At 50.3% G+C, this 57,671-nt stretch carries 44 protein-coding genes, 1 tRNA gene, 2 pseudogenes and 2 riboswitches (2 of these 49 running past the window's edge); of the genes and pseudogenes, 26 read left to right on the top strand and 21 right to left on the bottom strand.

Annotated elements, in window-relative coordinates; translation table 11 throughout:
* The 5 genes and pseudogenes from DWY57_RS13505 to DWY57_RS13485 form a co-directional block, all read right to left on the bottom strand.
* A protein-coding gene (locus DWY57_RS13505; protein ID WP_165853608.1) for a polysaccharide pyruvyl transferase family protein crosses the window boundary here: on the bottom strand, window positions 1-835 show its 5' portion. The gene continues 89 nt to the left of window position 1, outside the view; only the first 835 of its 924 coding nucleotides appear in the window; its start codon is at window positions 833-835; the stop codon falls past the left edge of the window.
* Between the two features lie 213 nt (window positions 836-1,048).
* Window positions 1,049-2,807: pseudogene (locus DWY57_RS13500) on the bottom strand (thiamine pyrophosphate-binding protein).
* 311 nt (window positions 2,808-3,118) lie between these two features.
* On the bottom strand, window positions 3,119-4,237 hold the full coding sequence (locus tag DWY57_RS13495; protein ID WP_243634687.1) for a hypothetical protein: 1,119 nt from the start codon (window positions 4,235-4,237) through the stop codon (window positions 3,119-3,121).
* Between the two features lie 45 nt (window positions 4,238-4,282).
* Window positions 4,283-5,809 carry a lipopolysaccharide biosynthesis protein gene (locus DWY57_RS13490; RefSeq protein ID WP_119961927.1) on the bottom strand — a complete coding sequence of 509 codons (1,527 nt, stop codon included), beginning with the start codon at window positions 5,807-5,809 and terminating at the stop codon, window positions 4,283-4,285.
* Between the two features lie 509 nt (window positions 5,810-6,318).
* Entirely contained in the window at window positions 6,319-6,870 is a 552-nt protein-coding gene (locus DWY57_RS13485) for a UpxY family transcription antiterminator (protein WP_279387035.1), read from the bottom strand.
* A 743-nt stretch (window positions 6,871-7,613) separates the two neighbouring features.
* On the opposite strand from DWY57_RS13485, the gene DWY57_RS13475 reads away from it, so the two are divergent.
* Window positions 7,614-7,937, top strand: a complete 324-nt coding sequence (locus DWY57_RS13475) for a hypothetical protein (RefSeq protein WP_005829213.1) — start codon at window positions 7,614-7,616, stop codon at window positions 7,935-7,937.
* A 122-nt stretch (window positions 7,938-8,059) separates the two neighbouring features.
* Window positions 8,060-10,189, top strand: coding sequence for a VapE domain-containing protein (locus DWY57_RS13470; protein WP_119961925.1), 2,130 nt, complete (start codon window positions 8,060-8,062; stop codon window positions 10,187-10,189).
* A 129-nt stretch (window positions 10,190-10,318) separates the two neighbouring features.
* Here DWY57_RS13470 and DWY57_RS13465 read toward each other — a convergent pair whose 3' ends face one another.
* On the bottom strand, window positions 10,319-10,579 hold the full coding sequence (locus DWY57_RS13465) for a DUF4248 domain-containing protein (RefSeq protein ID WP_005829216.1): 261 nt from the start codon (window positions 10,577-10,579) through the stop codon (window positions 10,319-10,321).
* A gap of 278 nt (window positions 10,580-10,857) precedes the next feature.
* Here DWY57_RS13465 and DWY57_RS13460 point away from each other — a divergent pair, with 278 nt between their 5' ends.
* Together DWY57_RS13460 and DWY57_RS20930 are read left to right on the top strand one after the other, a co-directional pair.
* Entirely contained in the window at window positions 10,858-11,367 is a 510-nt protein-coding gene (locus DWY57_RS13460; RefSeq protein ID WP_005829218.1) for an HU family DNA-binding protein, read from the top strand.
* 54 nt (window positions 11,368-11,421) lie between these two features.
* Window positions 11,422-11,523, top strand: a complete 102-nt coding sequence (locus DWY57_RS20930; RefSeq protein WP_005836960.1) for a smalltalk protein — start codon at window positions 11,422-11,424, stop codon at window positions 11,521-11,523.
* Here the strand turns inward: DWY57_RS20930 and DWY57_RS13455 are convergent.
* Window positions 11,520-12,650: a glycosyltransferase family protein gene (locus DWY57_RS13455; protein WP_005836959.1), complete on the bottom strand. Its 1,131-nt coding sequence runs from the start codon at window positions 12,648-12,650 to the stop codon at window positions 11,520-11,522. The genes DWY57_RS20930 and DWY57_RS13455 overlap by 4 nt on opposite strands.
* Before the next feature lie 229 nt (window positions 12,651-12,879).
* The gene (locus tag DWY57_RS13450; RefSeq protein WP_005829223.1) at window positions 12,880-13,062 is read right to left on the bottom strand and encodes a hypothetical protein; all 183 of its coding nucleotides are present in this window, start codon (window positions 13,060-13,062) and stop codon (window positions 12,880-12,882) included.
* Between the two features lie 176 nt (window positions 13,063-13,238).
* On the opposite strand from DWY57_RS13450, the gene DWY57_RS13445 reads away from it, so the two are divergent.
* On the top strand, window positions 13,239-13,472 hold the full coding sequence (locus DWY57_RS13445) for a hypothetical protein (protein ID WP_008663499.1): 234 nt from the start codon (window positions 13,239-13,241) through the stop codon (window positions 13,470-13,472).
* Complete coding sequence (locus DWY57_RS13440; RefSeq protein ID WP_005836958.1) at window positions 13,463-13,798, top strand: type II toxin-antitoxin system RelE/ParE family toxin; 336 nt, start codon at window positions 13,463-13,465, stop codon at window positions 13,796-13,798. Before DWY57_RS13445 ends, DWY57_RS13440 begins: the two co-directional genes overlap by 10 nt.
* 168 nt (window positions 13,799-13,966) lie before the next feature.
* On the opposite strand, the gene proS is transcribed toward DWY57_RS13440, so the two are convergent.
* Both proS and DWY57_RS13430 read right to left on the bottom strand, forming a co-directional pair.
* The gene (proS, locus tag DWY57_RS13435; protein WP_005829226.1) at window positions 13,967-15,460 is read right to left on the bottom strand and encodes a proline--tRNA ligase; all 1,494 of its coding nucleotides are present in this window, start codon (window positions 15,458-15,460) and stop codon (window positions 13,967-13,969) included.
* 115 nt (window positions 15,461-15,575) lie between these two features.
* Window positions 15,576-15,648: transfer RNA gene (locus DWY57_RS13430), tRNA-Gly, on the bottom strand.
* A 141-nt stretch (window positions 15,649-15,789) separates the two neighbouring features.
* Here DWY57_RS13430 and cobU point away from each other — a divergent pair.
* Genes cobU through cobC form a run of 4 tightly spaced genes read left to right on the top strand, consistent with a single transcriptional unit; the run spans window position 15,790 to window position 18,680 of the window.
* Complete coding sequence (cobU, locus tag DWY57_RS13425) at window positions 15,790-16,311, top strand: bifunctional adenosylcobinamide kinase/adenosylcobinamide-phosphate guanylyltransferase (RefSeq protein WP_119961924.1); 522 nt, start codon at window positions 15,790-15,792, stop codon at window positions 16,309-16,311.
* 30 nt (window positions 16,312-16,341) lie between these two features.
* Entirely contained in the window at window positions 16,342-17,379 is a 1,038-nt protein-coding gene (gene cobT, locus DWY57_RS13420; protein ID WP_119961923.1) for a nicotinate-nucleotide--dimethylbenzimidazole phosphoribosyltransferase, read from the top strand.
* A gap of 1 nt (window position 17,380) precedes the next feature.
* The gene (cobS, locus tag DWY57_RS13415; protein WP_119961922.1) at window positions 17,381-18,124 is read left to right on the top strand and encodes an adenosylcobinamide-GDP ribazoletransferase; all 744 of its coding nucleotides are present in this window, start codon (window positions 17,381-17,383) and stop codon (window positions 18,122-18,124) included.
* 16 nt (window positions 18,125-18,140) lie between these two features.
* Window positions 18,141-18,680: an alpha-ribazole phosphatase gene (cobC, locus tag DWY57_RS13410; protein ID WP_117878124.1), complete on the top strand. Its 540-nt coding sequence runs from the start codon at window positions 18,141-18,143 to the stop codon at window positions 18,678-18,680.
* Here the strand turns inward: cobC and DWY57_RS13405 are convergent.
* From DWY57_RS13405 to DWY57_RS13385, 5 genes are all read right to left on the bottom strand, one after another.
* Complete coding sequence (locus DWY57_RS13405; protein WP_119961921.1) at window positions 18,661-20,622, bottom strand: HAMP domain-containing sensor histidine kinase; 1,962 nt, start codon at window positions 20,620-20,622, stop codon at window positions 18,661-18,663. The genes cobC and DWY57_RS13405 overlap by 20 nt on opposite strands.
* The gene (locus tag DWY57_RS13400; protein ID WP_119961920.1) at window positions 20,619-22,499 is read right to left on the bottom strand and encodes an ATP-binding protein; all 1,881 of its coding nucleotides are present in this window, start codon (window positions 22,497-22,499) and stop codon (window positions 20,619-20,621) included. Before DWY57_RS13400 ends, DWY57_RS13405 begins: the two co-directional genes overlap by 4 nt.
* A 108-nt stretch (window positions 22,500-22,607) precedes the next feature.
* Complete coding sequence (gene cbiB / locus DWY57_RS13395; protein ID WP_119961919.1) at window positions 22,608-23,576, bottom strand: adenosylcobinamide-phosphate synthase CbiB; 969 nt, start codon at window positions 23,574-23,576, stop codon at window positions 22,608-22,610.
* 3 nt (window positions 23,577-23,579) lie between these two features.
* Window positions 23,580-24,614: a threonine-phosphate decarboxylase gene (locus DWY57_RS13390; protein WP_119961918.1), complete on the bottom strand. Its 1,035-nt coding sequence runs from the start codon at window positions 24,612-24,614 to the stop codon at window positions 23,580-23,582.
* Entirely contained in the window at window positions 24,607-26,124 is a 1,518-nt protein-coding gene (locus DWY57_RS13385) for a cobyric acid synthase (protein WP_207805165.1), read from the bottom strand. Before DWY57_RS13385 ends, DWY57_RS13390 begins: the two co-directional genes overlap by 8 nt.
* Before the next feature lie 176 nt (window positions 26,125-26,300).
* On the opposite strand from DWY57_RS13385, the gene DWY57_RS13380 reads away from it, so the two are divergent.
* From DWY57_RS13380 to pncB, 4 genes are all read left to right on the top strand, one after another.
* Window positions 26,301-27,728, top strand: coding sequence for a TolC family protein (locus DWY57_RS13380; protein WP_098032423.1), 1,428 nt, complete (start codon window positions 26,301-26,303; stop codon window positions 27,726-27,728).
* A gap of 12 nt (window positions 27,729-27,740) precedes the next feature.
* Complete coding sequence (locus DWY57_RS13375; RefSeq protein WP_005829289.1) at window positions 27,741-28,736, top strand: efflux RND transporter periplasmic adaptor subunit; 996 nt, start codon at window positions 27,741-27,743, stop codon at window positions 28,734-28,736.
* Entirely contained in the window at window positions 28,733-31,123 is a 2,391-nt protein-coding gene (locus DWY57_RS13370; RefSeq protein WP_119961916.1) for an ABC transporter permease, read from the top strand. The genes DWY57_RS13375 and DWY57_RS13370 overlap by 4 nt, the downstream gene beginning before the upstream one ends.
* A gap of 240 nt (window positions 31,124-31,363) precedes the next feature.
* Complete coding sequence (gene pncB, locus DWY57_RS13365) at window positions 31,364-32,548, top strand: nicotinate phosphoribosyltransferase (RefSeq protein WP_119961915.1); 1,185 nt, start codon at window positions 31,364-31,366, stop codon at window positions 32,546-32,548.
* 31 nt (window positions 32,549-32,579) lie between these two features.
* On the opposite strand, the gene DWY57_RS13360 is transcribed toward pncB, so the two are convergent.
* Both DWY57_RS13360 and DWY57_RS13355 read right to left on the bottom strand, forming a co-directional pair.
* Window positions 32,580-33,149, bottom strand: a complete 570-nt coding sequence (locus DWY57_RS13360) for a cob(I)yrinic acid a,c-diamide adenosyltransferase (RefSeq protein ID WP_022401002.1) — start codon at window positions 33,147-33,149, stop codon at window positions 32,580-32,582.
* A gap of 141 nt (window positions 33,150-33,290) precedes the next feature.
* Window positions 33,291-34,679 carry a cobyrinate a,c-diamide synthase gene (locus tag DWY57_RS13355; RefSeq protein WP_117599545.1) on the bottom strand — a complete coding sequence of 463 codons (1,389 nt, stop codon included), beginning with the start codon at window positions 34,677-34,679 and terminating at the stop codon, window positions 33,291-33,293.
* A gap of 186 nt (window positions 34,680-34,865) precedes the next feature.
* Here DWY57_RS13355 and DWY57_RS13350 point away from each other — a divergent pair, with 186 nt between their 5' ends.
* Both DWY57_RS13350 and DWY57_RS13345 read left to right on the top strand, forming a co-directional pair.
* Window positions 34,866-36,296 (top strand): RNase adapter RapZ, encoded by a 1,431-nt coding sequence (locus DWY57_RS13350; protein ID WP_117964379.1) that lies wholly within the window; start codon window positions 34,866-34,868, stop codon window positions 36,294-36,296.
* A gap of 25 nt (window positions 36,297-36,321) precedes the next feature.
* Entirely contained in the window at window positions 36,322-37,062 is a 741-nt protein-coding gene (locus DWY57_RS13345; protein ID WP_009038540.1) for a nucleotidyltransferase family protein, read from the top strand.
* Between the two features lie 95 nt (window positions 37,063-37,157).
* Here DWY57_RS13345 and DWY57_RS13340 read toward each other — a convergent pair whose 3' ends face one another.
* The 4 genes from DWY57_RS13340 to accC all read right to left on the bottom strand — a co-directional run bounded on the left by DWY57_RS13340 (window position 37,158) and on the right by accC (window position 42,623).
* A complete protein-coding gene (locus DWY57_RS13340; protein WP_009038541.1) occupies window positions 37,158-38,843 on the bottom strand; it encodes a putative transporter in 1,686 nt (561 codons plus the stop codon).
* Between the two features lie 134 nt (window positions 38,844-38,977).
* A complete protein-coding gene (locus DWY57_RS13335) occupies window positions 38,978-40,510 on the bottom strand; it encodes an acyl-CoA carboxylase subunit beta (RefSeq protein ID WP_022401007.1) in 1,533 nt (510 codons plus the stop codon).
* Between the two features lie 54 nt (window positions 40,511-40,564).
* On the bottom strand, window positions 40,565-41,080 hold the full coding sequence (locus DWY57_RS13330; protein WP_005836686.1) for an acetyl-CoA carboxylase biotin carboxyl carrier protein subunit: 516 nt from the start codon (window positions 41,078-41,080) through the stop codon (window positions 40,565-40,567).
* A gap of 31 nt (window positions 41,081-41,111) precedes the next feature.
* Window positions 41,112-42,623, bottom strand: a complete 1,512-nt coding sequence (gene accC, locus DWY57_RS13325; RefSeq protein WP_119961914.1) for an acetyl-CoA carboxylase biotin carboxylase subunit — start codon at window positions 42,621-42,623, stop codon at window positions 41,112-41,114.
* Window positions 42,624-42,757: 134 nt separating this feature from the next.
* A riboswitch (cobalamin riboswitch) is annotated at window positions 42,758-42,963 on the bottom strand.
* A 42-nt stretch (window positions 42,964-43,005) separates the two neighbouring features.
* Window positions 43,006-43,214, top strand: a riboswitch (cobalamin riboswitch).
* Between the two features lie 121 nt (window positions 43,215-43,335).
* Between accC and DWY57_RS13320 the strand changes: the two genes are divergently transcribed.
* From DWY57_RS13320 to DWY57_RS13275, 10 genes and pseudogenes are all read left to right on the top strand, one after another.
* Window positions 43,336-45,696, top strand: a complete 2,361-nt coding sequence (locus DWY57_RS13320) for a TonB-dependent receptor (protein ID WP_119961913.1) — start codon at window positions 43,336-43,338, stop codon at window positions 45,694-45,696.
* 14 nt (window positions 45,697-45,710) lie between these two features.
* Window positions 45,711-46,986: pseudogene (locus tag DWY57_RS13315) on the top strand (hypothetical protein).
* Between the two features lie 3 nt (window positions 46,987-46,989).
* A complete protein-coding gene (locus DWY57_RS13310) occupies window positions 46,990-47,937 on the top strand; it encodes a sirohydrochlorin cobaltochelatase (protein ID WP_119961912.1) in 948 nt (315 codons plus the stop codon).
* Between the two features lie 69 nt (window positions 47,938-48,006).
* Window positions 48,007-49,521, top strand: coding sequence for a PepSY domain-containing protein (locus DWY57_RS13305; RefSeq protein WP_119961911.1), 1,515 nt, complete (start codon window positions 48,007-48,009; stop codon window positions 49,519-49,521).
* Between the two features lie 15 nt (window positions 49,522-49,536).
* Window positions 49,537-53,451 (top strand): cobaltochelatase subunit CobN, encoded by a 3,915-nt coding sequence (locus DWY57_RS13300; protein ID WP_119961910.1) that lies wholly within the window; start codon window positions 49,537-49,539, stop codon window positions 53,449-53,451.
* 12 nt (window positions 53,452-53,463) lie between these two features.
* Window positions 53,464-54,021, top strand: a complete 558-nt coding sequence (locus DWY57_RS13295) for a hypothetical protein (protein WP_117599535.1) — start codon at window positions 53,464-53,466, stop codon at window positions 54,019-54,021.
* A 33-nt stretch (window positions 54,022-54,054) separates the two neighbouring features.
* Window positions 54,055-54,660 carry a MotA/TolQ/ExbB proton channel family protein gene (locus tag DWY57_RS13290; RefSeq protein ID WP_117599534.1) on the top strand — a complete coding sequence of 202 codons (606 nt, stop codon included), beginning with the start codon at window positions 54,055-54,057 and terminating at the stop codon, window positions 54,658-54,660.
* Window positions 54,661-54,681: 21 nt separating this feature from the next.
* Entirely contained in the window at window positions 54,682-55,014 is a 333-nt protein-coding gene (locus DWY57_RS13285) for a DUF2149 domain-containing protein (RefSeq protein WP_005836672.1), read from the top strand.
* A gap of 115 nt (window positions 55,015-55,129) precedes the next feature.
* Entirely contained in the window at window positions 55,130-57,199 is a 2,070-nt protein-coding gene (locus DWY57_RS13280; protein ID WP_207805167.1) for a TonB-dependent receptor, read from the top strand.
* Window positions 57,200-57,233: 34 nt separating this feature from the next.
* Window positions 57,234-57,671: the 5' portion of a sirohydrochlorin cobaltochelatase gene (locus DWY57_RS13275; protein WP_117866382.1), read on the top strand. Its footprint extends 387 nt past the window's final position; 438 of the gene's 825 nt are visible here — the first part of the coding sequence; its start codon is at window positions 57,234-57,236; the stop codon falls past the right edge of the window.

Genomic DNA, 57,671 nt, shown 5'->3' with positions numbered 1-57,671 from the left:
GCCACTTCTCTACCGGAATCTGTATACGTTCACTGAGTGGCAGACTTGTGTCATTGACCTTTGAGAATACATAGAAAGGTTTATGATGAAGCACTGCAGACACCTCCTTTACCGTAACAAGGTTTGATTCCATCGGATCGAGCAAGTAGACCAACATATCACCATCTGACTTTTCTTTAACTTCTGATGTCAGTGCTTCATAATCCTTTCGATCGAGAAGCATCGTTGGATCCAAGACATGCATAGGCTTTACGCCTAAATGCTTCTCGCAAAGCCACACTGCAGACTCCTCACGTACTGTAACAAGATTGAACTTCTTCACCAACCCTGCACAATTTTTCGTTTCAACATCTGAATATCCCCAAGTATCCAGTCCGAAAGAAGGAGCATAGGCAATCCGTCTCACATTTTCCCAGTCCCAAGCAAAATCGAAAAATACATTCTCAATCTTTTGATTGAAGTTGCGCCGCCAGATTTGGTCACTACCCACCACGAGAGCATCCCAATCCGCTTCCTGTATATCTGTATAGCGTTTGTAATAACGACAATGGATATTCTTCTCTATGAATGCCTCAGTATGCTGACTGATGACAGTATATTCTTTATAATGCTTGAAGTCATAAAACAATGGTACAGTCTCACGACCAAGCATTTTCTTAAGCAATCTACAACAAGCCTTGACTAGAACTTTCGCAACACTGGGCTTACTGCAAAATGGTCTGTTCAGAACTATTGCATCATGACCATTGCGAGATAAAACAGTCTGTAAGGCATAGGATTGTAATATTCCTCCTATATTGGTATGAAGAGGAAGAGAAATTATTAAGATATGCACTATTTCTTAAATAATGCGAATCAGTAGTTGAATATTTTCTACCTTTTCGCTTGTTAAACAGTTATTATTCATATAGATATATTCAAATTTCACAAGTTACAAAAAAGAAACGTGAAATCTACCTGCTCCAAGATATTCACCGTCCCACACCCGATGGCTTTGCAGCCGTAGTTGTAGCCTCACCTATTCCTACCAACAATACGTTTCCATCTTTTATTTTTTCAAAATTTTTTTTATAGCATTAATGCCTTTTTCTCCTGCCACATTCCTTACCGCATCTTTCAGTTTACTACGTACCATGCCTTTGGCATCGCTTTGAATATGGCTCATCAGATACAAAGCCTCGCTTTCATCTTTCGAGTCAGTAAAGACTTCCAATATCATAGAATGATCACTTAACTGTGGATTGGTGAAATTAGACAATGCAGTCATAAATTCTTCTTTGGTAGTAGCAGACAAATAGTGGAAACCTAAATCCTCAGCATAATGCTTAACCAGCAGAGGAGATTTATTACCAAAATGCCCAGCTGCAGCCATATACTTGTCGGCATCATCGCCAAAAACATTGCAATGATGAATGCCCAAGCGAAATTCCGTACCCCTCCCGTTATTGACAAGCATAACACGTAAATTCGTCCCTATATGATGGTTGCCCAAGGAATTCAGGTCATAAAAGAAAGTCAAATCACCCACTACGACATAGCAAAGCCTATCGGGATTGACCAATGAAGCCCCGACCAATGTACTGACACAACCGTCAATACCACAACAACCTACATTACAAGCAGACTCAACACTTTCCGGCAACTGGAACATATTCCAACAACGCCGGGTATTGGAAACGCCCATGTGGAACAACGCTCCTTTGGGAAGTCTCGAAGATAGCTGCATGGCAGTCCAAATATTGCAGAAAGGCAATTCAGGAATTTGCTCATAGATTTCACCAAACAGTTCTCGGCATTCATCTATCAAAACGTGCCGATTGCAACCATCTTTCCCATAATGCAGAAAAAACATTTCTTCGGACATTTGAAATACCGTTGTCAGTTTTTTAAACGGATCACGCAATTCCCCCATCTTCGCTTACTCGCCAAACCTCCTTTGCTGGGATTGTATCGTTGAAAGAAGCTGCTGATATTTCCCCGATGTGAACCATCAAATCCAATGGAGGGAATGGTGAAGTGATATCGGATTGCAACTGGACCAGCGTCGGAAGTAACTTGTATTTACCGTAATAGCCGCTCGTATGGTCACAAATCACTATAGCGTCATAAGTGGCACAAAAGCGATCAATAGCCCTATTTTGTTTTTCAGAAAAATGTGTATGAGAACCCACATAAATACCTATTCTTCCCTCAGGCAGCACAGGCAGTTCATCCCAGGCCTGGAAGCGGCGTATGACTTTCACATGAGGCAATTCTTTCACCGAAAAATCACGACTGTAGGTTGTTATCAAATTTATATGAACCGGTCCTCCTCCATTCCTGCGCAACTCAAGCATGGCTTTGTTAACTTCCATCACGACATAGTCTTCGTCCCTGCAATCTTTGACCGCTGGCAGTTCTACCGAAAGCCGTGCTATGTCATTCGGAAGAATACGCCTGTCTATGTTCTGAGGAATAAGTTGTCCTATCCTATCTGTCCCTTGGTGCGAAGTGATGGCAAGCACCGGCAATTTGCGGTAAAAAGCCTCTGTTAATCCCGGATAGTAATTACGCGAGGCGGTCGCACCCGTACAACTCAAAGCTACAGCTTCTCCACTTTCAGCCGCCATGCCACAAGCCATATATGCTGCCGAACGTTCGTCCACAGCAGAATAGACCTCAAAGAATGGATCATTTTGCACACTACCTACAAATGTGAAGTTAGTAGCACCCGGTGAAGCTATAATCTTTCTAATACCATTGGCTTTCAACAACGACAACACGATTTGTACATTCCTCTCTGATGTATAAAATTTTTCCTTAGCCATATTTTTTATTTTATATTTTTCTTAACCTGCTTTCATATCTTGATTGTAATTTGGATGTATAAGAATCAGCTCTACGAGTTTATTGCCGTTTTCATCTTCCTATCATTTTGTGCCAAGCAACACAAATATAATGCGGATATTTACTGAACTTAAAAATTATGTTCAACATCAGTTTGCGCATCCATCGGGAACGGTTGAAATACCGTTTATAACCTACTCGCTTAAGCCAATGCAGCAGTTCGTTACTATAAGGATAAGTACGGGAGTCGTCTATGGAGTCAATAATACCCCATACATCATCAATACTATTTTCAAACCAACAGTAAGAACGCACCAGTTGCGAGAACTTTTTTTTCATCAAAGCGAGCAAATCCCCAATCCTTCGGGTTTTCTCCGGTACAAAGGATATTGAGTTGCGTCCTAACGCACTTGGCACATTCACCGCACTGTTCGCTGTTGTCTACAAAACATGCCCAAATCCTGACATGTTTGCCTTGGTTCTTAAAAGTAGAAACTATATTTTTCACTTTTTGGGAACGCCGGGTATAAAGCCCGTCTTGTTCCGCAAAAGAAATGCCTACGAACTTGAACCCATTGGTTAACAATGGGTTGGTTCCATCCAAAGCTGGTTCAAGTTTATCTTCTATCAAAGAAGACCCCATGATGAGTTCTTTTATTCCCATAGCGTATGCAAAAGGAGCCACTGAGCACAAATTGGGAATATACCTCATTCCCCAAAAGCCTGAATGATTAAATGCTACCGTATTCAGCTGGAGAGTGTTCCTAAGGTACCTCGTAATTTTACCATTTCTTCCTATTTCATCATCGAAAACAACTTGGTTGAAATCATTGGCAACCAAAAGCCAATCGCTTCCTATAACACGAGAGAACTCTTTTATCATAACAAACTTTTCATTCCGTAAGGCACCTTCGTTTCTGGAATGTACCTCTATGCTTGGCACACTGACTAAAACATTCCGTTTACCAGGGTTGTTTATTCCTGCATGGATGGCATCAACACCACCGGAGAAGAATACAATATGGTCATATCTTGCATCGGGCATCTGGTTTGCAACAATCTCTTTTGCAACGATTTTTCCACGCCATTCCTCCTTAAAAGGACCATACATCTGAGAATAAGCTGCATATAGTGTCGGTATATTATGATAAAGAGTATTGTCTATGGATGACAATATGAGTTCTATATGGTAGAAAAATGTTACTGGAAGCAGATAAAGCGTAATGGGTAAAGCTAGTACAGACTCCGGCAATTTATCCGGCTCAAAACCGAAAGCATCAGCATTATGGAACTGTATCTGAGCCTCCACTTTTTCTTTCCGAAGCAGACCAAGTCCTGTGTTATCGTGAATCTCATACTTGACAGTGTCTCCATCGACCGCGATACGGGTCAACTCAATGGTTCTTTTCATACTAATTGTGTGTTTAGATGAGAATTTATATTTTACGATATAATTTCACTGTAATCTTATCCCGCAAGTTTTTTTTAGGAAGAGCCGCTCTCCTTTCGTCATGCCTATAGCAAATGCCATCAACGAGGTACAGATTATTATCGCCAGTGTGTGCAGAAGAAATTCCCAAAAGCTATTTGGTGTTTCCCACGGCATGAAATAAGTAAAAGCTCCTGATAAGACGAAAACCACCGCTGAAGGTAGCAGACATTGCTTCAAGAAAGCATGAACAGGAAAAGCATACTTCGCCTTGGAATGCACCAGCAAATCTGCCAACACGCATGCTTTAAAAGCAATATTGAGCACAAAGACCGTCTCTGGAGCCATACCCAGTTTAAGACACACGTATGAAGCAATGAAATTAACTGCATAAATGATACATAAAGCTATCTCGTATGCCTTGATTTCACCCTGAGCGAAAACTCCTATTGCAATCGGAGTTAAAATACCGTCCAACAAGGAATACAACAACACCAGCACGACAAAGTTTGCCGTATGTGCTGGCACATCTACCAGCCATAGTCCAAGCACATAATCAATATTACCGCAAAGCGGCAGCAGGATGAGCAGCATTATGAAAAAACCGAATTTCCCGCTTTTTATAATCTGGATATGCATGGCCTGAAAGTTTCCGGAAGCATGGTTCTTGATGATTTGCGGCCTTATCGCTATCATAAAATTAGATACAAAACTGTACACTGCAGCATTGATTTGCATTGCGATGCCCTGCGCCGCATTCACTACCGGACCACAAAACAAGTTGAGCAGCACGTTCACTCCCTGGTCTTTGAGTAAGATAACCGAATTTCCCCAAAAAGCCCAGCCAGTGAATCCCAGCATATCGCACAATAATCCCTTGTCGAAAGTGAACTTAAAACGGGACTCCTCAAAATGGCGCTTACAATAAACGGCATACACCGTACGAATGATAAGTGCCACCAACGTGGTGAGGCATGCATAAGTAATCAGCTTGTCAAAGAGTAGTATCCACTTAAGTACGAAAACCACAGCAAGTTTAAGAGTAACTTCCAAAATGGAAATCAAAGCAAAAACCGACATCCGCTCGTGGGCGATAATTACAGCGTTGTAGGGCACACTCATCAAGTTGATAACAAAGGCTAAAAGCGAAAGCTGCAAAGCCCAATTGGCTGCTATAGTACGCCCGTCTGGTATGTCCATTTGAGCATTTAGGAACCATACGCCAAAAGTTTCTAAGCCGATACAAACCAGAATTGAGAAAAGCAAAAGGATAATCACGGAGGTTGAGAATATCCGGGTTGCCTGCAAGACATTATCCTTTCCGATTTCAATCGTAATAAAACGGTTGACCGCCAAAGTCATACTTCCAGATATAATGGAAAACATAGCTACGAAACCACCTACCACATTGTATATACCATAATCCTCGGCGCCCAGTTCTGCCAATACTACCCTTACAGTATAAAGGCTAACCGCCATCACTAGTAATTGCCGGAAATAAAGGAAGAGAGTATTCTTAGCTATACGCTTGTTATTTTCAGAAACAGTAGGCATCGGTAGTTAGCATCAAATTTTGACTATCGCATAGAGAATACCACCCAGAGGCGGTTTTCTTTTAAACAAATTATGCAAGTACAGTTAATACCCAATTTAGAGCATTTCCTTTTTATAAGGCACCAAAATGAGTACCCCACAAAAAATGTTATCAAATTTGATTGATTTTTAACTATTGGCATACAACCGAGTCTATATTTGGCGATGTCAGACTCAAAAAATCTCTGCAACCGTTAAAAATTCCGGTAAAAAATTCGCCAAGATAATCCCATGCGGACCTACCTTGCAGCTTCACCATGCTGATTATATATGATATACGGCAGCAATCTCCACTCCCTCATCGCTTTCGAAATGCAGGGAGTTCTTTCGTTGGGTTATAAAAGGGACGGACTAGCCTCTCCGCCTGGATTGTTCGAGATTGGATAACAGCCGTCCTTTATATAAGAAGGCCTCATTCCAGAACTTGTGAGAATAATTCAGGACTTCACGCTGTCTGTCACACTTGAACCCTAATTTGAATACTTATCTCCTATCTCCTCCACCAGCGACGCATGCACAAACGTCGTCGCCACCGCCATCACCCCCTCGATGTTTACCACCACCCTCCGGTCATGGCGCACACGCACAAACACCCCTTCCACTCCTTCGAAGATGCCGCCGGTGATACGTACCCGGGTTCCTTGGGAGAGGTTCAGTTCGGTGGGTTCAAGGTAGAGCACAGCCTGGTCGTAGGTGCCAGACACGGCGATGAAGCTGCGCATCTGCGAGTCCGGGATGACGATGGGCTGGCGGGTTTCGCGGTCCATGATATAGCGGATAGGGATATTCATGCCCGGTTTGTTCTTTATTTCGTCCATACGCTCACGGGTGGAGCGGACGAAGACCAGGTTATGGACCGCAGGAACAAGCTTGCGCAGGCGGCGCTCTTTCCTCACGACATACTCATAGCGCATGGGTATATAGTTTTCAATGCCCGCTGCATCCAGGTATTCCTTGAAAAAAAGCTCTCGGCTATAGGTGACACGCACTGCATACCAGTGCATTTCTGCATTCTCGTTCACGAAAAAATATGATTGGGGGACACCGGAGTAGCGAAGTACCTCCCGGTCAAGTAATGTAATGCGGTTACTTTAAATAGGCTATATGCATTCATTTTATTTCAAAACCCTCCACCATCTCGGAAGGAAGGCGACGAAATAGTTATATTCAAGCTATCTTGCGATAAGCCGTTATCAACGAAACGTTTATGATGAAAGAAATGTTTTATAACACGTTCCGTTTAATGAACGCAAAGGTAACGTCAAGAAATGAAAGTACAAAATATTCTGATTGATAAAATGATAATCTTTTTTAATGCAGACATCATCACACTATATATCAAAGAATTACGCCTATTAGGTAAGATACACGCGCACGCGCGTCATTTCTTATCTTTTTAAAGAAAGGGTGTGTTACATATATAACCATAGGTTCCGGTACCTCACCCTATACATACAGACTACACACACGCTTCACTTGTTCACGGAGAGGGGCACCACAGATTACACAGATTGGCACAGAGGAGCACAGAGAAGAATTCTTCGCTACGTTCTGAGTGACGGATACTCACGGAAACAAAAGGATGATACGCACGGACATACACAAAAGTGATACGCACAGAAACTACAAAAATCCGTGCCAATCCGTGTAATACATAGTGCACAGACTTCTCTTTTTTATTAATTTTGCACCCGATTCGTTAACTTAATATAAAATTATATTTTCAAATTGTAGTTATGAGAACAAAAAAACGCCAATTAGCGTGATGCAAATCAAAGGGAGAGATTACCAAGTGCTGTACACCAAAGAGAGCAAAGAGGTGCAAGTGGCCATCGACCTGCTTTCTATGGTAGAACACAAGTCGTTAACCGTGGAATACAAGGAGCGGAAGGCTTTCCTGACACCCTTCATCCCACTGCTGATAAATCCCCAAAAGGAACACGGACTGAAGGGCGTAAGCCCCTTCGCCAAGCTGCTGCATCTACTTGTAAACTTTATGGACGCGGACGGAAGCGGCAATACGCTGAACCCCGATTGCATTGAGGATGAGATATATAAGCTCTTCAATGAGCTATATCCCAAGGAGTAAAACGGACCAAGGAATTCAAATTGTAAAAAAACGGCTGTCCCACTGCGGATGGCCGTTTTTGCTTCCTAAGGAAATAAGCGGCATCTTTGCGCCGCCAATAAGGCAAACTTAATACAAGTAGAATGGAAAACATTCCAGTTACCACCTACCGTGGTTTCAGCGCCGTCAGCGGGGAGACAACCTTCACGCAGGACATGGCTGACATAAGAAACGGCAAGCATGCCAAGTTAATCATCAAAATCGCCAGCCTCGTGGCGCAGGGAAAGGTGGAGGAAGCCAACCACGTCAAGAAGCAGCTTCCCTTCAGGACCCTCACGGCCAACTACCGGGAAAGAAGGCTCGCACCGAGCATCACCCGCTACAACCCCGTCATCACGCTCGACATCGACGACCTGGAAGAAGGACAGTTGGAGCAGACCCGGACCCTCATCAACGAAGACCCGCACACCCTGGGCAGTTTCCTCTCCCCCAAAAGGCACGGCTACAAGCTGTTCGTCTTCATGCAGACGGAATACACCCGGCGTCTGTATGACCGTCTCCGGCAGGGCGAGGTGACCTACGCCACGCTCGAGGAGATACACCTGAAGCTGTACAGCGCCGCCAAAGAGCACTACGAGGCCCTTCTCGGAGTAGAGGTGGACGGAAGCGGAAAGGACATCTCGCGAGGATACTTCATGTCCTTCGACCCGCATGCCTATATCAATGCCGCACTGCTGGAACAGATTTCCCCGTTGCCGGCACGCATCATCCCGCCTGCGAAGAAGGAGAACAGCCCAAAGAAGACGCCCGTCGAAACGGTACACCCCCTCCCCGCCTCCTCTGCCGCCACGCCGCAGGACGCAAAGCCTTGGGAGAAGCTGATATTCTCCCAAGCCGTGACCGCCGTGAAGCGCACCACCAGGTTCCGGGCAGGCAACCGCGACAACTTCCTCTTCGCCCTGGGCAACAAATGCTACAGCAAGGGCCTGGACGAGCAGACAGCCATCAGACTGGCGAAAAACGAGTTCGGACAAGAGTATCCCGACGTGGAATCTCCCCTGCACAATGCCTACATCTATACCGACAAGACCAGCGAAGCCGCTACAAAGAAGGAAGAGAAAAAGCCCGTCATCAACCAAGTGATGAGCTTTCTGGAAGAGCACTACGGCATCCGCAGGAACCTCATCCTGGACCGCCTCGAATTCATGCCCTATGCCCTGTCGGCAGATGCCGGAAAAGGTTACCGCCCCATGCGCGGAAAGGACTACAACACCATATTCGTAGACCTGCAGATGGCCGGCATTTCCTGCTACCAGAATTTCCTCAGAGCCGTGATAGACTCCAACTACGCCAAGGAGTTCAACCCCTACACCGACTATCTGTACGCGCTTCCCCCCTGGGACGGGACGGACTACATCGCCCGGCTGGCCGACACCCTGACGACCGAGAACCGGGAGCTATGGCAGAAGGGCTTCAAACGGTGGATAGTGGGCCTGGTGGCCTGCGCACTGAGCGACGAGGACATGAACCAGCTCGTCATCATCCTCTACAGCGAGCAGGGAAAGGGAAAGAGCAGCTGGATTCGGCGCCTGCTGCCGCCCGAGTGGAAAGAGTACTTCTACAACGGCATAATAGACCCGAGCAACAAGGACGATGCCCGCCTGCTCGCCACGCGAATCATCATCAACATGGAGGAGTTCGAAGGCGTGAAGCCCGGCGAGCTGGCAGCATTGAAGCGAATCATCGCGCAGGACAACGTGACGCAGCGCAAGGCCTACGACATCGAAGCCTTCACCCTGCCCCGCCACTGCTCCTTCATCGCGAGCACCAACAACCGGCAGTGCCTGCAGGACATCGGTGGAAACCGGCGTTTCCTCCCCATCACCGTCACCGGCATAGACTACCACACCCCGGTGAACCATCCCGGCATCTACGCCCAGGCGCTCGCCTTGCTGAAAGACGGATTCAGATACTGGTACGAGGGCGAGGAGATAGAACAGCTGAACAAGCACAACGAACGGCACCGCATGAAAGACCCCGTGGAGGAGAACCTCTTCGTCTTCTTCCGCAAACCGCTGCCCGAGGACCTGCAGATAAAATGGCTCCCTGCCAGCGTCATACTGACCAAGCTCAGCATATTCGGGAAAGTGCAGGTGAACCCGCACACCCAGCTGGTACTGGTGCAGGCACTGGAAAAATACGGATTCGGTACACGGACCAACGAGCAGGAGACGACCGAATATGAGGTAGTGGACATCCAGCTATATCAGTAACCGGCATTCGAGGAGAAGAGAGAAGCCCCGTAACATATATTGTTGTGCATGACAACATATATTGTTACGGGGCTTTACATATATTGGCGTTTTCTTTACAAGGTTTCCCTATTTCCGGCCGGCATCCTGTCAGGGCTCTCCCAGATACTTCACCAGCACTTTCACTTCCAGAGGAGTGAAGGTGCGCCGGTATTTGTTGTAGCCCACCTTCTCCAGCTCACCCTTCAGCGCCTTGTTGTGGCGTATCCATGCCGCCAGGGTATAGATGGCATTGCTGATGCAGTAAGTCGGGTTGTAGAGCATGGCAAGCTCCTCCTTCGAATAGGCGTGGATGCGGAACGGACGAAGGTCTTCCTCCTCCTCTTCCCTCTTTTCTTTTTCTGTTTTCATTCCTTATGTTATTGGTTGATTATTACACCATAAAGATACTGAATATCAGCGGTATGACCAAGCGTATACAGACATAAACGGGCATCGGACGAAGAACTTTTCCTGAACAGAAAGGAAACGGGAAAGAGACGGCGTAACCCGAAGAAAGCCATGAGCAGAAAAAGCCGGAGGAGTACTTTTGCAGCACCCCTCTTCCCCCCCCCTAAAGGAGAAAGAGAAGAGTATTGCAATACGGAACTTTAATTTCTAATTGTTAATTTTTAATTATTTAATTGTTTATGGGAGTACCATTCAAGAAGATTGCGAGGAAAGATCCTCGAAAGGCAGATGCGGTGGCAAAGTTCTACCCGCAGCTGGTGACACTGGGCGACAATGCGACGCTGGACGACATTGCGTATGTGATGAAAGAGAAGAGTTCGCTGACACTGGGAGACATCCAGAGTGTATTGACCAATTTTGTGGAGGCCATGATAACAACCCTCTACAGCGGCCAGTCGGTGAATATCAAGAACTTCGGCGTATTCAGCCTGTCGGCGCGTACGGCAGGCGTACTGGATGTAAAGGAGTGCACCGCCAAGAACATCAAAGCGGTGAAAATCAATTTCCGGCCTTCCAGCACCGTAAGACCGGACATCGCCGCCACGCGTGCCGGGCAGAAGATTGACTTCTACGACCTGGAGGCATTGGTGAACAAGGGAGACGGTGAAGGAGGAAGCTCCGGCGGCGGTTCCGGCTCGGGAGACGGAGGCGGTTCGGACGGAGACCAGGGCGAAAATCCGTTGGGATAAGTATGACTGATTTTACTACCGATTCGTATGTTCAACTTTTAAAACGTATATAGCATGAAAAAAAGTATCTGGGATAAAATTCTGAAAGTCGTAATTGCAGTAGCCTCTGCCATCTTAGGGGCATTGGGAGCCAATGCGATGAACGTGAACATTTAAGTCGCCGGAAAGAAAGGACGGCAGGAAGAGGAAACCCCGAAAAAGGTTTCCTCTTTCTCTTCCCTCTCTATACAGCGCAGGATACGCCAGTCGCAGCTACGCACCCAATAGCGGAAAGCCATGTTCGGGTGGAAATGCTCCGAGAAGTCCAGCAGACGTTCCAAATCAAACTCCTCGGAGATGACACCGGCACCGCTACGGAATGCATCGTAGGCGTTACAGTCCTGCTCGATATGCGCCGGAACCATCAGCAAAGGCTTGCCCAGATACATCGCCTCGCAGACCGACTCGAAGCCGGCAGTGGTGGCATAGGCCTTGCAGCCTGCCATGTAGCGCAGGAACTTGACGTCATCGAGCTGATGGAAACTCAAGGTGTCGTCCACACGGCACACCTCGGCTTCGTCCTGCTTGTCCCAGAAGAAGTGGAGGGGTATTTCCGGATGGGCACTGTGCCAGTGGAGGATATTCTCGCCAAAACCGGAGTTTACCATGTATCCGTGGAGATAATCCCCTTCCGTACCTTCGCACGACAGCACCTCCCTCCGCAGCAATGGCGGAACCACGCGGACATACGCTTCTTCGTCATCCTCCATCTCGCGGAAGGAAAGGGCGAGCTTTTCGCGGGCACCTATGCACGTGAGGCGGGTGAAAAGGCGGAGCAGCCACAGATGGAAGCCGTTCTTACCGGGAAACTCGAAATCGCGGTGCAGGAACAGGTACTGGTGCCCGACGCTTATTTGAGGAACGGAAGGACGGAAGAAGAGATAGGTCATCCCCGTGAGCAGTTCGTAGAAGTTGATGACCAGTTCGGCACCACTCTCCTCGATGCGGCGGTGTATATAGTGCATGCTTTTCAGATAGACGGGCAAACGGGTGAGATTATAGGCCACACTACGCGCAAGACTTGCCCGCTTGTTGGCAGGCGTAGGCAGGAAATTGGGACTGAGAAAACGTTTCACCGGAGCTTGGATGCTGCGGTTGAAGAAACCGGGCAGACAGCGCGAATTGCTTTTGCCCACCAACACTTCCACTACTTCGTGACCGTTGCGACGCAGCAGCTCTTCCATTGTAATGGCTTGGGTCAGATGCCCGCGGCCTTCTCCTTGAACGATAAAAAGGACTTTCATTGGGACGACTTGATGATTTACAAATTACTGTTGAAACACATGCAGCACATGACGTTGCATTTAGTTGATGCAAATATCGCACCTCCGTGTTACGGCAGAATGTGAAGAATGTGACAATTCGGTTATAAATGACAAAAGTCACACCGGCATCGCGCAGACATGACTTCAAGAGAATTTATGGAATAAATACGTAAAAAGGATAATTCGGTCGGCATATGATGCCGGAGCATCAGACAAATTCCTCGACCATATACATATCACTGACAAAATCGTCAACAATCTGTTCCAGGTTTTCGCAGGCTTCGTCAGGCGTTTCACCGTAGGCGCTGCACAACACATTATTCATAAAATAAGCGTAAAAACCACCGCCGGCTGCCGCCTCTACGGTATAGTCATTTCTGTTCAGTTTCATATTCGGGCCTCCTTTCTTTTTTTACGCTGCAAAAATGAGGGAAAGTTGTTACGAGAAGATGTGAAGGAGGTTACAAAAGTATGTAGATTGGTTGGCTTTGATGCAGTGGAAAATAAATGGATTGAATATTAGGAGTTTTCATTTATTCAGTTTACCTTTGATTAAAAATAAAAGCAATGGGTAAAATTAAACCATATAAAGAGCAGGACTCTCCCAAACAAACGGCACAAGAACCGATGATGGCAACTTATCATCAATCAGCCATACCGATGGACGACTTTATCAACAGTATTCCCCGAGATGCTTTGGCTGAAGCCCTTCTATTTGCCTTAGAAGAGAATAAAGCAGGACACTGTATATCAAACTCCCAAATAGAGAGTATGATAAATGAACGCATGGGATGGAAATAGTCTGGTCTAAGTTGGCTTATGAGCACTTTTTAGAGATACTTATTTATGTAGAGAATAATTTTGGCATGTTGACGGCACAGAAAACACGTCAAAAGATACAAGACAAAGTAAATCTTTTAGCAAAACATCCGTATATAGGAATTATAGACAGTGATTTTTCTACTCTATTTAACAACATTACTGTCCGTCATTTAAAACTTTCCCCTAACGTGATATATTATTTGATTGATGAGAATAGGATTGTCATTGCAGCAATGCTTCATTCAAAACAATCTCCGGAAACTGTACGCAAAACAATCTCAGAATTTCTGAAGCAATATAAATAGCTGTTCATCAATTCATGATGAGAGATAACTCTATAAATTTAAAACCGAGAGGACGTATCAAGATATACAATCACCCCAGATTACGCGGATTGACACAGATAAAAGTTTCTGATTATCAGAACTCCTAAAATCATCTGTGTTAATCCGCGTAATCCGGGGTGGGTATTATTAATAGGAACGTGCGAAAATCACGCGGCAGGCAGAAGGCTTGCCGGTAACCATACACTTGCCCGGTTCCTTGTCACCCGGAACAAATGAATCGAAAGGAATACAACGGATGGTTGCTTTGGTCTCTTCCTTGATTTTCTCTTCGGTTTCGGTAGTCCCGTCCCAATGAGCCAGAATGAAGCCGCCTTCTTCAATCTTTTCCTTGAATTCCTCGTAGCTGTCCACGCTGGTGATGCGGCTGTTACGGTAATCGAGCGCTTTCTTGTAGACATTTGCCTGAATGTCCTCGAGCAAATCCTTCACGTACTCTTCGATACCCTCGCAGGAACGCGTCTCCTTCTCCAGTGTATCGCGACGCATGATTTCCATTGTATTGTTCTCCAGGTCGCGGCCACCCATCACCAGACGAACGGGAACACCCTTCACCTCATAGTCGGCAAACTTGAAGCCCGGACGTTTGTTGTCGGCATTGTCGTACTTCACGGAAATACCCATTGACTTCAGCTTGGCAACAATGCCTGCTACTTTCTCGTCAATCTTAGCCAGCATCTCCGCATTCTTGTAGATAGGTACGATGACTACTTGTATCGGAGCCAGGTGCGGAGGAAGTACCAGACCGTTGTCATCGGAATGCGTCATGATAAGCGCTCCCATCAGACGGGTGGAAACACCCCAGGAGGTAGCCCAAACATACTCCAGCTTGTTCTCCTTATTGACGAACTGTACATCGAACGCCTTGGCGAAGTTCTGTCCCAAGAAGTGGGAAGTACCGCTCTGCAAAGCCTTTCCGTCCTGCATCATCGCTTCGATGGTGTAGGTGTTGAGGGCACCGGCAAAACGCTCGTTGGCAGACTTCACGCCCTTTACCACGGGCACCGCCATGTATTTTTCGGCAAACTCGGCATATACATTCAGCATCTTTACCGCTTCTTCTTCGGCTTCCTCGCGGGTGGCATGTGCCGTGTGTCCTTCCTGCCAGAGGAATTCGGCGGTACGGAGGAACAGACGGGTACGCATTTCCCAACGGAACACGTTTGCCCACTGGTTGCACAAGATAGGCAGGTCGCGGTATGAATTGATCCAGTTCTTGTAGGTGTTCCAGATGATGGTTTCGGAAGTGGGGCGGATAATCAGCTCTTCTTCCAGTTTTGCAGCAGGGTCCACCACCACACCGCCGCCATTCGGATCGTTCTTCAAACGATAGTGCGTCACGACGGCACACTCTTTGGCAAAGCCTTCCACATGTTCCGCTTCACGGCTGAGGAATGATTTCGGAATAAGCAAGGGAAAATAAGCGTTGACGTGTCCCGTTTCCTTGAACATATCGTCCAACTGACGTTGCATCTTCTCCCAGATAGCGTATCCGTAAGGCTTGATCACCATACAGCCGCGTACAGCCGATTGTTCTGCCAAATCGGCTTTTACCACCAACTCGTTGTACCACTGAGAATAGTTCTCACTACGTTTGGTAAGGTCTTTCAATTCTACTGCCATTCTATTTCGTTTTTTAAAGTTTTTCCTACGTTTAAAATGGCTTGACCCGAACATTTTCCTCGATATTTAAAAAAAGGCAGCCGCTGTGATGCAACTGCCTAACTCTAAATGGAGGAGCGGCAAGCGAGACTCGAACTCGTGACCCTCAGCTTGGGAAGCTGATGCTCTACCAACTGAGCTACTGCCGCATAAACATTTCCAAGGTCATGCCTTAAAAACGGTGGCAAAGTTAATAAATTCCTTCCTAAAAAAACAAACGTTTCGTCAAATATTTCCTATTTTTGCTCGGGAAAACAAAGATATTCTTTCAAAATACAGACTAAATACCAATGAAACGAATCATACTCATCACCGGAGGAGCACGTTCCGGCAAAAGCACCTATGCGGAAAAGCTGGCACTCGAGCTCTCTCCCACTCCCGTTTATCTTGCCACAGCACGCATTTGGGACGAAGAATTCCACCAGAGGGTAATCCGGCATCAGAAACGCCGGGGACCGGAATGGACAAACATCGAAGAGCAGAAAGAACTCAGCCGCCACCGGCTGGAGGGGCGGGTTGTCCTGATAGACTGCATCACCCTGTGGTGTACCAATTTCTTCTTCGCCCTCGAGTCTGATACCGACCGGGCACTTGCCGCTGCCAAGGCGGAATTCGACCGCTTCACGGCACAAGACGCAACCTTCATCTTTGTAACCAATGAAATAGGTATGGGAGGAACTTCCGAGAACGAACTGCAACGAAAGTTCACGGACATGCAAGGCTGGATGAACCAATATGTAGCCGCCCGTGCCGACGAAGTGATACTGATGGTATCCGGCATCCCACTTACCGTAAAAAACACTCATTCATAAAACAACAAACAATTAAAATTCAACAGACTGATGAAAACATTTCATATCACCCGCCCGGATGAGTCAATCCGTCCCGCATTGATTGACAAAATCAACAACCTGACCAAACCCAAAGGTTCATTGGGCATTTTAGAAGAACTGGCACTCCAAATCGGACTCATACAACAGACATTATCCCCCGCCTTGAAACATCCGCAAAACATTATCTTCGCCGCCGACCACGGCATTGTAGAAGAAGGTGTCAGTCTGTCTCCAAAGGAAATCACCTGGCAGCAAATCAGCAACTTCCTTCATGGAGGGGCAGGTGTCAATTTCCTCTGCCGGCAGCACGGCTTTACCCTGAAAATAGTAGATGCAGGAGTAGGCTACGACCTCCCCTACGAGAAAGGCATCATCAATATGAAAGTGCGCAAAAGCACCCGGAGTTATCTGCACGAGGCAGCCATGACGGAAGAGGAAATGGAGATGTGCCTGGAACGGGGTGCCGAGGTGGTGCGCCAATGCCACGAAGAAGGCAGTAATGTCCTCAGCTTCGGTGAAATGGGTATCGGAAACACCTCTTCATCCTCCCTGTGGATGACCTGCTTTACCGGCATTCCTCTGGAACAATGTGTCGGCGCAGGCAGCGGACTCGACAGCGCGGGCATCCGCCACAAATACGAAGTGCTGAAACAGTCTATGGAGAATTACAAAGGCGACGGCTCTCCCCGGGACATCATCCGCTACTTTGGTGGACTGGAAATGGTAATGGCCATAGGCGCCATGCTGCAAGCTGCCGAGCTGAGGATGATTATCCTTGTTGACGGATTCATCATGACCAACTGCCTGCTTGCCGCCGCCAGGCTCTACCCGGAAGTGACGGATTACGCCATCTTCGGACACTGCGGAGACGAGTCGGGCCACAAACTGGTGCTCGACGCCCTGCATGCCCGTCCGCTGCTGAATCTGGGGCTGCGTTTGGGAGAAGGAACAGGGGCCATCTGTGCATATCCTATTGTCGACTCGGCCGTGCGGATGCTCAATGAAATGGATAACTTTGCACATGCCTCCATCACTAAATACTTTTAACATGAACAATGTCTTGGCTGCATTCATAATGCTCACCCGACTGCCCTTCTGGAAAATCAAGGAAGTACCGGCAGAGTGTTTCAAGCATGTGGTTCCCTATTGGCCGCTTGTAGGCTGGCTGACGGGAGGCGTGATGGCGGCAGTGCTGTGGCTTGCCGGACAGATTATGCCGGTGTCATTGGCATGGATTCTTGCCCTCATCGCACGCCTGCTTGTCACCGGATGCCTGCACGAAGACGGGCTGGCGGACTTCCTCGACGGCTTTGGCGGCGGCACCACCCGCGAACGGACTCTAGCCATCATGAAGGACTCCCACATCGGAAGCTACGGTGTCATCGGATTGATATGCTATTTCCTGCTGTTGCTCCAACTTCATCACCTGCCACTGGGACTTCTCTGCATCCTTGTGCTCTGCGGTGACTGCTGGTCCAAGTTCTGTGCCTCCCAGATTGTCAACTACCTGCCCTATGCCCGGAAAGAGGAAGACAGCAAAAGCAAGACCGTCTACAACCGCATGAGCCGGCACGAGTTACTGGCCGGATTTCTTTGCGGCCTGCTTCCTTTCGTTCTGCTGCTGCCTATAAAGCTGTGGATTGCCACCCTCTTCCCACTGCTCACCTTCTTCCTGCTCTACCGATTGATGAAGCGGCGCCTACAAGGATATACGGGTGACTGCTGCGGGGCCACTTTCCTGCTATGCGAACTGTCCTTCTACTTGGGAAGCCTTATTCTAATTATAAATTAACAACTGAAAATTAAAGATGGAAGTAATACTCATTCGACACACTTCGGTAGATGTTCCTCCGGGCGTATGCTACGGACAGACCGATGTTCCCCTGAAACCCACGTTTGAAGCGGAAGCCGCCGTGACAGCAGAAAACCTGAAGGCATACCTTCCGTTCGACCACGTCTACACCAGTCCCCTGACCCGCTGCGTGCGCCTCGCCACCTATTGCGGCTATCCCGATGCAGAACGGGACAAACGGATTATGGAAATCAACTTTGGCGACTGGGAGATGAAGCCGTTCGAGCAGAATGAAGACCCACGCCTGCAGGAATGGTATGCCGACTACATGAACGTGGCAGCTACCGGTGGAGAGTCCTTTGCCATGCAATACCGACGTGTCGGCCAGTTTCTGGACGAGTTGAGGAAGAAGCCCTATACACGCGTTGCCATCTTCGCACATGGCGGCGTATTAATCTGCGCGCAACTCTATGCCGGAATCCTCAAAGCCGAAGAAGCCTTCGACGCATTGACGCCCTACGGCGGCATCGTCCGCATCAATCTCGACAAGGAATAGTGAACGAAATAGTAGGGCCTTCCTCCGCTTCGGTTTGCACCTTGTAGATACCTCCAAAATAATGAATAAAATGGGCATTGATTTCATGGCGAATCAAGCTCGTTTTATTCTCAAAATGTACCTTTGCAAACGGGGCGTTGACCACGTCGAAATAGAGGGCCGACCTAGTGCGGTCCCGTCTGATGCGGATAATCGCCTCATAACGGGCAGTGTCATTCTCTGACGGAGTCAGCATGCTGACAAGCAATGTATCGAACCACCTTCGGTCTGTCCTCGCAAGCTGTTCCTTGAGGTCGGTCTGCAGGCTGACAGACACAGTGCTCTCCTCACGGCCGTTCACTTTATCCAGCACCTCACTGCACAACTGAATAATGTCACACTCCTCGTCCTCATACTGAATCTTGCCGGACTCCAAGCGGGACAACTCCAGAATGCTGTTGACATAATTCAGCAGACTTTCCGCATTGGTCTGAATCATCTGCCCGTATTCCCTCTTAGTCTCCTTATCCAGCTCCTCCTTTCCGGTCAGCAATTCGGCAAAGCCCACCACCACATTCAGCGGAGTACGTATATCATGGCTGATTTCCGATTTCAGACGTTCCTTCGCGATGTTGTCCGTCTCTGCCTGCAAAGCGGCTTCAGCCGTCTTCTTCTCTACGACAGCAATCTTTCCGGAGACATAGCGCGTATACAAGTAGAAAAGCAGCATCAGCAGCAGGCAGACGCCCAGGAATATAAATCCTATACGGTAATTCATGTCCTGAATCTTCTGCTTCTCCAACAACAGCTCGTCAATGTGGTAAATCTCCTTCACCTGCTTCAACTGGTTGGCCGAGAAGGCATTGTTCAGCGAATCCTGCTTGCGTATGAGGTAGCGCCGGGTCTCGATGGCCCCGTCAATGTCCCCCTTGTCATATTGCGTACTCGCCTTGTAGTTTATCAAAGTGGCAAAGGTGGAAACGTAGTTGTTCAGTACCGTAGGGGTCACCTCGTCTATCAATGCGATGCTTTTGTCATACTCATCGGTCTTGGCATAGTATTGAAGCTGTATCAACTGGACATTCAGCCAGAAGACGGGATCTACATGCGGTTCAAGCAGTTTCTTTACTTTCTCGATATGCTCGTGCGCCACTGTAAAGTTCTTCCGGTTCATGTAGTGCAGGATATACTTCACTTCGCAGTCAATCTCGAAATTGCTCCAGTTTTTCCTTGTCTCGGGTTCTTTGGAAATAACCGTCTGCAACGTCATGTCCATTTCATGCAAATAGGGCAGCTTCAGGCTGTCTTTACCGCCATTGCCGTATACCTGGGCAATACGCGACAGTATATCCACTTTCAGGCTGGTCTTTGTCTGGGGAGAGAAATTCCGGTAAGCCTCCAAGAAAGCGTCCAGTGCCTCATTCGGGCGGCTGGACACTCCGTAGGCACACCCCAGACTGTTATACGCCGCTATCATCCCGTTATTGCTATGGCGGAGTTTTGATTCCTCCAACGTCTCCTTAGCCACATACACCGCTTTCTCTATCTGTCTCTTGGAAGCCAGGGCGCGGCTGATGGCAGCCTTCTGCTCCAGATAATAATCGTAAGTGCCTACCTGGGAGACAAAATCCTTCAGCACATCCACCCAATACGACAGACTGTCCGGGTCGTGTTTCTTGTCATAACATGCCGCCAGATAGTAAGCGCCCATATTCTCATAGAAAGCGTTCTTCTGCCGCCGCGCCTCCTCGTACAGACGGGTGGAAAAAGTCATGTTATAGGGAGCATACTGGTGCTTGTAGGCCATGTCACGGAGATACGTCAGCCGGACAAGGGTGGCCGGCAGGGCATCGGCAACCTTCAGGATGCTGTCCTGATACCGGACAGCCCCCGTGTCTTCTGCCAGCAGCGGACAGATATATCCGCAAAACAAAACATGGATGAGAATCAGTATTCGTTTCATTGCGCCGTTCCTCCGTGTAATGCGGGATTATACTTCAAAGGATGCGTAAAACAGAAACGCGCGCCACGGGTATACCCACTGTCCACCCACAGCTTGCCGTTCATATATTTCACAATCAGTTGGCAGATGGAAAGACCCAGTCCGCTTCCCTGCACAAAATCATTCAGCTTTTCAAAGCGTTCAAAAATCAAGTGCTGCTTCTCCGGTGGAATGCCGCATCCGGTATCCGTCACGGAGAAAAGTGCCGTACCGGCATCAGCCATCTTCAGTTCCAGCACGATGGAGCCTTGTTCCGTAAACTTGGCGGCATTCACCAGCAGGTTTATCAAGACTTGGCGGAGGCGCGCATCGTCCGTATCCAGCATCAGGACGGACAAATCCGTGTCAAAACGCATTTCAACCTCCAGCTTGCGCGAGGCCATCACGGTCTCCACGACCTCATTACACAACTTCACGGCATCATGCGTGCGGATGTTGAAGGTTATATTGTCATTCTCGAAATCCGAGAAATCCAGAATGTCATTGATAAGTTTCAGCAACTGAAAGGAATTCACCTTGATAATTTCGGAGAATTCCCGGCGCGATTCGTCATCGAATGACTCGTCCTCATCCGTCAGTACCGCCGAGAATCCGACAATGGCATTCAGCGGCGTACGTACCTCATGGCTCATGTTCGAAAGAAACATATTCTTCCGTTGTATGGCTTGCACCGCTTTCTCCTTCATCGCCTCCTGCCGCATCTGGGAACGCTTCAAACGGAATATCTTCTTCCAGCCCAACACCAGGAGGAATATCAGAAACAGTACGGACACAATGATGCCTGCCAGATAGAAACGCATGGATACAATGCGGTCGCGTTCGTTCTGGTAGGCCAGTTGGTCGGCCTGGAAACGGGTACAGAGCCGGTCTATCTCCTTGGGATAGTTCTTCTCGAACGAAGTCTTGATATACGAAAAGACCTTGCCGTACTGTCCGTAGGCTTCTTCCTTGTTCCCCATCTTCACCAGTAAATCCGCCTTTTCGAGCAGAGCTTCCTTGTAGATGTTATGGTTTATCCGGGCATATTCGGTTTGAAGGAAATCATTGTAGGCGGTCAAGGCTGCCTCATGCTCTCCGGTGGCCACCAGATAACGGGCATCTATAATCAGAAGGTATTGCCGTATCTCCGGAATCAGTTGCGCTTCAAGCTGGCCTATCTGTACCAGATGATGGCTGGCGGCCTTCAAGTCACCCTTGAATAATTGGCAGGAAGCATTGGAGATGTGACGCATGGCCAGCTCCAGCGGAGAAAGCCGGTCTTCCGGATAGAGGTTCAGACGTGCAAGATAACGCGAGGCACCGTTTACATTCCGTATGCGCAGGTTATAATCTATCAGTTCCACCAGTAGCATGCGGATATGCACATCCTCCCCGTCCATCCCATCCAGCAGTCTCAAAGACTCTTCGTAAGCGGCACCGGCTTCCCGAAGCCTGCCGGTATAGCTGTACACCTCTCCCATGGCATTCAGCGCCAGGGCATTGCCGAAGGGGTAGGCAAGCGCGCGGGCTTTGGAGTACATCTGGTCGCTCTGGGCAATGGCCATACGGATTTCTCCACGGAAAAGGGAGGATTTTATAAGTATCCTTTCCAGTTCGAAATAGGTGTAATAGCGCTGGGATTCATCCAATTGGGACAAAAGGCCGTCGGCATTCAGCGAGTCACACTCCTCCCGGGTCAGATAGTCGAAACCGAGGCTGTTGTGAAAAGTGGAGATGACCTCATGGACTATACTTTCCTTTTCTTTAGTCCAAGAATCCGCTTTATCTGTTGCCGATGCAATTATTGTGCTCCCGAACCAAATAAAGAAAAGGAATATATATAGTTGCTTTATCCTCATTTATAAGACTTTGTCTGCTTTAAAAGTTACATTTTTAATGCAACGCGGTCTTGCAAAGATATTATATCTTTTTGGAACGGACAAAGAATCAGTTAAAATAACAACATTTTAAAAACAAAAGGAAGCCAAGGTCGATGTCACTATTACGGCAACCACCATCCACCACTCCACACGCCGGTTGATGCGGACAGCCACACGCATATCTTCCGTCTTCAGAGGCCGTTCATTAGAACCGATATAAGGTTTCCATACCTCCTCGCCGAAATAGTTGTGCGGACCTCCGAAACGGCAGTCCAGAATACCGGCAAGGGCGGCTTCCGGATAACCGGAATTGGGACTGGCATGCTGGCTGCCATATCTGCCCACAAAAGCAAACAAGGAAAGGCGACCGGAAACCAGTACCATCAGAAAGGCTGTCAGACGGGCGGGAATATAATTGGCAACATCATCCAAACGGGCAGCAAAACAGCCGAACCGACGATAGCGTTCATTCTTGTAGCCGACCATGGAATCCAGCGTGTTCACCATCTTATAGGCAAGCATGCCCGGAACTCCCAACAGCAGATACCAGAACAAGGGAGCAACCACCCCATCGCTCAGATTCTCCGCCAATGTCTCCAATGCAGCGGTTCGTACTTCCTGCGCCGAGAGCGCAGACGTATCACGCCCTACGATACGTGCCACTTGCATCCTCCCTTCCTCCAAGGAACGGTCCACCGCCTTGAACACCATACGCACCTCGCGAACCAGCGTAGTGCCCGCCAAGCAATAGAATATCAGCAATATTTGCACCGTCAGAAGCATGCCCGGAGAAAAGAGTGCCGCCAAGCGGAGCAACAAAAGCGTAATGACATATACCCCCAAGACAAGAGACACCGCCACAAACGCACCTTTCAGGAAACGCGAATCGCCCCGGTTCAACCGGTACTCACAGAAAGAAATGGCTTTGCCGAAAGCCACCACCGGATGGGGTAGCCACGCCGGGTCGCCCAGCCAGTGGTCGAGCAGCCAGGCTGTGAGAAGCGGCAGGTTCAAGTTGAAGGCGACACCCAAAAGTATAAGTACATCTTCTTCCATCGGTTATTCCTCCTCAAGCCATTGTCCTATTGCTTTTACAAGCCTGTCATTCTCCTCCCGGCTCTGGGCGGCTATGCGGAAGAAGTGCTCATTCAGCCCGTCAAAGTTGGAGGCGTCCCGAATCAGGATGCCATGCTCCCCTGCCAGATAGTCTTTCAAAGCGGAAGCCTTGCCCATACGGAGGCACAACAGCATGAAATGGGTTTCGGTGGCCCATACCTCCAGTCCTCCCAATGCCTCGAGCGCACTGCGCAGGCGGGCAGCCTCTTGCAAGTAAGACGCCACATCCAGCGAATTGGGAACATCATGTTCCAACAGATGGAGTCCCGCCTCAATGGCAAGCTGATTGACCGACCAGGGCATACGGTTGGTACGCAAGCGGTGCAGCAGGTGGGGGGCGCCGGTGACATATCCCAGTCGCAGACCGGGAACGGCATAACGCTTGGTCATGGAGTGCAGCAGCAAGACGTTGGGAAACTCTGCCGCCTCGGCAGCAGAGAAAAGCGGACGCAAGGTGAAAAACTCATAGGACTGGTCGATGACGAAACATACCTGCGGATTATGACTGATAAGTGTTGCCAGATATTCCTTCTCCACGACCGTTCCGGTAGGGTTATTGGGATTGCACAGCCACAGCATGCGCACCTCTTCCGGCAAGCGATACCCCTCGCTCTCCGCAGGAAGCCGATAGAGGGAAGTGACCCGATGGCCGTGCATGCGGCAGGCATCGGCATATTCACTGAAAGTGGGCTGCACAATGGCGGTGTTTGTCCCGCGGAAAGTCTGCGCGGTGAGATAAATGGCTTCGGTAGCTCCGTTCGTCACGCACACTGCCTCGGCAGGAAGACGGTGGCGGCGGGCAAGGCAGGCCTCAAGCGTGTAAGGCTCCGGTTCGGGATAGTTGCCGATGCCGTCAATCCGGGCACACAGATGCGCCTTCAAGGCAGAGAGGTCTACCCTGCTGTAAACGTTCGAGCTGAAGTTTGCCGTAATGGGACGGCTGTATTTATAGGAATCGTCTCCGTGTCCTTCAATCATGGTTCTTTGTCAATATTTGGTAGATAAGCGGCAGGTTGACGTGGCGGCGCACGTGCTCGGCAAGCCTATCGTATTGTTCTTCTTTGAATGTATGGTAATCGAAAGCGCCGGCATTCCCGGACAGTTTGTCTGCAAAAGGCGCAAGCAGGAAATCTATGAATTCCGGATTGTCGAGAATGCCATGAATATAAGTCCCCATGCAGGTGGAGTCCACGTAGTAACCATCGGTAGAGCTGTTCTCCAGAAGATTCAAGGGAGAATCGGGAGTACCTTCCACAGGGGTGGTCACTCCCATATGGATTTCATAGCCCTGCATGAATGGAGAATGGAGAGTGGAAGATGGAGAATGGGGATTGCACAGACCGAACTTCACCTGGCGGGTCACCTTCTCTCCCGACATGCGGGTACTGATGGGCAACAGCCCCAGTCCGGGCAGGCGTTCGATGTCCCCCTCCACATGCTCAGGGTCGAGCACCTCCTGCCCCATCATCTGATAGCCGCCGCAGATACCCATCACGGTGGCACCTTCACGATGGGCACGGATGATGGCAGCCGCCACACCGTTACGGCGCAATTCGTAAAGATCATCAAGCGTGCTCTTGGAACCGGGCAGCAGGATGACGTCGGCCTTTGCCAACTCATCCACATTGTTGGTATAGAAGAGATGTACGCGCGGGTCACGTTCCAGGACATTAAAATCGGTGAAGTTACTGAGGTGGCGCAGCAGAATGACGGCGATGTTCACCTTTCCCTTCTCGGCACGGACAGACTTTGCGGCAAGCGCCACGGAGTCTTCTTCTTCAATGTAGATATCACGGTAGTAAGGTACTACCCCGACAACGGGAATGCCGCAAAGCTCCTCCAGCATCGTAATGCCCGACTCGAAGAGACGTATATCCCCCCGGAACTTGTTGATAAGAATTCCTTTAATTCGCTCCCGCTCATGGGGACGAAGCAACATCAGCGAACCGTAGACGCTGGCAAACACACCGCCACGGTCAATGTCGCCCACAAGAATTACATCGGCTCCGGCATGCAGGGCCATCGGCAGATTGACAAGGTCGGTATCCCGCAGATTGATTTCGGAGATGCTTCCCGCGCCTTCCAGCACGACGGGATTATAGCGGGCGGCAAGGCGGTCGTAGGCAGCACAAACCTCCCGGCGCAGCTCGTCGCGTCCTTCCTTGCGGAAATACTCATAAGCATTGCGGTTGCCGATAGGACGCCCGTTAAGGACAACCTGCGAGGTATGGTCCGACTGTGGTTTCAGCAGTAGCGGATTCATGTCCGTGTGGCAAGGCACTCCGGCGGCTTCTGCTTGCACAGCCTGGGCACGGCCTATCTCCAGCCCTTCGGGAGTGGCAAATGAATTGAGCGCCATATTCTGTGCCTTGAACGGTGCGGGCTGATAGCCGTCCTGCTTGAAGATGCGGCAGAAGGCGGCAGCAATGATGCTCTTTCCCACATCACTGCCCGTCCCGGCAAACATAATCGGATGAAGTTTCTCCATAAATTCCATTTTAGCGAATGCAAAGATAGTGCAAATCCGAATATCTCTCCCATTCATAAGCCATATCTTCGGAAACTATTCCTATATTTGTAACGTTCTATTCAAAAAGATGACTACTGAACAATTCCCACCTCCTCTTGTTTAGAGAAACAAGAACCCCTAAACCGAACGAACTTATGAATAATCTATCATGCCGGAGATTTTTTCCGGTTGCTGCCTGCGTGCTGCTTGCCATCGGTGAAGTGGCTGCACAAACCTCCCTTCCCCTTAGCTTCGGTGATGCCCTAAGGCAGATGCAAAACGGCAACCGCAGCCTGAAAATAGCTGACAAGGGAATTGAAGCCGCCCGTGCGGAACGTGACAAACTGAATGCCCTCTGGTACCCCTTCCTGCAAGGTGCCGGTACGTTCGTGCATCTTTCCGAAAAGATAGAGGTAAAACAGCCCCTTTCCCAGTTCACCGACCCGGCAAAGGACTTTGTGCACAACATCGTGCCGGACGACCAATTCATCAGCAGCATACTCGACCAGATAGGCTCCCATACCCTTGCCTTTCCACTGGCTCCACGCAACCTGACTTCCGTCGGCCTGACCGCTGAATGGGTCGTATTCTCCGGCGGCAAGCGCATCCGGGCCTCGAAGATAGGCAACACCATGATAGACATCGCCCGCGAAAACCGGGGACAGACCGATGCCACGCAACGCACCCTGCTGGCAGAAAGCTACTTCGGGCTGAAACTTGCGCAAGAGGTAGTACGCGTGCGGCAGGAGACTTACAACAGCCTGCAACGCCATTACCAGAATGCCCTTAAACTGGAAGCTGCCGGCATGATAGACAAGGCAGGCCGGCTCTTTGCCCAAGTGAATATGGATGAAGCTGCCCGTTCACTGGAGGCTGCCCGGAAGGAGGCCTCCGTCGTGCAAAGTGCCCTGCGCACCCTGCTCAACCTGCAAGACACATGCAGCATCCATCCTACTTCGGAGCTTTTCATCAACGACCAACTGCCCGCCAAAGAGGAGTTCCTGCAAGCCATGCGGGTGGAGAACTACACCGTGAACCAACTGCAACTGCAGTCACAGATTGCCCGCCAGCAGCTCCGCATCGACCAGAGCGGCTACCTGCCGGACATCGCCGTATTCGGCAAGCAGACCCTCTATGCCCACGGCATACAGAGCAACCTCGTCCCCCGCACCATCGTAGGCGTGGGCTTCACCTGGAACCTGTTCGACGGACTGGCGCGTGAGAAGCGCATCCGCCAGTCGAAGATAGCCCAGCAGACCCTTGCCCTGGGACAAGAAAAAGCCAAAGAAGACCTGAGCGTAGGCATCGACAAGCTCTACACCCAACTGCAAAAGGCACAAGACAACGTACGCGCCTTGAATACCACCATCGAGCTGAGCGAAGAGCTGGTGCGAATCCGCAAGAAATCCTTTGCCGAAGGCATGGCAACCAGTACCGAGGTCGTAGATGCGGAAACGATGCTGGCAACCGTCCGCGTGGCGCGTCTGGCAGCCTATTACGAATATGATGTGGCACTGATGAACCTGCTGGCTATCTGCGGAACGCCGGAACGGTTCGAGAAATATTTCGAGACAACTTATTAAAACCTACCCTTTATGAAAATCAATAATAAAAGCATCAGCATTGCATTCGTCATTATCCTGGCCGCAACGGTCATCATTTCGCTTGCCGGCATATTACTCATGAGCCGGCAGCCCCTGGTCCTGCAAGGACAAGTGGAAGCAACGGAAATACGTATCAGCGGGAAGCTGCCCGGACGTGTGGACTCCTTCCTCGTACAAGAGGGCGACTGGGTGAAGGCAGGCGATACGCTTGTCGTCATCAACAGCCCCACCATCGAAGCCAAATACCGCCAGGTGAATGCCCTGGAGCAGGTGGCCCAGGAGCAGAACAAGAAGATAGACGCCGGTACCCGCCGCCAGATTGTAGCCACCGCCCGGCAACTCTGGAACAAGACGCAGAGCGACCTTGCCCTCGCCAAGACTACTTACCAGCGCATTGTAACGCTTTATAAGGACAGTGTCGTCACCTCCCAGCGGCGTGACGAGGTGGAAGCCATGTACAAAGCCGCCCAAGCCGCCGAACGTGCCGCCTACGAGCAATATCAGATGGCCGTGGACGGAGCGCAGAGCGAGGACCGCGCCTCGGCCCGTAGCTTGGTGGAAGCGGCGCAAAGCACTGTCGATGAAGTCTCCTCCCTCCTCGTCGACTCCCGTCTCACCGCTCCCGAAGACGGCCAGATAGCCACCATCTTCCCCAAACGCGGAGAACTGGTGGCTCCCGGCACTCCCATCATGAGCCTCGTCGTGATGGACGATGCACACGTGGTACTGAATATACGCGAGGACCTGATGCCGCAGTTCAAGATGGGAGGTACTTTCCGTGCCGATGTCCCCGCCATCGACGGCAAGGACATTGAATTCCGCATCTATTACATCAGTCCGCTGGGCAGCTTCGCCACCTGGAAATCCACCAAACAGACGGGCAGCTATGACATGCAGACGTTCGAGATACACGCACGTCCCACACAGCAGGTAGAGGGATTGAGACCGGGGATGTCCGTACTCTTAAAAATGAAGAATGAAAAATGAAAGATAAAGAATTTGGCTGCGCAATGAAAGCGCTTCGCATGGTTATCCGTCGCGAATGGCACCGCATGACCTCCCGCCGTCTATACCTCGGCGTCTGCGTCGTGCTGCCTTTGTTCTGTCTGTTCTTCATGGCCACCATCTTCGGAAACGGACAGATGGAGAACATTCCCGTAGGTATCGTCGACCTGGACAACACTGCCACTTCGCGCAATATCTCCCGGCGCATCTCTGCCGCCCCCACCTTCCGTGTGACGGAGCACTTCACCGACGAAGCCGACGCCCGCCGGGCATTGCAACAGAAGGACATATACGGCTACCTCGTCATCCCGCCCCGCTTCGAACAGAAGGCGGTGACGGGAACTGGCGCAACGCTCACCTATTATTACCACTATGCCCTTCTTTCGGTAGGCAGCGAGCTGATGGCGGCGTTCGAGAATACGCTTGCCCCCGTGGCGCTCTCGCCCATCGTGATGCAGGCCGAAGCTCTGGGAGTCAGCGGAGAACAGATACAGACCTTTCTGCTCCCCGTAGAAGCCAGTACCCATCCCCTCTACAATCCGGACATGGACTACTCCATCTACCTGAGCCAGCCTTTCTTTTTCGTACTGTTCCAGATACTCATCCTGCTCACCACCGTCTACTCCATAGGCAGCGAACTGAAATTCGGCAGCGTCGGCGAATGGCTGGAGACGGCACGAGGCAATATCCTCACTGCCGTAGCAGGGAAACTGCTGCCCTATACCCTCATCTTCTCGTCCATCGGTATCCTGGCAAACTATGTACTGTTCGGCCCGCTACATATCCCCTTCGCTGGCAGTCTGTGGCTGATGAATGCAATGACCGTGCTCTTCATCATCGCTACCCAGGCATTGGCGGTCTTTATCTATTCTGTCTTTCCCAAGATTGCCTATATCATCAGTGTAGTATCCATGGTGGGGTCGTTGGGGGCTACGCTGTCCGGAGTCACGTTTCCCGTTACAGCCATGTATGCGCCCGTGCATGCGGCCTCCTACCTCTTCCCCGTGCGGCACTTCACGGAGGCGGCACAAGCCATGATTTACTTCGATGCAGGGTTTGCCTACTTCTGGCAGTCGGTAGCTACACTCTTCATCTTCTTGCTGGCAGCACTACTGATACTGCCGTTGCTGAAATGGTGGATAAAAAAGGAAACGAGGGAAGAAGCAATCCCCACCTCCCCATCACCTTGCACACCTACCGCATTGTCAACAGCTTCCGTCATCCGCCACGAATGGCATGCCATCGCCACCAATCCCGCCATCCTGCTCGTGCTGGCAGGCGGTATCTTCCTCTACGGACTGCTCTACAACTACATGTACGCCCCCAACTTGGTGCGCAAGGCTCCCGTCGCAGTGGTAGACCTCTCCCACTCCGCCCTCAGCCGCGAATACATCCGACTGCTCGACGCCACTCCCCAGACCGCCGTCTACGGCCAGACACCCAACATCCTCGAAGCCCGCCAATGGATGAAGCAGGGCGACGTGGCAGGCATCCTTTACCTGCCTGCCGACTTCGAGGCACGTGTGGCACGGGGCGAGACTTCGGTCTTCGTGCTCTATGCCGCCACGGACGCTTTCCTCAACTTCAAAGGACTGCAAGAATCCAGTGCGCGCGTCATGCTTGCCGTGAACGATGCCCACCGCATGGAGGGCACCGTATTCCTACCTCCGCAAGGACTGCTGGCAGTGGCTTCGTCCGCTCCCGTCAGCGTGTCCGGCACGGCGCTCTACAACTATACAGAGGGCTACGGTTCCTATCTGATTCCCGCCGTCCTAATTGTCATCATCTTCCAGACGATGCTGATGGTGATTGCCATGCTGACGGGCGAGGAAGCGGAAGCCCGAAGAAAAGGAATACGGCTGATGCGTGCCGACTCATTGAAGGATACATTACGGATTGTCGGAGGCAGGACCTTCGTATACTTCATGCTCTACGTGGTGTTTTCCCTATTCCTGCTGGGACTGTTGCCGCACCTGTTCAGCATCCCACACATCGGCAGCGGAGGAGACATCGTCACAATGATGATACCCTTCCTGCTGGGCACGAGTTTCCTTGCCCTGGCCGTCTCCCGCTGGTTTACAGACTCCGAAGCGCCGTTGCTGATGATAGCCTTCTTCTCTGTGGGCTATATCTTCCTTTCGGGCGTGTCCTATCCGCTGGAGCTGATGCCGTGGTATTGGCAGACAGCCCACTATCTGTTTCCGGCAGGTCCTGCCGTACTTGCTTTTGTAAAACTGAATTCAATGGGTGGAACGCTGGCCGACGTATGGCCGCAGATGCTGACGATGTGGATACAAGTATTGGTCTATGGAACTTTGGCGCTCTGCACTACACGCCACCTCTACGGAAAAGGAAAAGTGAAGGCATAAAAAAAGGCTATCTATCCCAGACAGCCAATCTTTTGTTAACCTTAAATCTAATACTATGAAAAACACATTGCAAATGTACGGACTTCCCCGAAATATCCAAAATTTCTGTCCATGACGGTCTCATTTATAACATGGTTTAATAGGAATATGCCGTTGTTAACAGATAGAGGCTGATCAAATAAGAAATTTTCACTATCTTCATCCCCAAAATCGAACATCATAACTAAAGAATATTTTGCCATGATTCATACCATACTCGATACAGACCTTTACAAATTCACCACCTCGTATGCCTACATCAAATTGTTTCCCTATGCCATGGGCACTTTCAGCTTCAAGGACAGAGACGACACCGCCTATACAGACACATTTCTGAAGGAGTTGCAAGAGGCGGTGGACAGCCTGGCACAGACCATACTGACTACCGAAGAACTGGAATACATGACCCGCCACTGCCGTTTCCTGCCGAGGGTCTATTGGGAGTGGCTCTCCTCCTTCCGCTTCCAGCCGGAGAAGGTAAGCATCCATCTGGACGAGGACCGGCACCTGAACATTGAAATCACGGACTATCTGTACAAGGCCACCCTTTACGAAGTCCCCCTGCTTTCTATCGTATCCGAAATAAAGAACCGTTCTTTGGGAAACGTGGCCGACATGGACGGCATACTCTGCAAACTGTCCGAAAAGGTGGCACTCTCCAACCGACACCAGCTGTATTTTTCAGAGTTCGGCACCCGGAGACGCTTCTCGTTCGAGGTACAGGACAAAGTCATAGACCGTCTGAAGGAAGCCGCCGAATACTGTACCGGGACTTCCAACTGCCACTTCGCCATGAAATACGGCATGAAGCCTATGGGGACGCATCCGCATGAATGGTTCATGTTCCACGGCGCACAGTTCGGCTACAAACACGCCAACTACATGGCCTTGGAAAACTGGGTGAACGTGTACGACGGTGACTTGGGCATCGCACTGTCCGATACCTATACCTCCGGCATTTTCTTAAGTAACCTGAGCCGCAAGCAGGCCAAACTATTCGACGGTGTACGCTGCGACTCCGGCGATGAATTCGATTTCACCGACAAGCTCGTTGCCCGCTACCGCGAACTGGGCATCGACCCTACCACTAAAACCATCGTCTTCAGCAATGCGCTCGATTTTGGCAAGGCACTCGACATCCAGGAGCATTGCAGGGGCAAAATCCGCTGCTCCTTCGGCATCGGCACCAATCTGACGAATGATACCGGATTCAAGCCCTCCAACATCGTAATGAAACTGACGCAATGCAAGATGAACGTCAACCAGGAATGGCGCGAATGCGTGAAACTGTCCGACGATGCAGGAAAGCATATCGGCAGCGAAGCGGAAGTACGGGCATGTCTGTATGATTTAAGGCTCGGACAGCAAATAGAACCCCTATGCTGAAAACAGCTTCCCGGCGGTTAGCGATAAGTGCTTACTGTCTTTTCCTTTTGTAGGCAAACTCTTGCCATTTCTCCTCCGGCCAGTCCTGCCGCTGCATCTCCATGCGGGCCATGACGAAGAACAAGTCCGAAAGGCGGTTGATGAAGCGCAGAATATCCTCGTTCACAGGGTCTTGGCGATGGAGTGTCCACAAACGGCGTTCGGCACGGCGGGCCACGGTACGGGCAAACTGCAGTTGGGCTGATATGGGAGTGCCACCAGGCAAAAGGAAGTAGCCGTTGTCCGTCAGCAGGACGGTCATGGCATCCATCTCCTGCTCACAGCGCAGCGTGAGCTCTGCGGCAGAAAGCGGATTAGGGTTCACCACTCCCGAGGGAGTGGCCACATGGCTCATCACCACCATCAGTTCCCGCTGGACAGCATGCAGCAACTCCTGCCATCCATCTTCTGCCGCCAGCATGGAGCGCACGATACCAATCACGGCATTCAATTCATCAAGGCATCCGTTTGCCTCGATACGGATGTCATCTTTCGGCACACGCGCGCCACCATGAATACCCGTTGTTCCTTTGTCTCCAGTTTTGGTATAGACTCTTTTCATACTCTATTTGATAAATCAGTAGGGTCTTCCAAAGAAGACAAGCGATAAGTATTCAGTTTCATAATATATTTAAATGAAAACAAAGATACTCCACTATTTCAAGAACACAAACGAAATTACATAAAATATCAATGCGCTATTTTAGAGTTCACCGAACAAAGCCATCACATCCACCTCGCCCCAATACAGATGCATATAACTGGCTATCAGGTTCTTATAGCGAAAGACGGGAGTGGTTACCTTCCCTCCTTTGGCATTGTAGACCTGCGCTATCGAGGGAGGAAGACTGCACGCACCACCTTCTTTTCCATCAGTTTCGGGCACAGCAAACTGCGTATAATGGAATTCGTGTCCTTTAAGCCGCCATCCGTTATAGTCGAACTGGCGGTATCCCAATGTCAGTTTCCTGCGTCTACGCTCGTTCGTAATGCTGAAAGGCAATACTCCTACCATCTCATTTCCAATATTGCCTACACAGCTCCCGGCACTTCCCCCGTCCGTATCCCCATCAGAAAGAACGGACTGCGAAAGATATATCATCCCCCCGCATTCCGCCAGCGTCCTGCCACCGGCCTCTATATAGCTGCGGATAGACTCCCTGGCAAGCCTTGCCCCGGCAAGTTCCTCCAGACGGTTCTCGGGATAGCCGCCGGGCAGATAGAGCAAATCCGTCTCTTGCGGAACAGCCCGGTCCTGCTCCGGATTGAAGAAAGTGACCGTGCCCATACGGCGCAGAATATCCAGATGCTCCGCATAGAGGAAGGAAAAGGACTCTTCGTTGCGCGCTACCGAGATATGCAGCTTCCCCGGCTCCGATAGTACCGGCTTCTCCTCCACTGCCGCCGTAGGCAATGGACGCCCGGTTGTCGAGAGCAGTAGTTCCCAGTCCACATGTTCCTCCAGCAAGCCTGCCAGCATGTCCAGCCCCTCCGTCTCCTTAGAACGGCTGAAATCCAGCCCCAGATGGCGCGACTCCTGCTCCAGTTCCTTCTGCTTGGGCAGATAGCCCAGACAAGTCACGTTCAAGTCTTCACAGACCTCCTGTAACATCCGATAGTGACGGAGCGAGCCGACACGATTGAAGATAACTCCCGCAATACGTATATCCGGACGAAAATTGATGAACCCCGACAACAAAGGAGCCATGGAATAGGCAGCCGACTTGGCATCAACCACCAGCACCACAGGAATACCCAAGAGCCGAGCCACTTCTGCCGACGAGCCCCGGTCGCGGTCGTACCCGTCGTACATCCCCATCATCCCCTCGACCACGGCAACATCCGCATCCGCCGAATAGCGTGCATACAGACTGCTTACGTGCTCCTGAGATGCCATGAAAGTATCCAGATTGATGGAAGGACGGCCGCATACCACCTCGTGATACTTGGTATCTATATAATCGGGGCCGCATTTGAAAGGCTGCACCTTCAGACCTTTCTTCACAAACAATGCCATCAGTCCACGACTGACGGTGGTCTTTCCACTGCCCGATGTAGGGGCGGCTATGAGAAACTGAGGGATGGAACGCATAATTAATGTGTTAATGATTTAATGTGCCAATGTGCTAATCGGCTGCGCTATACTTGCGCTACTTCCCCATGCCGCAGGTCATTGACATATTGACATATTGGCACATTGGCACATTTTCAACGTGCAAAGATAAGCATATCTCCAACAAAAGTTTTATCTTAGCTGCGAAAATAAAAACATACCACCATGATAACCGAAGAACTTAAGAAACTCTACATCGCACATACCGGACACGAACCGGAACAGATTGACGAACTCCCCTCCTCCGGCTCCAACCGCCGTTACTTCCGCCTCATCGGAAGTCCTACACTTATCGGCGTCAGCGGAGAGTCTGTGGAGGAGAACCGCGCCTTCCTCTACATGGCAGAACATTTCCGCCAGAAAGGACTGCCCGTACCGCAAGTGTTCATCCGCTCCGAAGATGATATCTATTATCTGCAAGAAGACCTGGGCGACTCGCTCCTATTCAATGCCATCGAGAAAGGCCGCAAGACCAGCGTATTCGGCGAGGATGAGAAGCAGTTACTGCGCAAGACCATCCGTCTGCTGCCCGCCGTGCAGTTTGCCGGAGCCGACGGCATGGACTTCTCCTACTGCTACCCGCAGGCAGAGTTCAACAGCCGCAGCATTCTGTGGGACTTGAACTACTTTAAATACTGCTTCCTCAAGGCTACGGGAATGGACTTCCAGGAAGACCGGCTGGAGGATGACTTCCAGAAGATGGCAGACGTGTTGCTCCGTAGCAGCTCCGCCACCTTCATGTACCGCGACTTCCAGAGCCGTAACGTCATGATAAAGGACAACGAGCCGTGGCTCATCGACTTCCAGGGCGGACGCAAAGGTCCGGTTTACTACGACGTTGCCTCCTTCTTGTGGCAAGCCAAAGCAAACTATCCCGACAGCCTGCGCAAAGAGTTGCTGAAGGAATACATCGACGCCCTGCGCAAGTACCAGCCCGTGGACGAGGCTTATTTCTATGCCCAGCTTCGCCACTTCGTATTGTTCCGCACCATGCAGGTGCTGGGTGCCTATGGTTTCCGCGGTTACTTCGAGAAGAAGCCCCACTTCATACAAAGTGTCCCCTTCGCCATCGAGAACCTGCGCCAGCTGCTCCAAGAGCCTTATCCCGAATATCCCTACCTCTGCCGGATTCTGCGCGAACTTACCGAGCTGAAACAGTTTACAGACGACCTGCAAAAGCGCCGCCTCGTGGTGAAAGTCACCAGCTTTGCCTACAAAAAAGGTATCCCCGAAGATTCCACGGGCAACGGAGGAGGTTTCGTCTTTGACTGCCGCGCTGTGAACAACCCCGGCAAGTACGAGCGTTACAAACCCTTCACGGGACTGGACGAACCCGTTATCCGCTTCCTGGAAGACGACGGCGAGATAGCCGTATTCCTGGAGCATGCCTACGCCCTTGTCGACGCTTCCGTGAAGCGCTACATGGAACGCGGCTTCACCAATCTGTCTGTCTGCTTCGGCTGCACCGGCGGACAGCACCGCTCCGTGTACTCGGCACAACACCTGGCGGAACATCTGCACAAGAAGTTCGGCGTGCAAGTGAACCTGATACATAGAGAACAGAATATTGAACAGACGTTTAAGGCCAAAGTTTAATGTGCTAATGTGAGAATATGCCAATATGAAAGCCATGATTTTCGCCGCCGGCCTGGGCACCCGGTTGCGCCCCTTGACGGACAACATGCCCAAGGCCCTCGTTCCCGTAGCAGGAAAGCCCATGCTGGAACGGGTGATACTGCGGTTGAAGGAAGCAGGATTCAACGAGATAACGGTCAATATCCACCACTTCGGGGAGCAGATTATCGACTTCCTCCGTGCCCACGACAACTTCGGCACGGAGATTCACATCAGCGACGAACGCGGCATGCTGCTCGACACCGGAGGAGGCATCAAAAAGGCACGCCCCTTTCTGGACGGACAAGAACCTTTCCTGGTGCACAACGCGGATATTCTGACGGACATTGACCTTGCAGGCCTCTACCGCCACCATCTGGAGAGCGATGCGGAGTCTACCCTGCTTGTGAGCGAGCGCAAGACTTCCCGCTATCTCCTTTTTGACGACGACTACCACCTGCACGGCTGGATAAACAAGTCCACCGGAGAGGTGAAACCGGCAGGCTTCGACTACCGGGAAACGAAGTACCGGGAACTCGCCTTCGGAGGTATCCACATCATCTCCCCCTCCCTCTTCCACCTGATGGACGATGGGCAGTGGAACGGCAAGTTCTCCATCATTCCTTTCTACTTGTCCGCCTGCACAAAGGTGCACATACAAGGCTATCCGCTGCAAGGATTCCGCTGGTTCGACATCGGCAAACCGGAGACACTGGCACAAGCGGAGGAATACTACAAACAAAAATAACAAGTAATGTAAAGCAGCCTAACATTACTTGTTAGCTCTCTTTACATTACTTGTTATCAAATCAACCTATGTACCATAGATTATCTATGGTGAAACTACGCCAGTGCCAGTATCAGCAACTGAGCCGTCAGCACCCGCAGGAACATAGCCAGCGGATAGACCGTGGCGTATCCCACCGCAGGGGCATCGCAGGATGTCAAGTCCGAGGAATAGGCCAATGCAGGTGGATTGGTGTTAGCTCCGGACAGCACACCTATCAGCGTATAGTAGTTCAGCTTCCAGAAATAGCGCCCCATGAATCCTGTCACCAGCAACGGAACGACCGTGATGATGGCCCCATAGCCAATCCACACATAGCCGCCTTCGTAGATAATGGTATCGATGAATCCCTTTCCTGCACCCAACCCCACGCAGGCCAGGAACAAGGCGATACCGATTTCGCGTATCATCAGATTGGCACTCATCGTCGTGTAGGTTATCAGCTTATATTGAGGCCCGAAACGGCTGATGAGGATGGAAACCACCAACGGTCCGCCGGCCAGTCCCAGTTTCACGGGTTGGGGAATGCCGGGGAACATGAACGGCAGACTGCCCAAGATACATCCCAGGGCAATACCCAGGAAGATAGGAATCAAGTTGGGATGGTTGAGACGCTTCAGCGAGTTACCCAGCACCTTCTCCGCATGGCTCACGGCAAGCTCACTGCCTACAATCGTCACACGGTCTCCCATCTGCAACTGCAAGTGGGGAGTTGCCACCAGGTCCACGCCCGAACGGTTGATACGGGTGATGCAGGCACCGAAGTTGTTACGTATCTTGAGCTGAGACAGAGACTTGCCGTTCAGTTCCGGCTTGGTGATGAGGATGCGGCGTGAAATCAAGTTCTTGTCCTCCCGTTCCCACTCCACCGAAATTTTTCTTCCGAAGAAGGCAACAATGGCCTCCACATCTTTCGGGTTGGCAATGAACAGAATTTCATCCTGCATGTGCAGCACCGTATCGGCATTCGCCAGTTCTGTTTCCTGACTGCCGGTGTGCCGGATGCGGGAGATGACAAACGCACGGTTCAACAATGGTTTCACATCTCTGATCCGCTTGCCGTCTATTGCCTCATTGCGTATCTCTACCGATATGGGACGCACGGTCAGCTCCTGCAGATGACCCAGCCCGTGCTCGGCATCCTCCTCTTCTTTTTGGGTGTTAATCCGCATGAAAATCTTCAAGGCTAGCAGCGCCAGGATGCAGCCCACCACACCCAGCGGATAGGCAACGGCATATCCGAGTGCGATTTCCGGAGCATCCACCCCGTTGAGGTCACTGTTTGCCTGCTGGGCAGCACCCAGACCGGGGGTATTGGTCACGGCTCCGGACAAGATACCCACCATCGTAGTAATGGGGATTCCGGTGGCAAAGTGCAACACAATGGTGATAACCACGCTGAGGAAGACGGAAAGCATTGCTACCATGTTCAGCGTAAGTCCGCCCTTCTTGAAAGCGGAGAAGAATCCCGGTCCCACTTGCAGACCGATGGAATAGACAAACAGTATCAAGCCGAACTCCTTCAGGAAGTGCAGCAGATGTTCGTCGAGGTTCATGTCGAAATGTCCGAAGACAATGCCCACAAACAAAATCCAAGTGACACCCAGCGAGATGCCTGCCACCTTCAACTTGCCCAGCATGATACCGAAGGTGATGACCAGGGACAGAATCAGGACAGAGTGTGCCACTCCTCCGCCCCAAAGATTGGGATAACCCTCAAAGAGGTTTCTTAATAGTTCCATAGTTTCTATCTTTAGTTTTTAGTTTTTACTTTTCAACCTTACTGTTTAATTCTTAATTCTCTATTTAAAAAGTGTATCCCCACAGAAATCACTTCTCCGGGGATACGCATTTCACACATAAAAAATAACTACTATTATAAAGGCATGTTGCCGTGCTTTTTCGGTGGATTGCTCTGATTCTTGTTGTGCGCCATCTCCAATGCCTGCACTAGCTTGTAGCGGGTATCGCGCGGCATGATGACCTCATCTATGAGGCCACGCTCGGCGGCGCGGTAAGGGTTGGAGAACTTGTCTTCATACTCCTTGATAATCTCCTGCTTCTCTTCGGCAGAGGACTTGCGGTAGAGGATGTTCACTGCACCCTCGGCACCCATCACGGCGATTTCCGCCTGCGGATAAGCCAGGTTCACGTCGGCACCCGTCGGCTTGCTGGACATCACGATGTAGGCGCCGCCGTATGCCTTGCGGGTAATCAGCGTTATCTTGGGCACGGTAGCCTCAGCGTAGGCATAGACAATCTTGGCGCCGTGGCGGATGATGCCGTTGTGCTCCTGCATCGTTCCGGGCAAGAAGCCGGGAACATCTTCGAAGGTTATCAGCGGGATGTTGAAGCAGTCGCAGAAACGAATGAAACGTGCCGCCTTGTCGCTGGCATCAATATCGAGCACACCCGCCAGATAGGCAGGCTGGTTTGCCACGATACCTACCGAACGCCCGTTCAGGCGACCAAAACCGATAACGACGTTCTTGGCAAAGTGAGGCATCACTTCGAAGAAGTACTGGTTGTCCAGCACCGGTTCTATAATATCCTTGATGTCATAGGGCATGTTCGGGTCTTCGGGGATGACGGTCTGAAGCGTCTCTACCCGGCGATGGATATCGTCGGAGCAGGGAGTGAAGGGAGCATCCTCCATATTGTTGGACGGCAGGAAACTCAGCAGCTCGCGGATGCTCATCAGTGTCTCCTCCTCCGTATTGCACATGAAGTGGGTAACGCCGCTCTTGCTGCTATGCGTATAGGCACCGCCCAGTTCCTCCTTGTCCACCTCCTCGTGGGTCACGGTCTTTACCACGTCCGGACCGGTGATGAACATGTGGCTCTGCTCCTTTACCATGAAGATAAAGTCGGTAAGCGCCGGAGAGTAGCATGCCCCACCGGCACACGGTCCCAGAATGGCAGATATCTGCGGGATGACACCCGACGCAATGGTGTTCTGATAGAAGATGGAGGCATAGCCTGCCAAGCTGTTCACACCTTCCTGAATGCGCGCGCCGCCCGAATCGTTGAGGGCAATGACGGGAGCACCGTTCTTCAGGGCAAGCTGCTGCACCTTTACAATCTTTGCGGCATTCGTCTCGCTGAGCGAACCGCCGTGCGCCGTGAAGTCGTAGGCATAGACAAATACAAGGCGGCCGTCTATCTTTCCGTAACCGGACACCATGCCGTCTCCGGCAATCTGCTTCTTCTCCATACCGAAGTTGGTGCAGCGATGGTTCACGAACTTGTCCAGCTCATTGAACGAGCCTTTGTCCAGCAGCATGTCAATACGTTCGCGGGCAGTCATGCGGCCGGAGGCGTGTTGTTTCTCTATCTTGTCTACGCCCCCACCCAGCGAGGCACGTTTGTCCAGTTCCTCAAACTGGCGGTATATTTCTTCTCTGTTCATATTTGCATTTACAATTTAGTGATTTATAATATACGGACTGAATGCGACTCGGGATTATTCCTCCTTTATCAACTCCAATTCAATCAATACCTGGTTGGCATTCACCGGTTCGCCCTCGCTCACGAGAATGTTGCGGACGATGCAGTCGGCATTCACCTTATAGTTACTCTGCATCTTCATGGCTTCCAGCACCACGGCAATGTCTCCGGCAGCCAGTCGGTCGCCCACCTTGACGGGGATGCTTACCACCTTGCCCGGCATCGGAGCCAAAATCTTGTCGCCCTGCTTCTCATCGGCTCCTTTCTTCATGTGCAGATACTTGGCTTGCGTGTCTACAATGTCTACGTGGAAGGAACGCTGGAGCATGCTGATGTCATAGCTCTTTCCTCCCTCGCCGCGCACAAGGCCTGCGTTGAACGAGTTTCCGTTGTGCAGGATGGAGCAACTTCCGTTCTCCGCCATCACAATGTCCACTTCGTAGGGCTTTCCGTCAATGGTAAGCTGAACCTTATTTCCTTCCTTACCCACCAGGGTAATGTCTGCTATACGGTCTCCTATATGTATTTCCATTATTAAATCTCCATTATCAATTTTCCATTCCTTAAATCCTAAGCACTCCCTTCTGCAAGCCGAATTCCCTCCAACGGCTGATGGGGCGGCCATCGGACAGCTGTGCCGAAACGTTCTCCTCCAGATTAACCAGATAGTCCATATAGGCGGCTATCATGGCAATGTTCTCCAACTCTTCGTTGGTGGTATTGGTGCGTACCAGCATGCGGGCGTTCTTCTCGATAAAGAGGGTGTTGTACTCTCCCTTCACAAAGTCGGGCACGTGCATGATGCGCTTCAGATAGGCAAGGTTGGTCTTTACGCCCGTAATCTTGTACTCGTAGAGCACACGGCGCATACGCTCGATGGCATACTGGCGGGTGGTTGCCCATACGATGAGCTTACCTATCATGGGGTCGTAGTAGATGGGGATTTCATAGCCGTCGTACACGTAGCTGTCAATGCGGACACCGATTCCGTTCGGCTCCGTCAGTTGCTTGATGACACCGGGAGACGGCATGAAGTTGTTCTCCGTATCTTCGGCACAGATGCGGCACTCTATGGCATGGCCGCGCTGGAACAGGTCCTCCTGCTTGAGGTGCAGCACCTCGTCGTTGGCAATGCGGATTTGCTCTTTCACCAGGTCCACGCCTACCACTTCTTCCGTGATGGGGTGCTCTACTTGCAGGCGCGTATTCATTTCGAGGAAATAGAAACGGCGGTTCTTGTCTACCAGAAACTCGATGGTACCTGCACCGGAGTAGTTCACTGCCTTTGCTGCAGCAACCGCCTTCTCTCCCATTTCCCGGCGCAATTCCGGCGTAAGGAAGGGTGACGGGCTTTCTTCTACCACCTTCTGGTTGCGGCGTTGCACGGAGCATTCGCGGTCGAAAAGGTGGATAACGTTGCCGTGGTTGTCGCCCAATATCTGAAACTCGATGTGATGCGGTTCTTCCACGAACTTTTCCACATAGACCGTGTCGTCTCCAAAGGAGGACATGGACTCGGAGCGTGCCGTGTTGTAGGCTTCCACCACTTCGCTCTCGCTATGGATAAGGCGCATACCTTTACCACCGCCACCCATAGACGCCTTCAGCATCACGGGGTAGCCTATCTCGTTGCAGATGCGCACAGCTTCTTCGGCACTCTGCAAAGGTTGTTCCGTTCCGGGAACCACGGGTACGCCTGCCGCAATCATTCGCTTGCGGGCAGCTATCTTATCGCCCATCGCCTCCATCGTCTCGGCGGCGGGACCGATAAAGATAATCCCTTCCTCCTTGCAACGGCGTGCAAACTCCGAGTTCTCCGACAAAAAGCCGTAACCCGGATGGATGGCATCGGCACCGCATCGCTTTGCCGTGGCAATCACTTTTTCAATATTCAGATAACTCTCTTTTGCCACGGCCGGTCCTATCGGATAAGCCTCATCGGCATATGCCACATGATGAGAAGTACGGTCGGCATCGGAAAAGACGGCAACCGTAAGCAGTCCCATCTCCCGGCACGAACGCATGACGCGCAAGGCAATCTCACCTCTGTTGGCAATCAATACTTTCTTAATCATTTTACTTTTTCTTTAATATATAAAGGATATATATAGTCACACCACAATGCGGACATACCTTCAACAAAGGCATTCCATTTCTTGTTTAAATGTTCAACTAATATCTTCGTACTGTCTTCCTAACCCACGAGCAAAGGCAGCCTTTAATGAATGGCAGGTCTTCTGACTGACTCCTAATCCTGAAGCCTTCCCGATATTTCAATGCATATCAGTGGCAAGGGTGTTTTTCATGATATAAACGGAGCTTCACAGCAGCGGGACTGTCCGGGATTTACACCCGATTCCCTTTTAATCCAGATGATGGAAACATGCATCCGGAACCAATTCGCGGGCAAAGATAACAAAAATTATCAGGAGTATTCGCAAACCTAATAGTTTTTGTTATCTTTGTCCCAGTTTTGGTTTCACCTCTCCCGGTTCTGTTGGAGATGAGTGATGAAAAAGGGAATCAGGTGCAAATCCTGAACAGACCCGCTGCTGTAAGTCCTTCCAAAATCTTTGAATATTCTACAAGCCACTGTCCGCCCGGCGGATGGGAAGGCATTCAAAGAGGGATAAGTCAGAAGACCTGCCAAGACAACATAGTTTTAGTGCTTTCGGGGAATAAAGCAACAAAACATTGAGTCGAGGCATTCTTTATCCATATAAAGGAATCTTTCTCTTTGTTCATTTTTCCTTGAGGGCAAGTTACGAACGCTTATAAGGAACTGAAATGAGATTCATCACAGGACTGCTATTTACATTTATCTGCCTGCTTCCTGCAGGTAGTATGGCACAGAATAAGGTCACCTTATCCGGAAAAGTCATAGACCAGCACGGGACACCGGTATCCCAAGCCACCATCGCTGTGGAAAACACCACCTCCGGCACCTATACGGACGACCGGGGGAAGTATTCACTACAAGTCACTCCGGGTAAACATACCTTCGTCGTCTCCTTCCTGGGCTACCAAACCGTGAAACAAACTTTTGACATCCGACAGGATAAAAAACAGAACTTCACATTGCAGGAAAGCTCCGTGGCATTGAATTCTGTCGAAGTATACGGAAAGACCCAAACGCAGAAAGTGAAGGAAGGGGCCTTTGCTGTCAATGCACTCGACATCAAGCCGATAGTAAACTCTCTGAATAACCTCAACGACCTGGTGAACCGTACAACGGGCATTAAGGTGAGAGAGGAAGGCGGAGTTGGCTCGGACTTCGACCTCTCCATCAATGGAATGTCTGGTAATTCCATACGTTATTTCTTAGACGGAATACCATTGGACACAAAAGGCAGCGGCGTTTCATTGGCAAATCTGCCGGTCAATATCATCGACCGGATTGAAATTTATAAAGGAGTAGTACCTGCCAGTCTGGGTACAGATGCATTGGGAGGTGCCATCAATATCATTACAAAACAAGAGAAGAAGAACTATCTGGATGTCTCTTACGGTATCGGTTCCTTCCATACTCACAAGGCAGACTTGAATGCCCAGTTTGTAGAGCCTCGAACCGGACTGATCATTAAACCCACCTTTGGGGTCAATTACTCCAAAAACGATTATATGATGAGAGATGTCGAAGTCTGGGATGAAGACAGCCGCAAATACATTCTGACTGACCGTAGACGCTTCCATGATGACTATTTTTCACTGTTCGGACAAATGGAAATCGGCTTTGCCAATAAGTCCTGGGCAGATGCTTTTTTTGTTTCCGCCTCTTACTCCAAAGTAGACAAGGAGTTGCAGACAGGCTCTGTACAGAGTAAGGTATATGGAATGGCAGAAAGAGGCTCCGATGCATGGAACATTTCAGCCCGCTATCAAAAGCATAATTTCATTTGGAAGAACATGCAGCTGAATGCCGCACTCTCGCACACTTGGGACCATTCATTGACCACAGATACAGCCTACCGTAAGTATGACTGGAACGGAGATTATATCGTAAGCTCACGTAACGAAATCACAGGACGGGGCCGTTCGATGCGCCATTACAAACGTCCCCTGACCATTGGCCGCGCCAATTTGGACTATCGGTTGAACAACCATCACTCCCTCAACCTAAACTATCTATTAAGCCGCATCGGCAATGACCGCTATGATGAAGCGGATACTGATTTTGAAGCCTCCAATGATATTCTGGCAAAACATGTGACAGGCTTCTCCTACAATCAGTCCCTTCTCGAAGAAAAAATGAGCAATACCTTTTTTGTAAAGAACTACATCAACCACCTGAATATCCGGCAAACGGATTTATCCAGCATCACCGGGTCGAAGGATGTAAAAGGGACAATAACCAAAAAGTATTGGGGCTACGGTATCGGTTCACGCTACACAGCCATAAAACCTTTATCCATTAAAATTTCCTATGAGCACAGCGTCCGGCTACCCCTTGCCCGCGAATTATTGGGAAACGGTACCACCATATATGCCAATGTAGCCTTGAAACCCGAAAGCAGCGACAACATCAATCTGGGTATCTTCGGCACATGGCATCCTGCCCCCGGCCATACACTTTATTATGAAGCAAACGGTTTCCTGCGCTATGTGGACGACTATATCCAAGCCACCGTAGAAACCAAAGAAGGTATGATGCAATATAAGAATGTTCCGGCTGTACATATCAAGGGCATAGAAGGAGAAGTACGTTACGACTGGCAAAGCAAGTTACAGCTTGCCACCAATGTCAGTTTTCAAGAGGCACGCGACCAGAACAGATACAAGACTGACGGGAAGCCTTCGGCAACTTACAACAACCGGGTACCCAACCGCCCCTGGCTCTTCGGAAGTGCAGAAGCAAGCTATCTTTTCCACAATGTGGTTCTGCCCGAAAGCAAATTACGGCTGAGTTGCAGTTATCAGTGGGTGCACTGGTTCTTCCTGACATGGGAGGCCTATGGCTCTCGCGAAAGCAAGGCACGCATCCCGGCACAACACATTTGCAATGCCGACATCACCTATTCATGGAAACGAGGACGATACAATATTTCGCTGGAATGCTCGAACCTACTCGACAAATTGGCTTATGACAACTATAAACTGCAAAAGCCCGGACGAGCATTCTTCGCCAAATTCAGATTATTCATCAACTAACTAATTTTATTAAAATGAAACGACTAAATCTTTTATCCGGTATCCTTATGGCCGTAGCCATGACCTTATCATTCAGTGCATGTTCCGACAACAACGATCCAGACCCCACCCCGGATCCAGACCCGCAACCGGAACTTTCCGATTATCACTTTGATATTTTTATGACTATCGGCAAACACGGTGGTATGAACCAGGGTGACGGTACCATTGTAAAAAGTGTAAGCCTTACGGCAGATATGGGAGTCATTGACATAAAGAATGACGGCGTTGAGTTCAGAAGTGAAAACAACACTTATTCCATGGAAGCCATTGTCAAAGGGAAATACTATTATCAAGTGCCAAACTCAAACGACCGATTTACTAAATTGCAGGTAACCGGTAATTCCATCAAAATAGTCCAAGAACAAACATTTGTACAGAATACCTTCAAAGTACGCGGCTACACACATGCCTGGCTGGATGACCATACCCTGATTATCATGGCAGCCAATGGTAATGCGGACAAAGTTATCTGGACCAAGCTGAATGCTGACGACATGCGTATCCTTGCCGAAGGAACACTGGACCTTCCTTTGCCAGAAGGAGCAAAAGTATTCACAGCTTCCGGCATTCTGACCTACAACGAAAAGGCCGGTAAATTATATTGGTAAAGACAAATCAGGCAGAGGTGGAAAGGCAACCTCAAACTTCCTGACAGCAGTTATCAATCCCTCGGACATGAAAGTGGAAAGTAACAAGGTCAATACCCTTGCCGGAGAAATGGCGGGAAGCGCTTACGGAGAACTGATGCAAAGTTGCGTGATGTATGATGCAGACGGTAACCTCTACTTGGCTGCATTCACTGATGCCAATGACATGGAACAAGGTCATCTGCTCCGCATCAGGAAAGGTGAAACAGACTTCGATGCAAGCTATGAGGGATATCCCAACGCCGACGGTAAACTGCTCACCATCCAAAACCTGGGTAACGGTAAAGCCCTTGTGTATGCACGTAATGATGCAGCCGGTACTGCCATCGACAGCTACAGCCACTATTATTCTATCATCAACATCAATACCGGAACACAAGAACGCTTGAGTTATAACGGACAAGAAATACCTTACAGTGGCGGACGATTTGCACAACGCTCCGTTATTATAGACGGTAAGGCATACATCGGCGTAAATACAGAAAAAGCCAATCCTTGTATCTACATCTATGACATAGCAACCGGTAAAGTAGAAAAAGGCGCAGAAATTGCCGAAGGTTATTATTTCGATATGCTTAGAGTTGTTGAAAACGATAAATAATCTATGAACAAGATTCTTTCTTTATTACTTTTACTAAGCACCTCCCTCCTTTGCCATGCGCACGGGGGAGGCAATTACGAGCACAGCGATATGCTTGCAAGTATGAAACCCGGTGACAAGGCCGCCCTGCTCATGGTGCACTTCGGCACTACGCATGACGATACCCGTGCCCTCACCATTGATGCCATCAACGCCAAGGCACAAGCTGCCTTCCCGGAGTTGAAGTTCCAAGAAGCCTATACGTCGCGTATCATTATCCGCCGCTTGAAAGAGCGCGGCACCACGAAGCTGACTCCACTGGATGCCATGCTGAAACTGCGCAGCGAAGGTTACACACACCTCATCGTGCAGAGCACCAACATCATTGACGGAGTAGAAATGGAATCACTCCGCAGGGATGTGGAAAGTGCACTGCCCTTCTTCAAGGAAATACGTGTAGGTACTCCCCTGCTCTACTCTATCGAAGATGCAGAGAAGGTGGCAGATATTCTGGGCAACCGCTACAACGCCCCAGCACAAGGCAAGAAAGTTTCCAAAGAACACTTCGTCCTTGTGGGGCACGGTACCTATACCCCTAGTACCGCCATCTACAGTCAGATGGATTATATGCTGAAAGCAGGCGGACTGGCCAATTTCCATGTGGGTACCATCGAAGGTTATCCTACCTTTGACACCATGCTGGCACAACTGAAAGCCGGGAAAGCCAAACGTGTGACCCTCATACCCTTCATGTTTGTTGCCGGAGACCATGCCAAAAACGACATTGCCGGAGAGTGGAAGGAGATGCTCGAGAAAGAAGGCTTCACCGTCAGTGCACAACTGGAAGGACTGGGACAAATTCCGGAAATTCAAGAAATATTCATTGACCATATCCGTTTCGGACTGAAGCACCGCATGCTGGACATCATGACGAAGAAGGCGGCCTATGCTGCCGGAAAAGACACTGAATAATATACCCATTAGTGGGTATTTAGTGTTCTTGAATCATCTTGTACTTTTGCAGGAAAAACGCGAACGACAATGAATGTTATCACCAAACTGATGTACTCTATTCATAGGATACTGGGCACTTTGCTCTGTATCCTATTTCTCATGTGGTTCCTCTCCGCCTTCGTGATGATGTACCACCGCTTTCCCCGTGTCAGCGCCAAGGAGAAAATGCAAAAGCTGGAAATGCTCTCCCAAGCCGGAGACTCACTTCCGGACATCTCCTCCGTCACAGCCCGCCTGCCCCGTGGCGTAAAGGTCAGGTCTACGATACTGAACCTCAATGCCGGACACCCCGAGTTCAGCTTTAGTACCACAAAAGGCACGTTTCATTTCCTTGCCGATTCCACCATCTCACGACCCTCTTTGGACAGCGAGCACCTGCACCGGACAGCAGCTTTGTGGTGTTCTTCTCCCATTACCCGCATCGACACCCTCCACTCTCTGGACCAATGGATTCCCTTCGCTGAACTGAAAAAGGAAATGCCCGTCTATAAAATATACTTTGCCGACGATGCCGGGACACAACTCTATCTCGGCTCGCAAAACGGCGAAGTCTTGCAGTTCTCCAACAAAAGCGAACGCTTCTGGGCATGGCTGGGAGCCATCCCCCACTGGGTGTACTTCACCTGGCTGCGGCAGGACACCGCCCTTTGGACTAAAACCGTCATCTGGCTCACAGCTCTGGGCTGCCTCATGGTTATTGCCGGCATCTGGGTAACTGTGGATGTATGGCGCAAGACACACCGCAACCGTCACTCCAAATTCTCTCCCTACCGAAAAAGGTGGTATCACTGGCACTACGTCAGCGGAATATTTTTCGGCATCTTCGTACTGACCTTCACCTTCAGCGGCATGATGTCTTTGGCAGACATTCCCGAATGGATTCATAAACCGGCACTGAAGAAAGGCAGCGCCACACGCACGCTCCATGCCCGTGCCCCACAACCGGAGGATTACCCCCTGGACTACCGCCGTATCATAGCCGCCTATCCCCAAGCTTTGCAGATAGAGTGGCGCAACTTCCGCGAACATCCCTACTACATCGTAAAAGACAGCAAAAACGAATATTACATCGATGCCACCGACAGCCTGCCGCGTCCGTTGCAACTCTCCGAAGAAGAAATCCTGAAAGGCGTGGAAAGCATTTATGCCTCCCGGCGTGATTCTTCACAACATATCCCCGGCATACGCATCTCCCGGCTCGAACATTTCGAGACCTACTATCGCGACATGAGCAATATGTATCGCGGACGCCCCCAGCTTCCCGTGTGGAAGATTACGGTGGACGACCCGGACCGGAGCGTCTATTACATTCACCCGGAAACGGGAATCATCCGCCATACAGACACTTCCTCCCGCTGGAAATACTGGAGCTATACAGCCCTGCACCGCATGCGTCTGCCCGGTCTGAACTCCAATGCCACCCTGCGCAAGACTGTGCTTTGGGTATTGCTGCTTGGAGGTACAGCCGTTTGCATCACGGGTGTGGCGTTAAGTGTGAATTATATAAGAAGAAAATGTTGCAAAAGACAAAAACTCTATTAACGAGAATAAACTTGTATGAATAAGAAAAGACTTGGAATATTCCTCGGCAGCATAGCCCTATTGATTGTCTGCAGCTTTGCGGCCTATCAATACTGGCTTGCTCCTACACGTATACTTATTATCAACGCAACCCTGGCACAAGCTGCCGACATTGCCCTGAACAATGACTGTGCCCGGATAGAAGTCAACTGCATCAAAAAAGAAGATGTGAAGGACCTTTCCGGCTATGACGCCATCGTGATGTACAGCAGGGGCTTGTATCTCGATGACAGCCAAGTTGCCGAAGTGGAACGGGTGGGTGCCGGCGGAGTACCGGTCTTTACCAATACGTTACGAAACTCCGCTTTCTCCATCAACTATAACATCACCAACGAGCAACAGCACACGTTGCGGGAGTACCTCAAGAACGGCAACAAACACAACTACCGGAATGCCTTACTCTACCTGCGCCACATTGCCACTCCCCACCGGTGGGGACACCAAGATTACGAGCCTCCCATCCCATTGCTAGAGAACATGTTCTACCACCGCGAATACGGCCGCTACTTCAGTACTCCGCAAGAGGTAACTGCCTATCTGAAAGAAAAAAATCTCTACCATGAGGACGGACGCAACCTTGCCCTGATTTCCGGACTCAACTTTCCGATGGAAGGAAACCGTGCCCACGTAGATTCCCTCATCTCCCGCTTGACACAAGCAGGCTTCAATGTCTACCCTTTCACTGCCGGAGGCCAACCGCGTGCCGATATGATACGTACCCTCCATCCCGATGCAGTAGTCTACCTGCCTATGGGACGGTTGGGCAATGACTCACTCATCAACTGGCTGCACCAGGAAAACATTCCTTTATTCATGCCTTTCCCGCTGATTCAGCCCCACGAGGAATGGCTGAACCCCAATACCCCCGTCAGCGGCGGTACGCTGACTGCCCGTATAGTGGTGCCGGAGATAGACGGAGGCATGCTGCCCCTCTGCATCGCCACCCAAAACAAAAACAAGCAGGGATATTATCTGTACACCGCCGAGAATGAACGGATAGATGCTGTAGTGGACCATATTACCAAATATATGTCCCTGAGAAACATGTCCAACAAAGAAAAACGTGTTGCCATCTGCTACTTCAAGACTCCGGGAAAAGACGCTCTGCTGGCAAGCGGAATGGAAGTGATTCCTTCACTCTACAACTTCTTGAAACGCCTGCACTCGGAAGGGTACGACGTCGGCGGACTGCCTGCCACTGTAGAGGAGTTCGGCAAGCGGATACATCGTGACGGTGCCGTCATGGGTTCGTATGCCAAAGGAGCGCAAGAACAGTTTTTGAAAACAGCACACCCGGTATGGTTGTCTACCGAGCAATACGAACAATGGGCACACGAAGTACTCCTTCCCGAGAAATATCAGGAAGTGACGGACAGATATGGAGATGCGCCCGGCAATCTGCTGGCAACAGAAGATAGTATCGCCATTGCCTGCCTGCAATTCGGCAATATCCTGCTCTTCCCCCAGCCCCGCCCGGCATTGGGAGATGATGAGTTCAAACTGGTGCACGGTATGCCGGTGGCGCCGCCCCACAGTTATCTGGCTCCTTATCTGTATATGCAAAAAGGTTTCAAAGCAGATGCGGTGATTCACTTCGGCACCCACGGCAACCTGGAATATACTCCCGGAAAGAATGTGGCACAGTCGCAGGCCGACTGGTCGGATGTACTGATTGGTAACCTCCCCCACTTCTACTTCTATACCACCGGAAACGTAGGCGAGGGTATCATTGCCAAACGCCGAACACATGCCGTACTGGTCACCCATCTCACTCCGCCCTACGTGGAGAGCGGTATGCGCCAACGCTATTCGGCCTTGCTGGAAGATATTCACAAAGTGCTGGACGAAGGGACTGCCAAACACCGGGCTCTGGGAATGAACATCAAAAAAGAGGCCATGCGCCTGGGGCTGCACCGCGACCTCAATCTGGATTCCATATCCGGCGAACCCTATACAGCCGAGGAGTTTGAACGTCTGGATGCCTTCACCGAAGAGATAGCCAACGAAAAGATACTGGGTGCGTACTACACCATGAACGAGCCTTATTCTGACCGCGACCTGCTGACTACCACTCTCGCCGTCGCTGCCGACCCGCTGGCATACGAAACGGCCCGCAAGGACCGCGATAAAGGTAAAATCACCACAAAGCAGTTGCAAGACTTTACCTATATAGCCCACCACTACTTGCCTGCTGCCAGGAAAAGACTGACTGCCTTACTCCAGAATCCACCCAAAGATACTGCATCTGTAGCACCGGAGCTTCGCCCCGCCCTGCTCTATCGCGAACAGTTGCTGGCCTCCACCGCCAACGAGCAAAATGCCATGGTGCGTGCACTCAGCGGGGAGACCGTATTTCCCGCTCCAGGAGGTGACCCCGTACTGAACCCGAACGTTCTGCCCACCGGACGCAACATGTACAGCATCAACGCCGAGAATACTCCCAACCCAAGGGCTTGGGAAGATGGGAAGCGATTGGCAGAAGCGACTTTAAAACAGTACATCGGCAAGCACGGCAAATATCCCCGGAAAGTAAGCTATACCTTCTGGGCAGGCGAATTCATCAATACGGAAGGAGCCACACTCGCTCAAGTATTCTGGATGTTGGGAGTAGAACCCGTACGCGATGACCAAGGCAGAGTGGTCGACTTGAAACTGGTGCCCAGCGAAGAACTGGGACGTCCGCGCATCAATGTGCTGGTGCAAGTCTCCGGGCAACTGCGCGACATCGCCGGTTCCCGCCTGAAACTACTGACCGATGCCATACGTCTGGCATCGGAAGCCGGGAATGAGACCTATTCCAACTACGTGGCATCAGGTACATTGTTGCAGGAAAAATTACTGGTAGAAAAGGGAACTTCCCCCAAACGTGCCCGTGAAATGTCTGTGATGCGTGTATTCGGACCGGTCAACAGCGGATACAGTACCGGTATGATGGCCTATACCGAGCACAGCGGTTCGTGGGAAAGCGAAAAGGAAATAGCGGAAGGATATCTCAACAATATGGGTGCCTCTTATGGGGACGACGAAAATTGGGGAGACGTCCAGGAAGGTTTGTTTGCCTCGGCACTGTCCGAAACGGATGTTGTCATCCAGCCCCGTCAAAGTAACACATGGGGCCCCATCTCTCTGGACCATGTATATGAATTTACGGGCGGACTCTCGCTCACCGTCAAAACCGTGACCGGCAAGGAACCGGATGCCTATATGGCAGACTACCGCAACCGGACCAACCGCCGCATGCAGGATGCCAAAGAGGCCATTGCCGTAGAGACACGTTCCACCGTCTTGAACCCTACCTTTATACAAGAGCGGATGAAAGGCGGGGAAGGTTCGGCGCAGATGTTCGGCGAAATCTTCCGCAACATCTTCGGCTGGCACGTTATGCGTCCGTCGGCCATAGACAAGGAACTGTTCAATGACTTATATAGAATATATATAAAGGATGAGAATAAGCTGGGCATTCACGAGTACTTCCTCCGTGTCAATCCCGCCGCATTCCAGGCCATGACAGCCGTCATGCTGGAAAGTGCCCGCAAAGGTTACTGGAAAGCATCTGATGAGCAACTGAAAACCACCGCCTCCTTGCATGCACAAATCACACGCGAGAAGGGTGCCGCCTGCACAGAGTTCGTTTGTGACAATACCAGGCTCCAATCGTTCGTTGCCGACCGGTTGAACAATAGTGAGAAGCAGACCTATACCCGAAACATGCAGGAGGTACACGAAGCATCCGTAACCAATGACAAGAATGTCGTACTGAAAGAACACAAACTGGCTTCCGAACAAACGGTACGTAAGAACAGAGTGAACGGAGTGATTGCAGGCAGTCTTGTCGTCATCACCTTCATCGGACTGGTCGTACTGTTGAAGAGAAGGAAAAAGAATAAATAGAAACAGAGTATTATGGAATATGTCATTCATCTGTTAGCCCTATTCATTGCCCTCAATTTTCTATTGAAGGTGGGGTTCTATCCCCGCTGGGGAATGTGGACGGTTGCCGCAGGCTGTGCCTTTTTTGCGTGGCTGGTGACTCCGTGGATGACGGAACAGTCCAAGACCGTGGTGGCATCTTTTTTTGCTTCCCGCCCGCAGATGTTGAACTTGTCGGTATGTGTCACCCTGGAAGCTGCCGTAATGATAGCTTTCTGTTTCGACTGTTTCGCAGAAATGCGTACCCGCAACACGGCCTTCAAACAAGCGGTCACCCTCTTGCTGAAGCTATACCCCGGCATACTGATAGGCGGAGTAATCTGCTACGTCCTGGCGCTACTGCTTTTCTCTTTTCCCGGTCTTGATTTCGGCAGTCTCTCATGGATAGCAGCCGGTGTTACTTTCCTTGCAGTCGGTGCCGGTAGCCGTTTGCTGCGATATGCTATCGGTGACAAGCCGCTGCGCTTGGAAGTATTGTTCATTGTCAATATTTTCATTGTTATATTGAGCATCATTGCCACGGGCTATTGAAACGAATTAAAGAATTAAAAACTAAAAAGATATATGGAAACAATCTCAAACACACTGTTCTGGATTTCGAACGGGCTGCTGGTTCCCGTCATAGTCCTGCTGCTGCTATTCTTTCTACGTGCCATTCTCCTTGCGGGAGGTTTCTTCGGGGAGTTCTATCAACGGATGAAATTACAGAAGCAATTCGCTGAAACACTGGAGAACATCACCCCAGAGAATATAGACGGACTGGTGCAGCAACTCCCGTCGGCAGGTAACTCCCCTCTCCTCCGCAGCTTGTCCAAACTGTCCGCACACCGGGACGACGACGCCTACTGCGAACACCTGCTTGCCAATTATGAAGTGGAAGCCGAGAAGGAGTTGGGACGTTCGCGTACTTTCATCAAGCTGGGTCCTATGTTGGGACTGATGGGTACCCTCATCCCGATGGGTCCCGCACTGGTAGGTTTGGCACAAGGAGACATCTCCTCCATGGCCTACAATATGCAGGTGGCTTTTGCCACTACAGTGGTAGGACTGGTCATTGCTGCTGTCGGCATCATCACCCTGCAAGTGAAACAACGCTGGTATGCCCGCGAAATGAACGACTTGGAATATCTGTACAAAGTGATAAGCCGCCAAACGGCCGAAAAGGAATAACGGACTAACGATACGAAAACAATGAAGAGTAAGAGAAACAGATTACTGCACAGCGATTCGGACTCCGACCCCATGGGTACGGTAGCCAATCTTTTTGACGTAGCAATGGTCTTTGCCGTAGCCTTGATGGTGGCTCTCGTCTCCCGCTTCAATATGACGGAGATGTTTTCCAAAGAAGACTTCACCATGGTGAAGAATCCCGGAAAGGAAAATATGGAAATCATTACCAAAGAAGGGCAGGAAATCAAGAAATACACTCCCAGCGAAGACCCAAAGACCTCCGGTAAAAGAGGAAAGAAAGTGGGAGTTGCCTATCAGCTTGAAAATGGAGAGATTATCTATGTGCCGGAATAAGGGAATACAGTACCTATTAATAGCTATTTGGCCATCGCAGTATAACAACTATTAAGTATTTCACCCTCCGATAATGGTATGTACCTTTGCAGCGTTATATAAAATAAAACAATATATGATAAAGAAAAGACTTCTCACAGTTCTCCTTATGGGAGGAATCATCGCCACCGGTGCCTATGCACAAGCAGAAAAAGGTGACAGCGACGATATGACCAAGAAAACTCACGAGTTGAACCCGGTTGTAGTAACGGGTACGGGTACACATCAGCGACTGAAGAACACTCCGTCTCCGGTATCGGTTATCACTGCCAACGAGATAAAGCGTGCCGGTATCACCGACTTCCAGCAGGCCTTGACCATGATGGTACCCTCGCTCTCCTTCCGTCCGAACGCGATGGGGTCCTATCTGATGATGAACGGACTCTCCAACAAGCACGTGCTGATATTGGTAAACGGACGCAAGGTCACGGGAGACATTACCGGTAACATCGACCTCAACCAAATAGACATGACCCGCGTCAAGCGCATCGAGGTGCTGAACGGAGCCGCTTCTTCCCTTTATGGTTCGGATGCCATCGGCGGTGTAATCAATATCATTACCAACGAGCCTAAAGATGTGGTAGCCTTCAGCAGCAATAGCAGCTATACGAGAAAGAATCAATTCTCCCAAGGCTTGAATCTGGACATCGCCCAAGGAAAAATAGGGTCCTACACTTCCTATAAATACGACCACTCCGACGGTTGGCAAAACAGCCATCTGACAGAAGATGGAGAAGACATCATCGAAACGATTGCCCCGCTCTCCCTGGGCTATAGCTCGAATAACTTTTCGCAGAAGTTTACCTATGATGTTACGGACCAGCTTTCCTTCTATGCCAACGGTGGATACTATAACCGCGGACTCGAACGTCCGGTAGAACGCGAAGACATCACCGGCGGAAGCAAGTACAACACTACCTACGAAGGTTACAACTGGGGGGCAGGCGCCAAATACAAACTGAGTAAACGCAACGTTATCCAGTTCGACTATTCAGGAAACAATTACGCATCACGCTACAAATACCTGATAGAAAACAGCGGATACCTGCCCGGACAGTATGCGCTTACCAAGCTTCAGAAATTCCATGATGCCGAGTTGAAAGGTATCTTCGGTTTTACAACCAACAGCACTACGGTGTTCGGTGTGGACTATCGCCGTGAAGTGCTCCGCCGTCCCGACTCTGATTTGGACAAAAGTGTCTATACGACATCAGCCTACGGCCAGCATGAAGTGAAGCTATGGAACCATCTGACCGGTGTTGTGGGTGTACGCTACGACCATCACGAACAGACGGGTGGACGCTTCACCCCCAAAGTGGCAGCCATGTACAACATAGGCAACTTCAATGTACGTGCCACCTATGCTGCCGGATTCCGCGCTCCGGGAATCGACGAGCTCTACTACCACATGTTCAAGAAGACAATGGGTACACGAGCCACCATCTCATTGGGTGACGAGAACCTCGACCCCGAACGCAGCAACTATTACTCCATCAACATGGAATACCGCACCAACCGTTTCAGTGCTTCCGTCACTGGTTACCTGAACTATGTAAAGAACATGGTAACTTCCAAATCCACTAAATTCGATGACCTACCGGAAGCAGAGCAGAACCAGTTGCGTGAAGAGTTCCCCGAAATCGGTGACCTTTCATCCACGAAAAACCTAAGTGTCAAGAACTACTTCAATTTCGAGAAAGCTACCGTCAAAGGCTTTGAAGTGAACTTGAACGGCAATCTGTTCCCGGGCTTCACCCTGGCCGGAAACTATACCTACGCCTATGGACGCGGTCTGAACGAAGGAGGCGAATGGCAAAACATCGAACGCAGCATACGCCATACAGCCACCATCACCGGAAACTATACACACAGCTGGAGCGACTATACCTTGAACCTCAACTTGAACGGTCGTCTGCAAAGCAAAGTCTATTATCCGGGTGACGCGGACGGCAATGCTCCGGGCTACGGCATCTGGAACCTCAATACCCGCCATACCTTCGACGGCTTCCGCAACTTTGTCATCGAACCGGGCATCGGCATAGACAATATCTTCAACAAGAAGGACAACCGCCCGCTGAACAAGAACTTCGCCTTGTATTCCCCGGGACGTTCGGTAGTAGTCAGCCTGGCACTCAGACTAAAATAATTTCTCCATAACGCTTTTAGAAACAACAACAATTATGAAACATTTTTTCATCACTCTCTATTTACTCGGCATCAGCCTCTTCTCCTCCGCACAACAAGAGGAGAAGGCGGCTCTGCTCATCACCCATTATGGCAGTTCGGACCCTCAGACACGTGCCTTGACGCTCGACGTCGTGACCCGTGAGGCACAAGAAGCCTTTCCGCAGTTTACAGTGCGCGAAGCATACATCTCGCCGATTGTACGAAAAAGACTTGCCAAGGAGGGTGTGTACAAAGACAGCCCTACGGATGCACTGCTGAAACTTCGCGCCGAAGGCTACCAGACCATCTACGTCCAGAGCACCACCTTGATAGAAGGCAGTGAGATGACCTCCGTCCGCAGGGATGCAGACAAGCTCCGTCCCTTCTTCAAGGAGATAAAAGTGGGAAATCCCCTGCTCTACTCCGTCGAAGACTGCGAGAAGGTAATCGGT

Origin of the sequence: Bacteroides sp. AF25-5LB, assembly GCF_003602965.1 — a bacterium.
Lineage (GTDB): Bacteria > Bacteroidota > Bacteroidia > Bacteroidales > Bacteroidaceae > Bacteroides > Bacteroides uniformis.
This window is presented reverse-complemented; position numbering and strand designations above follow the sequence as displayed.

Coding starts and splice junctions, on each gene's coding strand:
- DWY57_RS13460 (WP_005829218.1), top strand. CDS start 10,858: ATGGGAGTACCATTCAAGAAGATTGCGAGGAAAGATCCTCGAAAGGCA.
- DWY57_RS13300 (WP_119961910.1), top strand. CDS start 49,537: ATGAATAAGAAAAGACTTGGAATATTCCTCGGCAGCATAGCCCTATTG.
- DWY57_RS13355 (WP_117599545.1), bottom strand. CDS start 34,679: ATGCGTTCCATCCCTCAGTTTCTCATAGCCGCCCCTACATCGGGCAGT.
- pncB (WP_119961915.1), top strand. CDS start 31,364: ATGATTCATACCATACTCGATACAGACCTTTACAAATTCACCACCTCG.
- DWY57_RS13290 (WP_117599534.1), top strand. CDS start 54,055: ATGGAAACAATCTCAAACACACTGTTCTGGATTTCGAACGGGCTGCTG.
- DWY57_RS13285 (WP_005836672.1), top strand. CDS start 54,682: ATGAAGAGTAAGAGAAACAGATTACTGCACAGCGATTCGGACTCCGAC.
- DWY57_RS13475 (WP_005829213.1), top strand. CDS start 7,614: ATGCAAATCAAAGGGAGAGATTACCAAGTGCTGTACACCAAAGAGAGC.
- cobS (WP_119961922.1), top strand. CDS start 17,381: ATGAACAATGTCTTGGCTGCATTCATAATGCTCACCCGACTGCCCTTC.
- accC (WP_119961914.1), bottom strand. CDS start 42,623: ATGATTAAGAAAGTATTGATTGCCAACAGAGGTGAGATTGCCTTGCGC.
- cobU (WP_119961924.1), top strand. CDS start 15,790: ATGAAACGAATCATACTCATCACCGGAGGAGCACGTTCCGGCAAAAGC.
- DWY57_RS13370 (WP_119961916.1), top strand. CDS start 28,733: ATGAAAGATAAAGAATTTGGCTGCGCAATGAAAGCGCTTCGCATGGTT.
- DWY57_RS13330 (WP_005836686.1), bottom strand. CDS start 41,080: ATGGAAATACATATAGGAGACCGTATAGCAGACATTACCCTGGTGGGT.
- DWY57_RS13295 (WP_117599535.1), top strand. CDS start 53,464: ATGGAATATGTCATTCATCTGTTAGCCCTATTCATTGCCCTCAATTTT.
- DWY57_RS13495 (WP_243634687.1), bottom strand. CDS start 4,237: ATGAAAAGAACCATTGAGTTGACCCGTATCGCGGTCGATGGAGACACT.
- DWY57_RS13310 (WP_119961912.1), top strand. CDS start 46,990: ATGAACAAGATTCTTTCTTTATTACTTTTACTAAGCACCTCCCTCCTT.
- DWY57_RS13380 (WP_098032423.1), top strand. CDS start 26,301: ATGAATAATCTATCATGCCGGAGATTTTTTCCGGTTGCTGCCTGCGTG.
- cobC (WP_117878124.1), top strand. CDS start 18,141: ATGGAAGTAATACTCATTCGACACACTTCGGTAGATGTTCCTCCGGGC.
- DWY57_RS13320 (WP_119961913.1), top strand. CDS start 43,336: ATGAGATTCATCACAGGACTGCTATTTACATTTATCTGCCTGCTTCCT.
- DWY57_RS13455 (WP_005836959.1), bottom strand. CDS start 12,650: ATGAAAGTCCTTTTTATCGTTCAAGGAGAAGGCCGCGGGCATCTGACC.
- cbiB (WP_119961919.1), bottom strand. CDS start 23,576: ATGGAAGAAGATGTACTTATACTTTTGGGTGTCGCCTTCAACTTGAAC.
- DWY57_RS20930 (WP_005836960.1), top strand. CDS start 11,422: ATGAAAAAAAGTATCTGGGATAAAATTCTGAAAGTCGTAATTGCAGTA.
- DWY57_RS13465 (WP_005829216.1), bottom strand. CDS start 10,579: ATGAAAACAGAAAAAGAAAAGAGGGAAGAGGAGGAGGAAGACCTTCGT.
- DWY57_RS13470 (WP_119961925.1), top strand. CDS start 8,060: ATGGAAAACATTCCAGTTACCACCTACCGTGGTTTCAGCGCCGTCAGC.
- DWY57_RS13280 (WP_207805167.1), top strand. CDS start 55,130: ATGATAAAGAAAAGACTTCTCACAGTTCTCCTTATGGGAGGAATCATC.
- DWY57_RS13305 (WP_119961911.1), top strand. CDS start 48,007: ATGAATGTTATCACCAAACTGATGTACTCTATTCATAGGATACTGGGC.
- DWY57_RS13350 (WP_117964379.1), top strand. CDS start 34,866: ATGATAACCGAAGAACTTAAGAAACTCTACATCGCACATACCGGACAC.
- DWY57_RS13335 (WP_022401007.1), bottom strand. CDS start 40,510: ATGAACAGAGAAGAAATATACCGCCAGTTTGAGGAACTGGACAAACGT.
- cobT (WP_119961923.1), top strand. CDS start 16,342: ATGAAAACATTTCATATCACCCGCCCGGATGAGTCAATCCGTCCCGCA.
- DWY57_RS13440 (WP_005836958.1), top strand. CDS start 13,463: ATGGAAATAGTCTGGTCTAAGTTGGCTTATGAGCACTTTTTAGAGATA.
- DWY57_RS13405 (WP_119961921.1), bottom strand. CDS start 20,622: ATGAAACGAATACTGATTCTCATCCATGTTTTGTTTTGCGGATATATC.
- DWY57_RS13340 (WP_009038541.1), bottom strand. CDS start 38,843: ATGGAACTATTAAGAAACCTCTTTGAGGGTTATCCCAATCTTTGGGGC.
- DWY57_RS13375 (WP_005829289.1), top strand. CDS start 27,741: ATGAAAATCAATAATAAAAGCATCAGCATTGCATTCGTCATTATCCTG.
- DWY57_RS13490 (WP_119961927.1), bottom strand. CDS start 5,809: ATGCCTACTGTTTCTGAAAATAACAAGCGTATAGCTAAGAATACTCTC.
- DWY57_RS13445 (WP_008663499.1), top strand. CDS start 13,239: ATGGGTAAAATTAAACCATATAAAGAGCAGGACTCTCCCAAACAAACG.
- DWY57_RS13390 (WP_119961918.1), bottom strand. CDS start 24,614: ATGATTGAAGGACACGGAGACGATTCCTATAAATACAGCCGTCCCATT.
- DWY57_RS13360 (WP_022401002.1), bottom strand. CDS start 33,149: ATGAAAAGAGTCTATACCAAAACTGGAGACAAAGGAACAACGGGTATT.
- DWY57_RS13450 (WP_005829223.1), bottom strand. CDS start 13,062: ATGAAACTGAACAGAAATGACTATACCGTAGAGGCGGCAGCCGGCGGT.
- DWY57_RS13345 (WP_009038540.1), top strand. CDS start 36,322: ATGAAAGCCATGATTTTCGCCGCCGGCCTGGGCACCCGGTTGCGCCCC.
- DWY57_RS13400 (WP_119961920.1), bottom strand. CDS start 22,499: ATGAGGATAAAGCAACTATATATATTCCTTTTCTTTATTTGGTTCGGG.
- proS (WP_005829226.1), bottom strand. CDS start 15,460: ATGGCAGTAGAATTGAAAGACCTTACCAAACGTAGTGAGAACTATTCT.
- DWY57_RS13385 (WP_207805165.1), bottom strand. CDS start 26,124: ATGGAGAAACTTCATCCGATTATGTTTGCCGGGACGGGCAGTGATGTG.